The following is a 42,185-nucleotide window of genomic DNA, read 5'->3' on the forward strand; positions in this document are numbered from 1 at the left end:
TACCTCTTCGACAGACCGATTCTACCTTTTTACAACAAAGGTACGAAACTGTCTTTAGCAATCATAGTTTTACCTTGATTATTTAACATTTATGCGACTGCGTCGCATTCTTCTGCAAACTTAGAGTGCAATCCGTGTGCGTGTTTAATAATTTTAAGTGAAATTATCTATATTAGCGTTAAATATAATTAAATCTCTATGCATAATGTGCCAAAACTCTTGCATTCCGGGGGTGCCATGTTGTATATTTGTATTTCAAGCCGAGGATGATTTCAAAAAACAAGAAAGAAACCTTCAAACCAAAAAGTCAAATAAATAATTTACAACCAAAATGCTGTTTATATTTACAAAACAAGTAATTCAACACACTATCTGGTCCCGACAGAGAGACAAGGGTTTCCCGTTCGCTTCTCGTTCGGTTCCCGTTGACTTCTCGTTAGGTCCTCGTTCGTCTCTCGTTCGTCTCTCGTTCGTTATTCGTTAGTCTATCGAAGACCTATCGAGAACCGAACGAGGAACAAGCAAAAAACGAACGAAAGAGCAACGAATGTCGATCGAGATGCCGACGAGAAACTATCGGCAACTCGACGATTTGCCACCGTCATGGCTGGTAGAATACCCTTCTGCAACCCCAAAACAGCATACTGCCCCTTACCCTACTTCTTCCGAGGCAGAAAGCAGCACTTTCAGCCCCACTTAGGGCATTCTCATGGCGAATCAAGCCTTTTCCACCCATTCTGCACATTCCACCCACCACGAAAGCCCCTCACAGGCTTTAAAAACATCTCGCCACCATACTGTCCAACAACCACCAAAGACACACCCTACCCGTCCTAAACAACCCCTCACCAGCACCTAAACACAAACCTTCACGGCCTCAATAGTAGGCCTAACACCCTGTTTTCGTAAAGTCAGAGAGCAGAATTAAGTGCACTTGAGCTCTGATTTGGCAAGAAAATGTACCATAAAATGAAACCATCACCCAAAACCACACAAAGACCCTCATCCCCATCATTTTGCCAAACACAAGAATATTACTTTACAATGATATCACGTTGCACATCCTATAACTTTACATTATGGCGAACAATCATAGGGATTACTGATTCCGCTGATTTCCATTTCTTGATGATAGCGTTCCATTACATGGCACCTTTTCTCGCCATGGCAGAACTAAAGCGAGCTTAACTTCGTTGACTTTCCTCACGTTCGGAAAACTTCAAGCGAGCTTGATTTTTCGCTCACTTAATCGGAAAGTTTAATTCTGCTCATCTGGCTTAACGAAAACGTTCCATTTCATGGCACATTTTCTCGCCATGGCAGAACTCGAACGAGTTCGCTTCTGCTCATTTGGCTTAACGAAAACGTTGGTATTTCCAAGGCAGTTTGGAGTCAACTTCACGCCAATGCTTTTGTCCTTTCTGGTCTTGATTACAATTTTATACTAGATTTGGTTGGTTTCGTCCATTTGCATGCCTCTATGTTGATAGAGGCAAAGACAACCTATAGCCATGACTGATAGATTAAGGAAAACAAAGTACGTAAGCAAGCGTTTCTGCTTGGCGCACTTAATAATCACGCCCCAACGATATTTGAGCCAGTTTATTAAAGATGGTGGTTTCTGACATCGTCTTGCAGAGAAACAAGTTTCTTTCGATATATCGTCAACTAAGTATTATAGTAACAACAGAACTCAGAAAAGTCGCCAAGGTTTTAATTTGTGTCTAAGGACATTATACTTCGACGTCGGGATGAAATTCCACCACCTCTCCTTTGGCAAGTGATGCTGGTACATCAACAAGGCGCTGGTTGCTGCTTCCACGAAAAAGGAGGTCTTCGTCGCGCAAGGATTTCACAAAGGGACCATCAACCAAAACGTCTATTTCATCGAGCAACTGCCGATAACGCGGTATCTTCACGATGGCCTCAAAAGTAAAACCGGTATAACACCAAATGGTCTTTTGAGTCTGGCTACGAATGGCACGAGCCAACTCGGTAAAGCCTTCTGCCTGATACATGGGGTCACCTCCTGAGAATGTTACGTTGGCATAAGGGTCGGCTACAATGATTTTCATCACCTCGTCAGTGGTCATCGGATGTCCACCTCCTGGATTCCAGGACTGAGGATTGTGACAACCAGGACATTCGTGATGACAACCGGCACAATAGATAGAGGTCCGGAAACCCGGACCATCTACCATTGTGTCTTCTATGATATCAAGTACTTGTATCATGGAGTGATTGACTGTTTGTTTCGTAGAAATCAATCCAACAATTATGTTGCTGATGGATTATTTCTCGTCGAAAAGATTCTGCTGTTGCGAACCTTCGATATGGGTCACACGATCATTCAACTCGCATAGTTTGCCGTGATTCCAACGATCGGTGGTTCCTACGAGATAACCGGTGATGCGCTGCAACTTATCAATATGCTTGCTACCGCACTTAGGACATACTTCCAGGTGTGAATCGGCATTCTCATATCCGCAGTCCATGCAACGGTTACGATTGTGGTTCACTGAGCCGTAACCCATATTCAACTGGTCCATCATATCTACAACATTCATGATAACCTGTGGGTTGTGGGTGGCATCACCGTCGATTTCAACATAGAAGATGTGACCACCACGAGTCATTTCGTGGTATGGAGCCTCTACTTCTGCTTTGTGACGGGCTGAACATTTGTAATAAACGGGCACGTGGTTAGAATTGGTATAATAATCACGATCGGTCACACCGGGGATTGATCCGAACTCAGCGCGGTCCTTCTTGGTGAATTTACCACTAAGACCTTCAGCAGGAGTAGCAAGAACAGAGTAGTTGTGCTGATAGCGCTCAGAGAAATCATTGACGCGGTCGCGCATGTAACCCACAATCTTCAGACCCAGTTTCTGAGACTCTTCGCTCTCGCCATGATGCTTTCCTGTCAGTGCTACAAGACATTCTGCCAAGCCGATGAAACCAATACCAAGGGTGCCTTGGTTGATGACGCTCTCAATAGTATCATCAGAATTCAGTTTGTCTGCACCAATCCAAAGACTCTTCATCAACAGTGGGAACTGTTTAACAAAAGCGGTTTTCTGGAACTGATAACGCTCATCGAGTTGCTTAGCAGCTATTTCCAACTCTTCATCGAGTTTTGCTAAGAACTTGGCGATACGAGCCTCCTGATCTTTCACATCCATACATTCGATGGCAATACGCACGATATTGATGGTTGAGAACGACAAATTACCACGACCAACAGAGGTCTTTGGACCGAAACGGTTCTCGAATACACGAGTGCGGCAGCCCATAGTGGCAACCTCGTTCATATAGCGTTTGGGATCGTCGGCACGCCATGCATCACTTTGGTTAAAGGTAGCATCGAGGTTGAGGAAGTTGGGGAAGAAACGACGAGCGGTCACTTTACATGCCAGCTGATACAAATCGTAGTTAGGATCTTGTGGCAGATAGTTGACACCACGCTTCTTTTTCCATATCTGGATTGGGAAGATGGCAGTCTCGCCATTACCCACACCCTGATAAGTAGAGTTGAGCAATTCACGCATGATGCAACGACCTTCAGCCGAAGTATCGGTTCCATAGTTGATACTTGAGAACACAACCTGATTACCACCACGTGAGTGAATGGTGTTCATGTTGTGAATAAAAGCTTCCATAGCCTGATGTACGCGACTGACAGTTTTGTTGATAGCATGCTGACGCACACGGTCTTTACCCTTCAAACCATCAAGATCCTGCTTTAGATAGTCAATCAGCGGCTCATGATACAGGTCTGCAAAACTCTCACCATACAAATCTTCGAGCGCTTTCAGTTCCTCTATATACGATAGGCGTACGTAGGGAGCCAAATAGAAATCGAAGGCAGGAATAGCCTGTCCGCCATGCATTTCGTTTTGTGCACATTCCAGAGAGATACAAGCCAGTACGGCAGCAGTCTCAATGCGCTTAGCAGGACGGCTGGCACCATGTCCGGCAACAAAACCTTTAGTGAGAATATTGTCGAGAGGATGCTGACAGCAGGTGAGGGACTTCGTAGGATAGTAGTCCTTGTCGTGGATGTGCAGATAGTTGTGCTCCACGGCATCGCGGCTCTCAGGTGAGAGCAAATAGTCATCGACAAAGGGTTTAGTGGTTTCAGATGCAAACTTCATCATCATACCGGCAGGGGTGTCGGCATTCATATTGGCATTTTCACGTGTCACGTCGTTGTTCTTGATGTTGACAATATCAAGGAACACGTCGCGAGTCTTAGCCTTACGGGCAATGGAACGTTGGTTGCGATAGGCAATGTAGCGCTGTGCAACATCCTTTCTCGAACTCTTCATAAGCTCCATTTCTACCGAGTCCTGAATCTGCTCTACCGTCATCTGAGCACTGCCACGTGCGGCAATGCGGTCTGTAATAGTCTGTAGAAGGCTATCATCTTCACCTTTCTCTGTACTGATCATAGCCTTGCGAATAGCGGCCATAATCTTTTGCTCGTTAAATCCCACGACGCGTCCGTCGCGCTTTACTACTGTCTGTATCATGCTTTTATAACTTTTGGAATTATGAATTGGTTATTGGGTTGTTATTTTCCGTTTGCAAAGATACAAATAAATATTATAAGATTTTCGTTTTGGACAACTTTTGTTGTGTTAATAAATGTCAATTCGCTAACACACAATAAGTTATAAAACACAAATGGGAAACTTTTGAAAAAGTCCCCATTTGTAAGTTTTCTAAAAAGAAAACCCTATACTTATACAAGTTGTTTACGATAGCAACGATGCCTACGGTGCTGTCTGGCATCAAGATACTGCCATTGGCTGCGCACATTCTCATTGGTTTCCATCTGTGGCATAGCCTCTGCCCACTTGAAGCCATAGTGTTGAATCTGCTGAATGAGGTCGTCAAAAATGAGCGAATTGGCACCCTTGGCACGATATTCTGGTAGCACGCCGATAAGCAAAAGGTCGGCAGTATCCGTCTTATGCCACTTCAATGCACGCAAAAGATGCCACCAACCGAATGGTAACATACGCCCATCACGCGTTTGGCGAAGTGCTTTAGTAAACGAAGGGAAAGCTATTCCGAATCCTATCATTCGATGATCAGGAGTGTTCCAATCCTCAATACTGGTCACCAATTTCAAGTCCGCAATCTTAATATACTGTTCCACAAGCTGGTCAATCTGCTTCTCTGAGAGTTGGCTGTAACCATAAAGGTCCTTGTAAGTGGCATTGATAATATCAAATACTTCACGTCCTTTACCTCCTTCAACAAGTTCCTTTCTTGTAAATTTATGTATTTGAAGATTGTAGCGCTTGCGTATCATCTGGGCAATTTTATGGAATTTCTCAGGCACCACTTCAGGCACTTTCACCCGATATTCCATATAGTCATTGTCTTTGACAAATCCTTCCAACTGCTCCATATGTTTTATATAATAAGGGTAGTTGTAGTTGATATACATCGTGGCATCTTCATCGAATCCTTCAATCAGCATACCTTCACGATCCATATCAGTAAATCCGAGTGGCCCAGCTATTTCATTCATGCCTTTCTGGCGTCCCCACTGCATGACAGCATCCATCAGTGCACGGCTCACGCAAGCATCATCGATGAAGTCGAACCATCCGAAACGCACCTCCTTGCGGTTCCATCGCTCATTAGCCCGATGGTTGATGATGGCTGCAACGCGTCCCACAACCTTCCCGTCTCGCATAGCAAGATAGTATTCCGCCTCGCAACATTCGAACGCCGTATTACAGTCATGTCGCAAAGTATTCATCTCTTCGGAATAAAGAAACGGAACAGCCTGCTTACACTCACGATACATCTCGTAGTAAAACTGCACAAACTGTTTCAATTCCTGACGTGTGGTTACTTTCTTTATTTCTATATTAGTCATCATCGCCTTATGCTTAGTAGTAGATTCGATAGTACCCCGACCGAGAATCGAACTCGGAACTAAGCTTTAGGAGAGCCTTGTTATATCCATTTAACTATCAGGGCAGCCGAAATGCGACCACAAAGGTACGAAATATAATTGTAATATGATTATTTTTGAGTACCTTTGTAGCATATTTCTAATACAAATATTGATATTATGGGAAAATTAGTCATCAACTCGTATGACGAGTTTGCCGCCCATCTGGGCGAGGAATTAGGTGCTTCCGATTGGTTGCAAGTAGATCAAGATCGCATCAATCTCTTTGCTGATGCTACACTCGACCACCAGTGGATACACGTGGACGTAAAGCGCGCAAAAGAGGAGAGTCCTTACAAGAGCACCATTGCTCATGGTTACTTGACGTTAAGTCTGTTGCCATACATGTGGGATCAGATTATTGAAGTCAACAATATCAAGATGTTGGTCAACTACGGCATGACTGACATGCGCTTCGGCCAACCTGTTATCACCGGCAGTCGCGTGCGCCTTGTCACTACTCTTCATGCTATTCAAAACCTTCGCGGTATCTGTAAGGCTGAAATTAAGTTCAAGATTGAAATTGAGGGACAACGCAAACCAGCCCTTGAGGGTATTGCTGCCTTCCTTTATTATTTCGAGTAAAGTTCTCTATCAACTGCGGAAAGAAACCGCACTATCCCATACATCAGACGTACTCATTCTATTCGAGTGACGTTCTCGACAAAGACGGTTGTAGTGGTTTCGAAACTAAGATATCAGTTCTCGTTCGACCTTCTTTCCTATTGATGAATTGAAAAAGCGAGCCCGTTTCCATGTGGAAGCGGGCTCGCTATATATATTAATAAGGTGTATCCTTATGCTTTTGCTTCTCCGGCATTATCTTCACGGATGGTCTTACCCATTACAAGGAATGCAGTAGGAGCAGCTATGAAGATAGACGATAGCGTTCCGAAGATTACACCCAGCAACATTGCGAATGAGAATGAACGGATACTGTCGCCTCCGAGAACGAAGATACACAGCAATACGATCAATGTAGTCACAGAGGTGTTGATGGTACGGGCCAGTGTCTGGTTGAGCGAACCATTAAACAATGACTGCAAATCGCGCTTTGCATAGAGGCTGTGGTTCTCACGTACACGGTCGAATACCACCACCTTATCGTTGATAGAGTAACCGATAACGGTCAGGATAGCACCGATGAAGGTTTGGTCAATCTCCAACGACATGGGGAGAATGCCCCAGCATACCGAGTACATTCCTATAACGATAAGGGCATCGAGTGCCAATGCTACAGTAGCACCTACAGAGTAAGCGAGGTTGCGGAAACGCAGCAAGATGTAGAGGAAGATGGCAATCAAGGCGATGAATACGGAGATGATAGCACCGTGAGTAATATCCTTAGCAACAGAAGGACCAACCTTTGATGAGCTAATGATAGAACCACCCTTGCGGATATCCGGGTTCTTAAAGTCTTCAACGCTCTCCTGACTAACCAGTCCTGCCTTCTTCAATGAGTTATAAAGAATAGTTTCAGCCTTGTCGTCCACCTGAGGATTGTTTGATTCGATATCCCAGTTGGTAGAAACACGAACTGTCTTTCCATCAGTACCGAGTGCGATAACGCTGGTGTTTGCCTCTTTGCCTGCGTTCTCACCAACGGTGTTGACGAATGCGCCAGCCAATGTAGTGCGTACCTGCTCAACAGGTACAGACTTGTCGAGTGTTACCACGTAGTTTCGACCACCGGTGAAGTCGATACTCTTGCTAAGTCCGCGAACAGCGAAGCTTATGCAGAACAGAACTGCCACAACAGCCCAGATGGTGAATGACTTCTTATATGCACCCATGAAGTTGAACTTGGTATTCTGCATCATGTTGCGTGAATAAGCGGTGGTGAAAGTGAGATTCTGCCACTTATCCTTCTTCATCTTGCCGTCATAAACCAGACGTGTCATGAATACAGCGGTGAAGAATGATACACAGATACCGATGATCAAAGTAGTAGCGAAGCCTCTAATAGGACCTGTTCCGAATACGTAGAGGATGATACCAGTAATCAACGAAGTGAAGTTAGAGTCGAAGATGGCCGAGAAGGCATTCGAGTAACCGAGGTTGAGTGCTTCTTTCACGGTATGTCCCTTGCGGAGTTCTTCCTTCGTACGCTCATAGATAAGCACGTTGGCATCCACAGCAGTACCCAATGTGAGCACGATACCGGCAATACCCGGCATGGTCAGGGCAGCTTGGAATGACGTCAAGATACCAAGTGTGAAGAAGAGGTTGAAGAGCAATGCAATATTTGCGAGCATTCCAGGAATGAATCCATAGAGCATTACCATATAAATCATCAGCAGTACGAAAGCTACAACGAATGAGATAGCGCCCTGCTGAATAGACTGTGCACCGAGTGAAGGACCTACAACCTCTTCCTGTACGATACGTGTAGGAGCAGGCATTTTACCTGAGTTGAGGGTGTTGGCAAGGTCTTTAGTATCTTCAATAGTGAAGTTACCAGTGATAGAAGAGTTACCACCGTCAATCTGTGTAAGGATACGCGGTGCGCTATATACGGCATCGTCAAGTACGATGGCAACAGCACGACCGATATTCTGCTTGGTAATCTGTGACCAGCGGCGTGCACCGTCAGAGTTCATCTGCATAGAAACCGATGGGTGACCCATCTGGTCGAACTCATCTTTAGCCCCGGTGATAACGTCACCTTCCAGTGGAGCGCGTCCGTTTGGCTCAGTCACTTTCAATGCGTAGAGAGCGAAGATATCACCACGAGTATTCTGTCCACCAAAGTCTTCAGCTTTAGCACCCCAACGGAGTTTGCACTCAGCAGGCAACACTTGGTTGGCAATATCAGAATAGATAATCTTGTTGACCTCTGCAGTATCGCGTGCATTAGCGTAACCTACGATGGCAAGACCATCACCCTGCATGGGCTGGAGTACAGAGAAGAGTGGGTTCTGCTTCTTTGCAGCAGCAATAGCCTTTGCTTCTTCTTTGCTTGCATTAGCTTTTCCAGCATTGAGCTTTGCAGCCAAATCGTTGGTTGCGGCCTTTGCATTTGCAGTAGTATCGGTAGCTGTTGTGTCGGCTTCTGCCTCAGCAGCACCACCTGTTACGGCATATTTCTGATTGAGCTGGCTCAGCAATGGTACGATTTCCTTGGTGTTGTAGGTCTCCCAGAACTCCAAGTTTGCACTACCTTGCAACAATTTGCGCACGCGCTCTGGCTCTTTGATACCAGGCATTTCAACCATGATTCGTCCGCTTTGTCCTTCCAGTTTCTGGATGTTAGGCTGTACCACGCCGAATTTATCGATACGGTTGCGTACCACATTGAATGAGTTGTCCACAGCAGACTGCACTTCAGTGCGCAGTGCGCGTTCAACTTCAGCATCGCTGCTGCTGGTGCTCACTTTGCCTTTCATCTGCTGTGTAGCAAAGATGGCTGCGAGTGGACGACCGTTTCCTTCTTTTTTCCAATGTTTCACGAAGAGTGTTATAAAGTCTTCCTGACTTGTTTCCTCTTCTTTTTTAGCTTCTTCCATGGCCTTTTTGTAGGCAACGTCTGTCTTGTGGTCAGCGAGTACGTCAACAACGTCTGGCACTGAAACCTCAAGAATCACGTTCATACCGCCCTTCAGGTCAAGTCCGAGGCCGATTTCCATTTCGCGGCACTGCTTAAAAGAGTAGATTCCGCAGTACACTTTCTCGTTCATGATAGAGTCGAGATACTCCTGGCCTTTCTCTTCAGTCATGGCCGCTGCCTTATTCTCGTGGTAGCGTGTCACGAAGGAGAAGGAGAGGTAGAAGATACACACGAGTATCAGAACCAGTGCGATGAATTTTACGATTCCTTTGTTTTGCATTTTTTTATTGTTTTATTTTATTTTGTATATTTTTTCCCAAATAGTTTGCAAATATACTTATTTTTCTTCACTTAGCGAAATTTCTCGCTGAAAAACGTGTATTTTTCAAGGTTTTCCGTTGATTTTAAGCCAACAGACTATGGGATAATGGTCGCTGGCATCTATTTTATTGTCTATCTTGCAGTTGTATGGTTGTATATCGTTGGAACAGAAAATGTGGTCTATGCGGAAGTAAAATCCTTTTTGATTGTACGACCATCCGAGTCCTTTTCCTGTTGTGGTGAAGCAGTCTTTGAGTACTGTAGATACTTTGTGGCGCGAGTAGGAAATGGGGTTGTCGTTGAAGTCTCCGCAGAGTATGATAGGATACTGCTTATGTTCTTCCACGTATTGACATACTGCATCAATCTGCGGAGCACGCCTTGCCGATGATTCAGCCAGTGTGATGAGCAGTTTTTTTGATTCATGTTTGGCCTCTTGTCCCTTGATATTGCCTTTAATGATGTTTTGGTAGTTATGTCGGTCTTCTGTTGAGAGGTGTGTTCCTTCGAAGTGGTTATTGATTACCAATAGTGTATCGTTTCCCACTTGCAGATACCAAGCCACACTACCATTAGCCTCTGAGCGATAGTTGATTCGTTCTTTTCGTATGATGGGAAACTTGGTATGTATGCCAACTCCATTGATGGCAGGTCCTGGATTGAAGTGGACAGTATCGTTATAGGCAAATGTCTTCTGAAATTCTTTAAATGCATATCTTCTCCACGTATCCACATCTTCTTGCAAACAGACGATATCTGGCTGTTCATCATGCAGATATTGGCACACGGTCCCAAATCCATCTTCATATTTATAGTTGCCCCCATAGGTGCATACGTTATATGAAATGAGCTTTATTGCGCCTTCATCAGGATCTGTAAATTGCATATTGAGTGGCATATAGGTGCTGATGGGAATATATGTTGCAACATATCCGAGGATAGGAATCCACACCATTCTCCACTTGAATGTGAGCCAGAAGAAGAGGAAACACAAGTTGATGAGTAGCAAGATAGGGAATGTCATTCCAACGCACGACAATACTGGGTGGTCGGCAGGATTGAGTCTATCAGAGAATCCCACGGCCAGCATGATGAGTACCAGCGCCATATTGGCGCCTGCTACCATCTTTATAGTGAACTGTTTGAGTCGCTTAATCAATTTCTATTGCTTTGTTCAAACAGTTTCTTCTTTTCCTCTTTAGTCAGACTGTCATATCCGCTTTTTCTGATTTTGTCGAGTATAGCGTCTATTTCTGCCTGCCGTGCGCTGTCTTCTTCCTTTTCTTTATGTTCCTCCCAACGTGGTGTTTCGGTAGAAGGCTGATAGTGGAAGGTGTTGCGGCGCTTATTCTCATATTGTTTCTTCATCTGTTGGAAGAAACCGTTTTGGCCATTAAATCTCTGTTCAATGTTCGGATGTTTCCGCCAGTAGCGTATGAGCAGAAATCCGAAGAGCATACCACCAAGATGTGCCATGTGTGCTATTCCGTCGCCCGGAGTATTCAATGCCGACCACACTTCTATCACGATATATCCCCCGATGAGCCATTTTGCCTTGATGGGGAATGGGAATGGAATGATAAACATTCTCTCGTTGGGGAATGTCATACCGAATGCCAACAGAATGGCATAGACGGCTCCCGACGCTCCTACTGTGGTCCACAGATTAAGGTACGCTTCGGTTGTAATTCTTCCTGACGATGTCATTACGAAATCGTATGCCGCAAGGTTTTCGTTGGCATAGTTGATGTATTGCACACCTTCCTGTATGATACCTGCTCCTATTCCACATACAAGATAGTAGATAAGGAATCGTTTTGGTCCCCAAACTCGTTCCATAACGGTTCCAAACATCCATACTGCAAACATGTTGAAGAATAGATGCATGAACGAACCGTGCATAAACAAGTATGTGACGAGTTGGTAGAACGAAAAGTCTTTGGCCATGAAGAAATGCAAACCGAATGTTGCTGTGAGATCGAGGCCTTGTTTTTCAAACACCCATGTGGCAAAGAATGCCAGTACATTGATGATGAGCAGGTTCTTTGTAATACTTGGTATATTATTCATCGTGTTGTTCCTTCGTTTTATTATATGTAAGCTCTTGTTATTTCTTTTCGGTCGCAAAATTACTAAAAATCTTGCTGTTTCGGCATGAAAAGTGCCTTGTAAGCGGTTTTTTTTAGTAAAAAACTCACTTTTTTTGATTTTTTGTTTGTTTTTTGAATACTTTCCCCTATATTTGCCAAGAAATTAAATAAGAACCGACGAAAACTATTAATAATTTATCAAAAAAATCAGAATTATGAACAAGACAGAATTGATTGACAAGATTGCAGCCGAGGCAGGATTGACAAAGGCTGACTCTAAGAAAGCCCTTGAGGCCACCGTATCCGTAATTAAGGCCGCTCTCGCCGCAGGTGATAAAGTTCAGCTCGTAGGTTTCGGTACTTTCGCCGTTGCTGAGAAGCCCGCTCGCGACGGTATCAACCCCCGTTCAGGTGAAAAGATCACCATCGCTGCAAAGAAGGTTGCCAAGTTCAAGGCTGGTGCTGAGTTTGCAGAGGCTATCAACAAGTAATCTGTGTCTTTAGGCCCAACAAAGAATAGGGGACTCCGTTTTGGAGTCCCCATTCTTTTTTCAGTCGTTTCCTTTTTGGGCTGATAAGTATCAGTTTCTGACATCAGGGCTGTTTTCCGATATATGCCAGAATACCTCCATCCACATAGAGAATATGTCCATTGACAGCATTTGATGCGTCTGAAGCGAGGAAGACAGCAGGTCCCATGAGTTCTTCAGGTTCGAGCCAGCGTCCTGCAGGTGTTTTGGCGCAGATAAAGCTGTCGAACGGATGGCGGCTACCGTCTGCCTGACGTTCGCGCAAGGGTGCGGTTTGTGGTGTTGCGATATATCCTGGACCGAGTCCGTTACACTGGATATTGTATTCACCAAACTCCGAGCAGATGTTGCGTGTGAGCATTTTCAGTCCGCCCTTAGCCGCTGCGTATGCCGAAACGGTTTCTCTTCCGAGTTCCGACATCATAGAACAGATATTGATAATCTTACCATGTCCCTTCTTAATCATGCCTGGCAATACTGCTTTTGATACGATGAAAGGAGCGTTGAGGTCGATGTCAATCACCTGTCGGAAGTCTTCTACCGACATTTCTGTCATGGGGATTCGCTTGATGATTCCAGCGTTGTTGACGAGAATATCGATAACGCCCAACTTCTTTTCGATGTCGCTAACCATAGCTTTCACCTGCTCTTCATCGGTCACGTCACAGATGTATCCGTGAGCCTCAATACCCTTAGCCTTATAGTCGGCAAGAGCTTTATCAAGGTGTTCCTGCTTGCGGCAGTTGAAAGCAATTTTTGCACCAGCCTTAGCATAGGCTTCCGCGATAGAAAATCCGATACCATAGGCAGCGCCGGTAACGAGGGCTACTTTGCCCTCCAATGAAAATAGATTTGTCATATACTTATGTTTTATTTCAGATCAGTAATGAGTGAGAAGTCTTGGTCACCATAGTCGAGGTTTTCGCCGCCCATACCCCAGATGAAAGTATAGTTGTGTGTGGCAGCAGCCGAGTGTATGCTCCATTCTGGCGAGAGCACAGCTTGGTCGCCTTTCATCCAGAGGTGGCGTGTCTCTTCCACTTCGCCCATGAAGTGGCAAACGGCCTGATCTTCGGGAATCTCAAAGTAGAAGTATGCTTCCATACGTCTTGAGTGCACGTGAGCAGGCATGGTATTCCATACGGAACCGGGTGCGAGTTCGGTCATACCCATTTGCAGTTGACAAGTAGGCAGCACTTGATTGACGAGCATCTTATTGATATCACGCTCGTTAGAAGTTTCGAGTGCACCCATGTGAGCCACTACCGCATCCTTTTTAGTTACTTTCTTGCAAGGATATTGCTTGTGTGCGGTAGTAGAGTTGAAGTAGAATTTCGCAGGTTGCTTAGCATCTTTCGATTCAAACACCACGTCACGGTCGCCACTTCCGATGTAGAGTGCCTCCTTATAGTCGAGTTCAAAGGTTTCGTCGCCCACCTTTACGATTCCGGCTCCACCCACATTGAAGATACCCACTTCACGTCGTGTAGTGAAGAAAGGAGCTTTCAGCGGATCGATGGCTTCGAGTTTTAGTGGCTCGTTGACAGGCATTGCTCCACCTACGACCATGCGATCATACATAGAATAAACCATATTCACCTCGTCTTGGGCGAATACTTTTTCAATTAGGAAATCGCGTCGGATTCGTTTAGTGTCATAGCTTTTTGCATCTTCGGGATGCGCTGCATAACGAATTTCATAATTTGTTTTCATAAGTGTGATGATTTGTTCTAGTTAAATTCGTACTGCAAAGGTACGATTAAGTGAGCAGAATACAAAAAGAAAAATTAAATTTCTTTTTTATTCTCGAACGACAGTACCTAAGATGCAAAGCATCAAAGGTACGATTAAGTGAGCAGAATACAAAAAGAAAAATTAAATTTCTTTTTTATTCTCGAACGACAGTACCTAAGATGCGAAGCATCAAAGGTACGATTAAGTGAGCAGAATACAAAAAGGTTGCCGTTTCTGCCTCTTTCTACAGAGTTTTGGCGAAAGGGCGAAACCGCAGGCAAGCCTGTGTTAGCCACCTATAGTTTGCGAATCAGGGTCAGTCCGTCGCGCAGCGGGAGGATGACACGCTCCACACGGGAGTCCTGTCTGACATAGTCGTTGAAAGAGACGATACCTTGGGTTTGCTGGTCTTTCCCGTAGGAAGGATCCACCACATGACCGTCCCACAGGGTGTTATCGGCAAGGATAAAGCCTCCCTTGCGCACCACCGAGAGTGCCATTTCGTAGGTTTCGCGATATGTGCGCTTGTCGCCATCTATGAAAGCAAGGTCGAAGCTGACGCCGAGTCGGGGCGCTTCGGTAATGGCATCGCCAATGAGAAAGGTGATGCGGTCAGCCCATGGCGACTGTTCTATCCACGGACGGGTAAAGTCCTCTTGCTCGTCGTTGATTTCGAAAGTGTAGAGATGTCCGCCATCTTCCAGTCCTTCAGCCATTGACAAGGCGCTATAGCCACTAAACGTACCCACCTCAAGCACATTCTTGGGGCGTATCATGCCGACCAACATCTTCAGCAGTCTGCCCTGGAGGTGGCCCGATGCCATGCGTCCATGGAGCAGATGGATATTGGTAGCACGCCAAAGCTTATAGAGATAGTCGGGCTCTGGGTCTGAATGGGTCAATATATAGTTGTCGAGCGTCATCCGATGAGTGCTTCAATAGCCAGACGGTAGGAGTCGAGTCCGAAACCACAGATCACTCCGCGACAGGCTGGCGAGAGATAGGAATGGTGGCGGAATGGTTCGCGCTGATGCACATTGGAGATATGTACCTCTATCACTGGACTTTTCAGCGACCTGATGCAGTCGTGCAGCGCTATAGAAGTGTGGGTGTATGCACCGGCGTTGAGCACGATGCCATCTACCGTAAATCCATCTTGCTGCATGCGGTTGATGAGTTCTCCCTCCACATTGCTCTGATAGTAGTCTATCTCCACATCGGGATAACGCTGCCGCAGCGTAGGCAGATAACTTTCAAACGACGAGGTGCCGTAGATGCCTGGTTCGCGCTGTCCGAGCAGATTAAGGTTGGGACCGTTCACAATAAGTATTTTCATCTGTTTCATCTTTTTTTGCGTGGTGCAAAGATACAACATTTTTTCAAATCCAGCCCCATTATCGCGATAAAATCGCACGATACCTGGCGGCACCATGTCTCATAGAACAGAAACCTTCGATTACTTGCTCTTAAGCGGAGAACTTTCGCTCATTTCTATGAGGAATGCCCATTTGCCGTCGGTAAGTTTCTGCAGCGTGATAGTGCCACCCATGGCTTCCATGATTTTGTGGCACAGGGGCAGTTCGAGATTGCTTCGGTCACTCTGTGCACAGGGCTGCCTGTCGTTGAAGGCATCAAACAGTTCGGTTTTGTCTTTATCTTGGAAGTTGGCATGTGCCATCACCCAGATTTTCACCTGCTTGCCATCGCCCTCACATTTCACTTCCACCTGCCCTTCGGTCTTACGACAGTCGGCATTGAGTATGGCGTATGTCAGTACTTGCGAAAGACGCTTGGGATCAGCATAGACATAATGCTCCCGTCCGGCAGGTATCAGCGTAAACTCAAGGTTGTTACACTGCTCTTGTGTTTCGTGGATATCTGACAGTGTTGTTTCCACATTGACATTGTCACTATACAACTGGAAGTCGTTCAGACCAGCCTTTCCGAGGTCGATGATGTCGTCGAAGAGGTTGATGAGCTGCGTTTTGTTGTTGGCTATGATTTTCATCATCCTGCGCTCGTCTTCGCTCAGATGGTTCGTATCAATCATGTCGATAGACATCTGGATGACATGGAGCGGATTGCGGATGAGTTTGCCCATATTGGCTATGAAGCGGGTCTTGCCAGCTTCGTTCTCTTTGGTAAGGACAAGCAGTTCTTTGGTTTTCTTCTTGAGTTTGCGTTCAACGACAGCTATGGTGAATAACACTATCAGGAAGAATGCCATAATGATGAGGCCAATAATGACATACACCTTGTTGCGCTCTAAGAAACTCACGGGTTTGCCGTAGTAAACGGCATCAGCGGGATAGAGTTCTTCGGGTATTCCGTAGGCTTTCAGCGTGTTGTAATTAAGGTATCGTTTGGCATTGTCGAGCTGTATCAGAGGAATATCCTTGGGTTGTGTGCCGTTCTCTATCTTCGAAAGCACTTCTTGCAACTTCTCTATGAATTCGTCGGAAGTGGGATATACGCCTCCTGCCAATGCGCCATCTCTGATGCCCAAATCGTAAAGTCCGAAAGCGGCATCGCCAGTCAACTGGCCCACAATCTGTCGCATGGCATTGTCGGGATATAATGCACGGGTGGCATTCTGGTTCTGACTGATCCACGAATCGAAGATTACTGTTGTGTTTTTGGGCAGTGTCATCAGTCGGTTTTGCAACTCGGCAGTAGTCATCTGCCTATTGTTGAGGTCGATGAAATTGATGTCGGGATGGTATTGCTCCAACACTTTTCGCGTTTTATATCTTGAAAGATAGCCTATCTGCCATGAATTAGTGACAAGGGCAAGATTCTTGGTATTCGGTTTGAGTTGTAAAGCCAATTCAATGGTCTCGTGTATAGAATAGGGATCGGTGATGAGTGCGGCATTGAAGCCGCGACGCGACTCTTCCAGTGGTATCTTCATACTTTCCACACACTCCTTACCACTGTTATAGTCCTTGGCACTGAAGGTGTATTCGCCAGAGAAAACAGCAACGCAAGGCACCTCTTTCCATGCGCCTTTCATGAATGTGCGATACATAATCCATGCTTCCTCACCTATCAGAATGACTATTTCCTTGCCTGTGGCATCATTGGTGTTCATGATAGATTCGGCTTTTTCCCGCATCAATACGCTGTCGCGCTGGGCTACAAGGTCAAGAAATTCCACTTCTACCGTCAACCGTCTGTTGACTGCATAACGTGAAACTACGGCACTGGCGAGGTTTTCCGCCCATGCATATCCCTGGAAATAAGAACTCAATACGAGCACTTCTTTCTTGCTTTGCGCCTCTTCTGACTGTGCTTGAACACTGGATATGGTTATGATTGACAGAAAAAATATAAACGCTATCGTTCTTTTCAGCATACTCATGTGGTGTATTATCATTTCCTATTTACTATCATTGGTTTAATTTTCTGCAAAGATACAACAATTTTTCAATTTTAGAACTACAATGGTGATAAAATTACAGAGTAAATTGCAAAAGAAATATAATGTCGCTCAGCAATAAAATGGATTGTTTTTTTTTCTGATAACGTTTTGGCAAGGAGTTTTAGATGTTTGGCAAAAGTATTGGCCAACGTTTAGCAAGGGTATTGTCTAACGATTGGCAAGAGTATTGTCTAACGATTGAAAAAGGTCTTTTCAATGTTTGATAAGAATATTATCCAACGTTTGATAAAAGTATTATCCAACGTTTGATAAAGGTGTTATCCAATATTGGATAAAGGTGTTATCCATCGTTGGATAAAAATATTATCAAGGTTTGAAAAAGTGCTGATAAACCTCACTAACCCTATTTATACATTGATATACGTGGGTCGTTTAGCAGTTTCATGGTTATGAGAGATGGAAATCCGGTGGTCGAAGTGTGGTCGAAAACACCAGAAAGAAAAGCATTCGACCACCGCATAACATTCTGTTTCGCTTGATGTTATACCGTCATGGTGGTCGAGTGGTCGATTTTTGCAACATCGCGTGCGCGTAGGCGTACGCGCGTATATATGGAAGGAGGTTCGTCTGACCATATCAAACGAACCTTCCATTTTATATCACTTTCTCTCGCCATGGCAAAATTTAAGCAAACTTAATTCTGCTCATTTGGCTTAACACAAACGCTCTTATTATCAAACGATGGTTTCTATAAAGTTTATGCTTCTATCATCAATAATTCTCTAAATGAAAGTGTGGCAACCATGGTCAGCAATACAAATAAAATTCTTTTCATAGTCCTTTAAATTAAAAAAAGACAACTAATATTACATAGACTGATGAACAATATCCATATTGATTTTTTCACCCAACAATCACATAAGTCTTCACTTCAATCTTCTCTCCAATTCCTGTTCCACCTTTTCGGGCTCTAAGTCGCGTGCCACTATACGTCCGCTATTGTCGGCAACAATCATGGCGGGGACTGCGGATATGCCCAACTGGGTTGCCATGGGAGAATGGAACATCTTACCATCGCACACTACAGGCCATGGGATAGAGTCGCGATCTACACGGTGGCGCACGTCTTTGATATTACCATCGAGACAGAGTGTCACCACGGCGAGTTTTGAACCGTAGGTCTTCTGGAGTTTCTGCAAACGGCGCTGTATGTCGCCACTCTGATAACTCCATGTTGCCCAGACATTGACCACATTGACCTTACCATTGAGCTGTGCTTTCGATACGGGACGACCTTTAAGATCGGTAGCGGTAAACGAAGGGAGGACAGCACCCTGACGGCTCTTCTTCAGTACATCGAGTTGGCGGCGCAGCGTGAGCAACCGTGCATTGTTGGGTTGCGCCTTCAACATCACTGCTGCCAATTGGGCGGCTTGGTCGAAATCGGCATCTATGGTCAAGACAAAATAGCGATTGAGCAGATAAGTGCTAATGGGCGATTCGGGATGCTTACGGATATAGTCTGCCACCTCTTTACGCTCTTCAGGCGGTGTGAGGCGGTTGAGTTGTGAACGCAGATCGGTGAACTGCTCGTTGATCTTAGACCCTTTCACCGTAATCTCCTTCAGATGGGTGGCGTCGCCTTTGATATTGAGCGAAGTGCCAGGAGTGGCAAACACGGGCAGTTCGCTATAGTTGGGGAAGATGATGATAAAGGTATAGTCGCCCTGCACGGCTTTCTCGTAAGAGAAACGTCCGTCGCGCACCTTGATGGTATCGGTGCCCGTCATGCCTCCATCGGGACTATACACATAGAATTCGCCTTGATTCAGGTTTCTGAGTCGGCCCTCAAGACGGAATTTGTTACCGCTGATGCCACACGAAACGAGAATCAAGACGAACGAAATATATCCAAGAATTTTTCTCATTCTTTATTTGCTAACCTTGCTCAGCTCCAAGTCGTTGGCAGCATACTGAGCCAGTTTGGGATCTTTCTGGATGGCGCTGCGCAGATAAGAAGCTGCTGCGTCGTTGTTGCCCTGACGTGCATTGACAATGGCGTTGAGATAGTCGGTCATAGCATCGGGATTCTTCACGTTAGCCAGTGTCTGAGTGGCACGGGCGTAGTCTTTATTGAGCAACTGTGCCAGAGCAGCGCTGTTAGAGTTTACACCTGCGAAGTCTTGCTGTGCCAGAGCGTAGTTGCCCTGTGCCAGATGCAGGTTACCCAGAGCCTCTGCCAGATTGTTGGCACCGGCTGCACGTGAGATATAATCCTCTGCGGTCTTAGCATCACCCTGCTGCAGAGCCAGCAGACCCATGTTGGCATTGGCCTCAGCATTCTTAGCATCGAGGGTGCGTGCCATGCTCAGATATTTCTGTGCCTCGGCATTGTTGCCCTTCTGCATAGCCAGTACGGCGAGGTTGTTGTAAGCGCGGCTGTCCTCACGATAGAGGTTGGTTGTGGTTTTGAGAATGTCCTCACGCTGTGCATCGGTATCGGCGATAGATGCTGCATAGAGCAGTTCCTCAACGCTGAGCTTAGAAGCATCTTCCTTATACTGAGCGAAAATCTGATCGTCATCGCGACCGATTGTCTCATAGTTGATGGTCATGCGGGCACGACGCAGTTCGGGCAGAATGCCGTCTGCCAATTCGCGGAAACCCTGACTCATGTTCTTAATCTGCTGCTCACGCTCCTGTGGGTCCTGATACATAGAGAGAACGCGGAGGATAACATCCTTGTCTTGAATGTTGCTGGCTTTAACCAACTCCTGGAAACCTTCCCAGTCCTGTGCGGTATATTGTGAAGAGAGGTTGGCGTCGATCTTGGCAGCCTTCATCTGTTTCTTCACGTATGACTCGGTGTTCTTCTGACGCTTGTTGGCGAGCTTCTCGTTGAGAGACACACCACCATCGGGCGAAGCATAGGCTGAGATTTCTACATTATTGATATTGAGACCTTCCTGATCCTGTGCAATGCGCTTGAGCAGACTGGTGAACTCCTGTACGGAATTGCTCTTCAACTCGCTCTTGCGAAGTTCTGCCTGCTGGATGAGGAACTTGATAGTAGCATCAAACTTCTGTTCGTTGACACGCTGGAATGCATCCTGCGATGTGCAGGGATTAGCACTGGTAATGGTAGAACGATAGAGTTCGCTGGTGGCAATCACACCTGTTGCAACCTTGACAGCAGGTACTTGCACCTCTTTCTTACCAACGCGTGCGTTGAAAGTGAGATAGAGGTCGCTCTTCTGCATGGCAGGCTGATAAGCGAAATTGGCTTTCATGGTATAGTGGCCGCCTACCTTATAGGAGATGGACTGATCGTTGCCCAACACCTTTTCGCCCTGGAATGTTGCACTCTGTCCCTTAACGGCAGTCTCTACGCCATTGTCAGTGAAGCGCAGTTCCGGTGTTACGGTAACCACAGCCTTCTTGGCCATATACTTCTCAGGGAACATACCATTGATTGTTGCAGGTACCTGACCCGACTCGGCAACCAACGGATTGGGTACTACCTTGAAGTTGTCGGCAGACAATTCTCCAAGCTTTCCACCACACGATGTCAGTGCGGCAACTGCCACTGCTGACAGAAATACTAATTTCTTCATTATTCTATCTGTTTTTTACCTGTTTTTTTAAGATATTGCAAAGATAGTCACTTATTCTGTAAAAGACCGAATAAGACTGGATTTTTAGTGATTTTTAAGGTATATTTGCCGTCATTCTATCTATTTGGCATCATAAGTGCGATATACCAAATAGCAACCATCGGCATCAAGGGTAAAACGGGCTCCTAAGGATTCGTTGAGCGTGCCTTGCCACAGTTCTTCATAGGAATAGGCAGACCAACGAAGGCCTTCTGACGTGAGTCGAGTGGTATTGAAACTGAAGATACTGATCTGCTGGCCTGCGAAACTATCAAAGGTTTGACGACCTTCTGCTGCAACAAACCATCCATAATCGGTCAACATCAGGGGTTCGATATTCATCTGACGGTAATAGCGCATCATCAAGGCGATATTGCCAAGGGTATGGTCTTCACGCATTCCAGTAGCACCAAGATAGGCTAAGCGCAAACGGCAATGATTACTGATGGAGGGCTGATAGTGGTCCAAGCAATAGCGTGTGGCTTTAGTGAGGTCGTTGTCTTCCTGTTCGGTAATCCGTGCCAACCGTGAGCGATACTGCGAAGGAATGCTGTCACCATCGCCCACTACAACATCAGCATCGGGCCAATGGGCAATGGATCCGTCGCAACAAACCACATGGGGAGCAGAACGAAGCACTCCGAGCGGTATGGCATGGGTGGGAAACACACCATTGGCAAGGATAACGGCATCGGGACGAAAGAAGAATTGCGACATCATCATGCTTCTGAGGTTGAGGGTGACTGCTGGCCTTGATGATTCTGGCGATGCATCAGTTGACGCCACTTAAACCATCCTGCTACGGCAATCACAACATAGAGTCCATAGAGTCCTGCCTTAAAGGGAATGCCTTTGGTGACATAGAGGAACGTGCATACCACATCGACTGCAATCCAAAAGAACCATTGCTCCATATATTTGCGTGCCAATGCCCATAGGCCCACAAAACTCAGCGCATTGGTGAAGGCATCGAGTACAGGAACGGTAGAATTGGTCCAGGTGATGAGTATATAGTAGGTAGCTCCCCACGCTGCAAAGAAGAACACCGTGACTGGCAGATAAAGGCGTAGGGGCATGTGACTGATGGGAAGCGTACGCTTCTCGCCGTGTCCCCATTTCCATACGATATAGCCATAGACTGCTGCCAAAGTATAATAGGTAGCCATTCCTGCATCACCATAGAGTCCGTGCTGCCAATAGAGCCAGATATCGAGGGCGGGCATCACGATGCCTACTATCCAAAGAAAAATACTGGCCCGATACTCCAGCCAGATATATATCAAACCGAGTATCGTGGTCAGTATGTCAAGCCCATGTAGGGCAATATAGTCGTACATGATTAGAATTTCAATGTCAGATGGGTCATGAAGGTTGTGCCTGCCATAGGAATATAGCTGATGGCACTCAGACGATGATCCTTGGTATAGCCGGCACTCTCGCTAACAGCATTGTACCATACGAAACCAGAAGGAGCATAGCAACGACCGAAGATATTGTTGATATCGAAACCGATGGTCACATACTTGATACCACATGCCTTGGTAACCTTTGAACCATAGTTGATGCTGAGGTCGCTCTGTGAATAGCAAGGCAGTGAACGGTCTTTGCTCTCGGAGTTGTCGAGATACTGACTGCTGACGAAATTGGTATGCCATGTGGCAGAGAATCCTGCATAGTGGAGGTCGATGAAGCCGTTGAGGATGGCAGAAGGTGAGAATGACAAGGTTGAATTGTCGTAGTGGATCTTCAATGGATCACCGTCCCAGTTATCTACATACTCGTCGAAATCCTTGATCTTGTTCTTGCTCAGACTGGCATTTCCTTCCAACGACATCCATGACAAGGGTGCCCATCCTGCTGTGAGCTCTACGCCCATACGATAGGAGTCTTTCACATTGGTGGTGAGTGCCTCACCGATGTCGCTCAGCTGACCGGTCTGTACCAACTGGTTGTCATAACCCATATAGTAGAAATTGGCACCGGCATGCCAATTGCTGCCCTGATACTGATAGCCAAACTCTACGTCGAGCAACTTCTCTTGCTCTGGGAATGGATAGTTGTAGTTGTCGGTATAGTTGTTGCGCTCAGGTTCGCGATTACTGTAAGCTACAGAAGCATAGGCCTTATGACCATTGTTGGTATAGCTGATACCTGCCTTGGGATTGAAGAAATTGAACTTCTCGTTGATGTCCAATACTTGGTTCTTATAGGTACCGTCAGCCTGCTCCACAAATTTATCGTTGACACCATCGGTCTTGTATTCTACACGACGGAACTGCAAATCGGCAAATACATTCCAGTTGTCGGCAAAACGATAGTTGGCCTTAACAAAGGCGCTATAGTCATACTTATGGGCATCAGAATCATAGTATTTATACTGACCATTGCTGCCCAGGAACTGGTTTTCTGCTGCCTGATTGGCAATATAGGTGAGATAGCCCCAGTGGTTGCCACGGAACTGCTGAAGGTTCAATCCGCCAATAACATCCCAGTGTTCATCCTTGTAGTTGGTGTTATACACGATGCCATAGGTGTGCTGGGTCAGCCCCTTCTTGCGCACAAAGTCGGAACGCTTTACGAAATTGCCGTCTGCATCATAGAAGGTGAGACCAAACTTAGCAAATTTCGACTGGCTCTTGAACTCGTTGTAGTAGCCATAACCATAGGTGTAGTGTACGGCAAAGTTGTGACTCCAATGGTCGTTGGGAGTCCAAACAGCAGAAAGGATATTGTGGTTCTGATAGAAATTGTCGGTGGTCTTGTTCCAAAGACTACCATCACGCATGGTGTAAGGCACGATGGTATAGTCGCCCTTGCCGTTGCGCACCAATCCTGCTGTCAGGATATTGAACTTCCCGAGACCAGCAGCATCCATATCCTTATAGGTATAGATACCATCGCTCATCAACGTGAAGTTGGTGTCATAGTCGCTGGCGAGCACACCATTCCATGCCTGGCCGGTCTTTTCAAAGTTGCCGATATTCTTGTAGCTCACCTTGAAATTGTCAGCAAGCCATGTCAGTCCACCATAGTAAGAACCTGATCGTCCTGATGTTCCATCGATATAGCCATCGGTAGCGGTCTCATGATAGGCACCGTCGAAGATCAGGTGTTTGCCCAACAAACCTGTTGAGAAGCTGACACCTGTATTATAGGTGTTGAAGCTACCAAACGAACCTGTCACCTCTGCGGTAGGGATAAGCGATGGGAAAGCAGTAGCCATAGAGATGCTACCACCAAAGGCTCCATCACCATTGGTAGATGAACCAACACCACGCTGAATCTGCACACTACCCAAAAGAGCGGCATAGCTGTTCATATTGGCCCAGAACACGGCCTGATCCTCAGGAGAGTTAAGGGCTACACCATCGAGGGTGACATTGATGCGGCTACCTGCAGCACCACGAATACGCATATAGCTGGTACCAGTGCCCAATCCATTCTCACCCCATGCAAGGATGCCGGGTGTGCGCGAAAGGAGGAATGGGAGTTCCTTTCCTGTACGAGAAAATTGCTGGAGTTCTGATTTCTTAATGTTGGCTACGGCATAAGGAGCTTCTTTGGCTGCACGTACACCTTTTACTACTACCTCATTCAGCTGGTGCACCTTGACGGTGTCGATTGTGGCTTGTGCCCATACGGCTTGACTGGCAAAAACACAGCACACCACACTGAATGCAATCCTGTTTAATCTTTTCATTGAATGTTTGTTATAAACCTTAAACTATATAAAGGGGGAAAGAACGTAGTCCAAGGAAAATTCCTACGACAGCATTACCTGTACAGGTTCTATGGGTATGTTCTCAGCCTCCGTCTCTTCTACGAGTAGGTAGCACCCCTTAGTTAGCGCTCTGCTAACCGATTGCAAAATTACTATAAATAATTGAAACTGCAAAATTATTGTTATTTTTTTGAGCATGAGCACCTTGTGCGCAACAAAGAGGAACACACGACCTCCACCACTTCTTCCTGACAAAGCCTACAAGGAGAAACCGTTACCAAAGGAACTATAACGGGAGTTATCAGGATAGACCACGATTTGCTCTACTACGATTTCGGGAGCTATCATTACAAATCGGCAGATTGGGTGAACTCAAGTACACGCTTCTCACTTTTTGCGAATCTCACAAACTGTTCGGCTGCATTGACATAAAGTCCACAGAGGTCATCAATACTTGACATGAAACTGTCTTACCATTCCAATAATCGTCAAAACTACGATGACAACATGATAAGTGGAAACAATGGCACCAGCCTCTATAACGTCATAACCTGTCCAAAACAAAAAGACAAAACCTTGCCAATAATCAAGGCGTAATTCGCGAGAAACGAACCTTTGCATAGTAATACGCTGCATATCTATCTGTTTGCGCAACCATAGTGCAATATCAGTAAAAACAATACACAGCACACCAACAAAGATACACGTATATAGATTGGGGCCAAAAGACGATAGATTCTGGAAAGGAAATCCTGCCAAATAAATGGCAGAAAGCAACCATATCGAATCACCCCACAAACTACTGTCTTTCGATCGCGCCACTCTTATCAAAAAGGGCGTAAGGCCTATAAAAATCACTGTCACCAATCCTATGACCGCTGCCAACCATAACGATAACTGCATGGCACAGACACTAACCACGCCCATGACAATAGATACCATTAAATATAAAAATGTATTGTTCTCCAGTTTTCTTATCATTGTCGTGTTATTAATATCCCATTTATACTGCCATGCAAAAGTACAAACAATTATTTAAATAAGAAACTTTTCGATGCTGCAATTATCTTTGAACACACTATCCATAACCAAGATAACTATATATATTACAGGCATTTGCAAAATACCAGATTCTGCAACACCTTATTTGCAACGCTTTCCATCCAACTTTTTTGTCAAAACAAAATAGAAAAAGAGAATTTATTGCTACTTTTGCATCAGATAATACAAGAACAGAATGAGAAAAGTACTGATAGTATTGCTCGCAGGAATGCTCCTTATGGGCTGTCAAAAAAGTGCAACACAACAACAATTGCAGCAAATCGATAGTATGCTGACTGATGACAAAGTAGAGAAAGCATACGCTGCACTTGAGAAACTGGAGCCAGAAAGCATGCGTGACGATGAGGATAAAGCATACTACTGGTTGCTGAAACATGAGAGCGAACTGCGATTACAACTATTTATCAGTTCTGCAAAACACCTTGAGACTTCTTGTGGTATTTTTGAAAACCACTTCGAAATGGACAAGATGATACGTTGCTACCTTTGCCTTTCTAAAATAGAAGCCTCGCTTCATCATAAAAAAGAGGCTTATGCATGGGCAAGACTTGCATCATTCAATTTTAAGAAATACCACATTTCCAAAAAACTTTCGGGACAATTAAACTTAGCAATGGCTTCATTCTATCAAGACCAATCCAACTATGACACGGCTCTAAAATACGGTAGGCTTGCCCTAACAGATTTCTATACAGAAGGAAGTCCTCGTGAAGTACAACTCTCAATGATGCAACTTTTCATGGCATACGCTGATAAGCAGATGCCAGACTCTGCAGACTATTATTTTAAACGAAGCATTGAAGGATTATCTCACATTCCCGTATATGAACGAGCCACATTTTATGCTGCTGTTGGAGGATGGTTAACCAATACCGATACTATTGCAGCTCGTCATTATCTGGAAAAGTCGTTGGCAATTCACCCCAAGATTCTTGCTCTTCAAAATATCGCCACACTATATCATAAGCAAGGGAAAACGGACAAAGCCATAGAATACTGGAAGAAAGCACTATATTCTACAGACAATACCATCCGTTTAAAGGTTTTAAAACAACTTTATACATTACAATTTGAGCTAAAAGATTACGAATCGGCATGCCAAACAGCAATTCATATAGTGGATCTTCAAGACACCATCAATCATATTGCCAACAATACAAACATCAATACTGTAGAACAAGAATACGACAACACGCTCCATTCTTTCACCAGTCGCTTCATATTCTATATCATACTTTACGTCACATTCATCATAGCACTCATGTCATTTAGCGCATTCCTTATGGTCAATCGCCGCAACAATCGTATGCATAAGAAATATGATGATGCCATATCACAAATTGACAGATTACGAAAACTGATAACGGCCTTGCGACAGGGAGAAAAAACAAATAAGGATGAAACTAAGACTGATAGAGACGTTACACCACAACAACAATTATCACTATACAATGGTCAATTGTTGATGGAAGATATCAAAAAAGGAGGCACAACCATACGATGGACACGTTCCGACTTCGACGATGCTATAAATTATTGTCACACACTTGACTCTGATTTTATTGATTGCTTAAAAGCGCGTAATCCGCAATTTACATCACGAAATATCCTATTCGCATATTTAGACCACTCTGGATTCTCAGACAGTCAACTTCGCCGTGCTATGGCCATAAGTCAAACCACCATCCGCTCGTATCGTTCACGCATCAAACAAGGAACAAAAGTGCCATCGTCCCAAAAGAACAATAACACACAAAATGACGAATAATTGTCACACGACAATCCTATCATTAATAGTCTTCAAGTCACTTATAAATTCTTCTTTTCGACATGGTGAAATCACTATCTCGTCATATTTACCATATTTGATAATGATACGATCAATAGAAAGAGCCGGAGCACTCAGCAGACTCCGAGTAGAGCTAATATTCGTTATCTTGCAAATAGAAATATGCCACCTGATGAGATGTCCACACCTCACAACAAGCTTCTCATTGGTGATTGTATAATCGGTAAAGAAAACTATATCTAAAATAAAGATACCAGGAATAGCAGATATTACTACTTCCAGCCATGTTACCGTTTCTATAACTATTGGCATTAGCAACACCACAATTGTTGAAACTATTAAAATATAAGTTGCAACATCAACTTTCGATTTGTATTTCTTACTCATTACTGTCCTCCTCTGATAATTTTTCTATATTTTTATATACATTAAGATTTATAGTCTTTAACAATCTATCGACATCAAGAATTTTATTCTGTTCTTCTGCCATTTCTGCATACACAGAAACTGCTCCATCAATAGCATCTCTCATTTCGTCATATGGTAAAGCGATATTATCATCTTCGTGTTTCAAAAGCCACACTTCAAAATCATCTTTACTCACAATATCAGTTGATGTACCAGCCACAGAAGTCCACGCAGCAACATACGCTGCTACAGTAAGACCAATGGCTGCATTTACTCCAACAGCAACTGTATATCCTACTCCCACATAAGAAACTGCAATAACAGCTGCATAAAATATAGCAACAACTGCAACAACAGGAACTATAAATGAGTTTTCCTGATCCATTCCTAGACTACTGAGTATTATTTGTTTCTGTTCATCTGTCAATATTCCACCATAGAGACAAGCTTTGTCATCCAAATAACCTTTTTGATACATCAACAATAAATACTCATTAATATCATTATTCAAAATCGCTTGACAAATCTGTTCGTCACCAAGTGCTGTCGTAACTTTTAATAAATCTCTATCCAATTCGGAAGTTCCTCCCTCATTTCCACTACGAGTTAAAAGGTATTGATCTGGTGATTTACAAAATTCTCTTGCGAAAGCTGGCTCTTTAATCATTTTTGAAGCAATTCTTGACAAATATGATATATAATTCTTTTCATGATCGCTAAGCATTATAGGAATTGCTGATTCCCCTTCACTTTCAACTTGAATCTTTTTAACACAAGGTTTATCATCTTGTATAGGAACAGAACAAGAACTAGCAATAACACTTCCGGATAATGTCCAAGATAGTATCCTTGTAAACTTTGTATTTGTTTTTTTCATCTTTAATTATTTTTATGGATTAAAAAATACTTCATCATTACGTTATCATATTTCTCTTTATAATAGTTCTGAGCAATATGCATATAATCTGGATTACTAAACAAACATGCACAGTAAAAACACATATGGCTATCATATTTCAATTCTGGCACTTCTATTTTTTTTCTTTCTATAAACTCCAATATTTTATACGGACCATCTACAAAAAGCCATAACTTCAAAAAATCATTAAATTGCTTGTCATATAAAAGTTTAACTTTTCCAGAACACATTGATCCCAAGTGCAAATATTTCATATATTTGGAAGCCAGACCACAACAAGCGATCATTTTTCCATCAGGCATAATATTAACAGATTCAAATAGATTCTCACAACGACCACACTGAATAGTATATGTTCCCTTATCTTTGTGTGGTAATTGTTTAAGCGCTTCCTCTGTAAAAGGCATCCACATTCCTGCAATTACCCGAAATTGTCCACGGTTTATTGATAAATGTTTTTTTATCTCATCATCGGAAATAAAATCTGCAACACCAAAATTTCTATCATTTCTTGTTTCTATATTTACACATGTAATTATTTCAAGATTAAGTGATGCATTTACCGCATTTTTAATGTTTTGAATAGGAATATATTCTTGATGATCATCCCCTGTACTATAGTTTATTTCTGTCAAACCACAATCTTTAAGTTTTTTCAAGCAATTATACGCAGCATCATAGGAATTAGCCCAAAAAGCATTTGAAATGATTCTCGACTTTAACCCATAGGAATGTACATATGATACCATTTCATACAAATCTTTGCCTAATAAGAAGCACTCCCCTCCTGTGAATACTATTAATTTAATAGAGGGAAAAGATTGTATCGCTTCTTGGCAATACCTTTTCATTTCATCTAACGACATGCGTTGTTTCCTTGAAGGATTACATTCAAAACAACATTCCTTACATGAGGCTGTACAACGCAAAGTCGTCACTAATGTGAGTGTGGATGGGGTCCTTGTGAGCATTTTGTTGTTACTATTTAAATTTTGTTGTTACTATTTAAATGGTGATAATATATGATTGTCATTCTCGACTGCAAAGATACAACACATGAACCAAAATCATATCACGCTACACGTTGCAATATTTCACCATTAAATGCAAACATAACACTGTGCAAATTCACTGTATCACAAAGCGTTACAGTGCACGTTGCAAAATATCTATTTTTGCAACGCTACATTTGCAACACTGTATATTACATCAAACCGATATTCGATGTTCGATATTTCGCGACATCACACATCCGTAAACGTGTATGCGAGGGAGCACCATCGGGGGAGTTTTAAGATTTTAATCACAACGTCCATTCACACCACCCCCCATTCTTATAATTATATAATAGGTGTAAGCAGTATTGCCACACCTCCCAACGTGTGGCAATACTGCCGATGCCATGAGTACGCACCTATCGGTTGCGTAGCACGCCAAACTATAAGATAGAAGCACCATTGTCCAATGCAGACAATGGTGCCAAAGGGTTATAATTTCTCACCGTAGCAAAGGTCGCCACAGTCGCCAAAACCAGGAATGATATATTTGTGTTCATTCATTCCGGCATCAATGGCGGCACACCAAACAGTGGCATCGTCGGGCAACACAGGACGAATGGTATCAATTCCCTCTTGTGTAGCTATCACACTGGCGATATGTATCTTGCGAGGCTTACCTGTTTTGCAAAGCGCTTCAATGGCAGCAGCCATCGAACCACCTGTAGCCAGCATCGGATCAACAAGTATCAAAGTCTTGCCCTTAATGCTGGGCGATGCCATATACTCGGTATGAACGCCCACTTCGGTATGCTCGCGGTTGGTGTACATGCGATAGGCAGACACAAAAGCATTCTCTGCACGGTCAAACACCTGAAGGAATCCTTCATGGAAAGGCAAGCCCGCACGCAATACAGTACCTATAACAATTTCATCTTTAGGCACTTGAATATCACAAATGCCCAACGGTGTGGTAACAGATTTCAACTTGTAATCGAACGTCTTAGATATCTCATAAGCCATCAACTCACCCACACGCTTGATGTTATTACGGAACAACAGACGGTTGCGCTGATGATTCTTGTCGCGCAATTCAGCCATATAGAGGTGCATCACGCTGTTCTCTTCATCGAAATTGATAATTTTCATAGATTGCTTCGGTTTTTGACCGCAAAGATAAGAAATGTTCGCGGAATTTTGCAAAGTCAGCGTGACAATTATTTGCGAGACCACCCATTTTTAACTACTTTAACCAAAAAATGGCCCATCTAAACGCTAAAAAAACTAAAAGCCGACCAGTAAATTCGGAATTCTTTGTAACTTTGCGCCGTAAAACGGATAATAGTAATTTCAAACTCAAATATTTTTCATTATTATGGCAAAGTTAGATTTGACACAGTATGGCATCACAGGCTCAACCGTGATCGCTCACAATCCTTCGTATGAGTTTCTCTTTGAAGAGGAGACAAAGGCAGGACTGACTGGTTTCGATAAAGGTCAGAACACTGAGCTCAACGCAGTAAACGTAAAGACTGGTATCTACACCGGACGTTCTCCTAAGGACAAGTACATCGTTGACGATGCACAGAGCCACAATAAGGTTTGGTGGACCACCGAAGAATACAAGAACGACAACCACCCCATGAGCGAGGAGGTTTGGGCAAAAGTTAAGGATATCGCTATCAAGGAGCTCTGCAACAAGCAGCTCTACGTAGTTGATGCTTTCTGCGGTGCCAACGAGGCAACACGTCTGGCTGTACGCTTCATCGTTGAAGTAGCATGGCAGGCACACTTTGTTACCAACATGTTCATCCAGCCTACCAAAGAGGAACTGGAGAACTTCAAACCTAACTTCGTTATCTACAATGCCTCTAAGGCTAAGGTTGAGAACTTCAAAGAGCTCGGCCTCAACTCAGAGACTTGCGTAGCCTTCAACACCACTTCACGCGAACAGTGCATCATCAACACATGGTACGGCGGTGAGATGAAGAAGGGTATGTTCTCTATGCAGAACTACTTCCTGCCTCTCCAGGGCATTGCTTCTATGCACTGCTCAGCCAATACCGATATGGAAGGTAAGAACACCGCAATCTTCTTCGGTCTCTCTGGTACAGGTAAGACCACTCTTTCTACCGATCCTAAGCGTCTGCTTATCGGTGACGACGAGCACGGATGGGACGACGAAGGCGTATTCAACCTCGAAGGTGGTTGCTATGCAAAGGTTATCAACCTCGACAAAGAAAGCGAACCCGATATCTACGGTGCTATCAAGCGCAACGCTCTGCTCGAGAACGTAACAGTTGCTGCCGACGGCAAGATCGACTTCGCAGACAAGAGCGTAACTGAGAACACCCGCGTATCATATCCTATCGAGCACATCGAGAAGATCGTGAAGAAGGTGAACGGTCGTAGCGCAGGTCCTGCTGCCAAGAACGTTATCTTCCTGTCAGCCGACGCATTTGGCGTACTGCCTCCAGTATCTATCCTGTCTCCTGAGCAGACCAAGTACTACTTCCTCAGCGGATTCACCGCTAAGTTGGCTGGTACAGAGCGCGGTATCACCGAGCCTACTCCTACCTTCTCTGCTTGCTTCGGTCAGGCATTCCTCGAGTTGCATCCTACCAAGTATGCTGAAGAGCTCGTGAAGAAGATGGAGAAGAGCGGTGCCAAGGCTTATCTCGTAAACACTGGTTGGAATGGTACTGGCAAGCGTATCTCTATCCGCGACACTCGTGGTATCATCGACGCTATCCTCGGTGGCGCTATCCTGAACGCTCCTACCAAGAAGATTCCTTACTTCGACTTCGAAGTTCCCACACAGCTTGAGGGTGTTGACACCAACATTCTCGACCCACGCGACACTTACGCTGACGCTGCAGAGTGGAACAAGAAGGCTGAGGATCTGGCTGCCCGCTTCATCAAGAACTTCAAGAAGTATGAGGGCAACGAGGCTGGTAAGGCTCTCGTAGCTGCTGGTCCAAAACTCTAATAGACCCGTCTATTCATTCTAAATATGGCTCGTTTCCTCCATGGAAACGGGCCTTTTTTTGTTATACACCTTCTATCAGAAATTGACAGAAGTCAAAGAAACATAGCAAACCGACAAAATAAAGACCTCTACACGATGGTCATCTGAAAGAAATGTAGTTACTTTGCACCCGCAATTGAGAGATAAAGGTAAAAGATTTATATAGGAACTAATAGACAAGAATTCTAATTAATTATGTTTGATTTACACACAATGGCCATTCTGGCGACTGTGGCAATATCGGCTGTCATGTGCCTAATAACATTGACACACACGAATGTCCGTTAACAACAAGAGTGCGACTTGAGCTATTCATGTCACACTCTTTTTATGTTTAGAAATTCTAAAATATGTCACATTATCATATAATTTACTTAATAAAAGCACCAAATATGACGCTATTTGCAGAATTGTGAGTAAATTTGCATCCAAAATTGAAATATTTCAAATGAAAAAACTCGTAAATGCAGCATGCATGCTGTTGGTCATAGCTGTTTTGACATCATGTCTGAAGTCTAACGATGATGAGGCCGTATATTATAACGACGCCGCAATCACGTCGTTTACCTTGGGCACACTCAACCGCTATCTGCACACAACAACAGCAGCAGGAAAGGACTCTATCTACAAGACAAGCGTAGCAGCATCAAGCTACAAATTCAACATCGACCAGATCAATCACGTCATCTTCAACCCCGACTCACTGCCTTTGGGTATTGATGCGTCAAAGGTGGTATGCACCATAGGTACAAAGAACAATGGCATAGTAGTCATCAAAAACCTCAACAACGACTCACTGAAATTCTACACCTCATCTGACAGCATCGACTTTTCGCAACCACGCGAAGCCCGTGTCTATGCTACCGATGGTATGTCGTATCAGAAATACACCATCAAAGTGAATGTCCACCAAGAAGACGGCGATGCCTTTGGATGGAAACAAATGGCTGACAACAACCAGTTGGCAGCACTCTCTGGCATGAAGGCCATGGTATTGGGCAAGCGCATCTTCGTATTCGGCAACGATGGCGGCACTACCGTTGGCTATACCACCACCGATGGCAACGAATGGACTACACTCACTCCCAACATCAACACACCGCTGACCGCAGGAGCATACAAACAAACCGTGGCAAATGCAGATTCTATCTACATGATGAACGGCAACATGCTGTTGCGCACTGCCGACGGTAGCCGATGGGACGAGATTGGCGAGACAACAGCTATTGCCAAACTCATCGGTGCAAGCAAGAAAGAACTCTACGGCATGACTGCCGACAACAAACTCATGGTATCACGCGACGGTGGACACCAATGGCAAGCCGATGCCATCGACGCAAGCGCATCACTCCTACCCACTGCACCAGTCGCCACGACATGCTATCCAATGAACATGGCAGACTCTACCGACTATGTCGTTATGGCAGGCAACAGTACAGCAAACGCCAAAGCTGCCGTGGTATGGAGAAAGATTGCAGAATACAACTATCATAGCGAGCCAGGACAATGGGTATATATGGAAGCCGACGGCAACAGATACGAACTGCCACAACTCGACAACCTCACACTGGTGCCCTACGATGACGGCGTACTCGCCATCGGTACGGTGAATGGCAATTTTACCTATATCTACCAGTCGCGCGACAACGGTATCACTTGGAAAAAGAACAAGTACTACCAACTGCCAAACGATTTCGATACCAGCACCACACGCTATGCCGCCACATCAGACGGTGTGAATATCTGGCTCTTCGGCGGAGTAAACGGCGAAGTATGGCGCGGCAGACTCAACAAACTGGCGTGGTAAAAGAACGAAACTATCTTTGAGAAAGATACTGCAAACACTGGTTCTCCTCACACTGACCATACATGCCAGTGCACAGGAAGCTCCCGAATATCGAGCCGAGATAGGCGGGGCAATAGGACTGGTGGCCTATGAAGGCGATTTCAACGGCAATCCGCTACGCAACCAGCAACCCATGCTGACCCTCGTAGGACGCTATCGCCTCAATCCACGCATGGCACTGGCTGCCAATATCAGTTGGGGACAACTGAAAGGATCGTCAACCCATGCCAACACCTACTACCCGGATTTGGAGCCCATGAGCTTCAAACATTCGGTGGCAGACATAGGCATGAGGTATGAATATAACTTCTGGCCCTACGGCACAGGACATGAATATCGGGGAGCGCAACGGTTTACACCTTATATATATATAGGTATCGGAGCCACCATCGCAAAACCGGAAAAGACAGAAGCAGCTGTCAACATGCCAATTGGCGCAGGTGTGAAATACAAGATAGGCGACCGTACCAATGTCGCAATGGAATGGACCATACACTTCACAACCAGCGATAAAATCGACGGTGTGGCAGATCCATACGGCATCAAGAGCAGTGGACTCTTCAAGAATACCGATGGTTACAGCCACCTGCGGTTGTCACTGACATACGACATCTGGAGAAAATGCAAAACGTGTAACAACGATATATAAATGACTATGAACAAGCAACTGGATATGACACGCATCCCTGAGCACATTGCCATTATCATGGATGGCAACGGGCGTTGGGCACAACAGCGAGGTAAAGAGCGTAGCTATGGACACCAAGCCGGTGTAGAGGCTGTAAAACGCATCACCTCGGAGTCTGCCAAACTGGGAGTTAAGTATCTGACACTATACACATTCTCTACAGAGAACTGGAGCCGCCCTGCTGACGAGGTTGCAGCACTGATGGGACTGATACTCACATCGCTCGAAGACGAACTCTTCATGAAGAACAATGTACGTTTCCGCGTCATTGGCGATGTATCAAGAATGCCAGAGTCTGTCGTTCAGAAACTACGCGAGACCGAAGAGCATACTGCCAACAATACTACCATGACCTTGGTAGTAGCGTTGAGTTATTCGTCGAAATGGGAAATCACCAAAGCCATGCGTGATATCGCAACAGAAGTGAAACAAGGCACCCTGTCTGTTGATGCCATCGACGACACCACCATCAGCCAGCATCTGGCAACCAATTTCATGCCAGATCCCGAACTGCTGATACGTACAGGCGGAGAATTGCGCATCTCCAACTATCTGCTGTGGCAGATAGCCTATTCAGAATTGTATTTCTGTGATACATTCTGGCCCGACTTCGATGAAGCAGCGTTGCACGAAGCCATTGCCAATTACCAACAGCGCCAACGTCGTTTTGGCAAGACCGAAGCACAGGTGGAAAATGAAGAGAAATAACAACGGAAATAATTAGTAAAGTGAGAAATATATTCTATTCCAACAAATTGACAGACATGGCAAAGTGCATGATGCTGCTTTGCACCATACTCTTCCTTCCTGCCGCTGTTAAAGCACAGGATGTGATTACCAATCCCGAAATCTCCTATACAGGCACACCGCGTGTTTGTGAGATTGGCGGTATAGCTGTAAAAGGCGTAGAAGGTTACGAAGACTATGTGCTGACAGGTCTGTCAGGACTCTCCGTAGGTCAAGTCATCAGTGTACCAGGTTCTGAAATCACCGATGCTGTGAAGCGTTACTGGCGTCACGGACTGTTCTCGAAAGTGGCTATCACTGCCGACTCTATCGTAGGTTCAAAGATTTATCTCTGCATCCATCTCGGCACTCGCCCACGCGTAAGCCGCATCAACTATAATGGTGTGAAGAAGAGCGAACGCGAAGATTTGGAAAACAAGCTGGGTATTATGAAGGGAAACCAGATTACGCCCAACATGATAGACCGTGCAAAGATTCTCGCCAAGCGCTATTTTGACGATAAAGGATATAAGAACGCGGAAATCAGCATCCTTCAGCGCGACGATGTATCCAATAAGGATCAGGTGATTCTTGACGTTGATATCGACAAGAAAGACAAGATGAAGGTGCGCCACATCATCATCGAAGGCAACGAAAAACTCAAGAGAAACAAGATTACAGGTACATTCTTTAAGAACGGAGCCTTTGCCAAGATACACGAAGCCGGCAAGTTCAAAAACTTCTTCAAAGCCAAGAAGTTCACCCCTGAACGCTACGAAACCGACAAGAAAAACCTGATTGAGAAGTACAACGAACTCGGTTATCGCGATGCCACCATTTTGGAAGACTCGGTATGGAACGAAGACGAGAAGCACGTCAACGTATATATCAAGGTGGATGAAGGTCAGCAATACTACATCCGCAATATAGAATGGGTGGGTAACTCAGTACTCACCAGCGACTTCCTCAACAATGCCTTGGGCATGAAGAAGGGCGATGTCTATAATCAGAAACTGATGAACAAACGTCTGAAAGAAGATGAAGATGCCGTGGGTAACTACTATTGGAACAACGGATACATCTTCTATCAGCTCGACCCCACCGAAGTCAATATCGTGGGCGACTCTATCGACCTTGAGATGCGTATCACCGAAAACCAGCAGGCTCACATCAATGCTGTACGCATCTATGGTAACGACCGCCTCTATGAAGAAGTTGTTCGCCGTGAGTTGCGTACCAAGCCCGGTGACCTCTTCTCTAGAGATGCAGTGATGCGTTCTGCCCGTGAGATTGGTAACATGGGATACTTCAATGCTGAGACCATCAACCCAGATATCAAGCCTAACTATGAGGACGGCACCGTGGATATCAACTGGGAATTGGAACAGAAGTCTAACGACCAACTTGAATTCTCACTGGGTTGGGGACAGACTGGTGTAATCGGTCGAATCGGCATAAAGCTCAACAACTTCTCCATGCGCAACCTCTTTGGTAAGAACAAGATGCACCGTGGTATCATGCCTATCGGTGATGGCGAACAACTGTCACTGTCGTTGCAGACCAACGGACGCTACTATACCTCGCTCTCTACAGGTTACAGCACCGGATGGTTTGGTGGCAAGCGCCCGAATGCATTAAACGTCAGCGCCTTCTTCTCTAAGCAGAGCGATATTTCAAGCAGTTACCGCAACAACAGCTACTATAACAACTACCTCAACTACATGTATGGTTTTGGTTCGTACAACGACTTCGGTCACAACTACGACGCTATGCTCGACGACGATAAGTATATTGAGATGTTCGGTGTAGCATTGGGATGGGGTAAGCGTTTGCGCTGGCCCGACGACTATTTCCAATTGTCAATGCAGTTGGCATACACCCGTTATATGCTGCGCGACTGGAGTTACTTTATCATCAGCAACGGTAACTGTAACAACATCAACCTCGGTATTACGCTGTCACGTACATCTATCGACAACCAGCTTTTCCCACGTCAGGGATCAGAGTTCTCAGCATCCGTACAGCTCACTCCACCATGGTCTCTGTTCGACCACAAAGACTATTCCACCCTCGCCACCGACCGCTATTCAGCAGCCTACGAGCGTGAATTGCAGGAGAAATACCGTTGGATAGAATACCACAAATGGAAGTTTAAGTCAAAGACCTATACTGCGTTGACCAGCGGTCAGAAGTGTTTCGTGCTGATGACCCGTGTCGAACTCGGTCTGTTGGGCTCCTACAATAAAGACAAGAAGTCGCCTTTCGAAACCTTCTATGTGGGTGGTGACGGTATGAGTGGCTACTCTACCGGTTATGCCGAAGAGACCGTCGGTCTGCGCGGTTATGAGAACGGTTCGATATCAAACACCGCAGCCTATCTTGCAGGCACGAGTGCATACTATAATGCCTATGCCTACGACCGCTTCACCCTGGAGCTTCGCTATCCATTCATGTTGGGTAACACCACCATCTACGGTCTTGGATTCCTTGAAGGCGGTAACGCATGGGTAGATACCAAGAAGTTTAATCCCTTCGACATGAAGCGTTCTGCCGGTCTGGGTGTCCGCATCTTCCTCCCAATGGTAGGTATGATGGGTATCGACTGGGCTTATGGCTTTGACAAGGTATATAACAACGGCAGCTACCAGAAGGGCGGCAGCCAGTTCCACTTCATTCTCGGACAAGAGTTCTAACCTTATAAAACCTAGAGAAAGGAGACTGTTGATATGAAGAAAGAATACAAGACAATGGGCAAAACCCTACTGATGGCACTCGCCGCCAAGGCACTATTGGTTGCAGCCATCATGATCTTCCTGCCCCAGAGTGCCACTGCACAGAAGTTTGCATTGCTCGATATGGACTATATTCTCAAGAACATTCCAGCCTACGAGCGTGCTAACGAACAGCTGACACAGATTTCCAAGAAGTGGCAGGCAGAGGTGGAAGCCATCCAGACAGAAGCACAAAGCATGTACAAGAACTACCAGCGCGACGTCGTGTTCCTTTCAGAAGAACAGAAGAAGGAGCGCCAAGACGCTGTCATGAAGAAGGAGCGCGAGGCTGCCGAACTTAAAAAGAAGTATTTCGGACCCGACGGTGAACTCTTCAAGAAGCGCAACGCACTCATTGCTCCTATTCAGGAACTGGTATATAACGCTGTGAGCGATGTAGCAGAATCACGCGGTTATCAGTTGGTATTGGACCGTGCGAGTGATTCGGGTATCATCTACGGATCTCCCCGCATCGATATTTCCGACGATGTACTGTCGCGTTTGGGTTCCACACGCTAACCCCAAAATAAAACAGAAAGAAACAATAATAACTAAACAAACAATTAAACAATGAAAAAACTTATTTTAATGTTGTTGGTGTTTGCCCCTCTGGCAACATTCGCACAGAAGTTCGGTCACCTCAACACACAGGAAATCATCCAGGCCATGCCTGAGTTTACCAAGGCTCGCACCGAGATCGAGGCCCTCACCAAACAATACGAGGCTGATCTGAAGAGCATGCAGGATGAGCTTCAGAAGAAGGCACAGGCTTACGAAAAGGAGCAGGCCAACCTTCCAGAGAACATCAAGCAGCGTCGTGAGCAGGAGCTTCAGGAGATGTATCAGAAGATCCAGCAGAGCTATCAGGACAACCGTCAGGCCCTCGACAAGGCACAGGGTGAGAAGCTTCAGGCTATCAACGTGAAGGTTCTCGACGCCATCAAGGCTGTCGGACAGGCTGGTGGTTATGTCTATATCATGGATGTTCAGGGTGGCGTGCCCTATATCAGCACAACCCTTTCTACTGATGTAACAGCCCAGGTAAAAGCCAAGCTCGGACTGAAATAAACAATGTGTAAGGTAAAAAAGTAAAAACGTAAAAAGATAAAAACAACAGAAACTTATGAAAAAGATGATATTTGACAGCATGGTAAAAAATGCGGTAAAATGGGTTTTACCTTTTTGCCTTTTTGCTTTTTTACCTTTAACTGTTTCTGCCCAGGATGTAGCAACAGATGGCAACACCCTGAAGTATGGCTATCTCAGTTATGATGCCGTGCTCCACAGCATGAATGAATATGCCACCGTTGAGACCAGCATGATGCAGCTCAACGAGAAGTATGCAGCCGAACAGAAACGTGCAGAAGACGAGTTCAACCGGAAGTACGAGGAGTTTCTCGATACGCAGCGCGATATGCCACTGACTATTTTGCAGAAGCGCCAAAGCGAACTTCAAGACTTGCTCAACCGTAACATCACCTTCAAGAAAGAGAGTCAGGCACTCTTGGAACAGGCAAAAGCCAAGGCAGAGGCACCTCTTCGCAAGCGTATTGCCGAAGCCATGGGTCGTGTCGGCATAGCGCGTCGCCTTGCCTTTATCATCAATACCGACCAACAGGCTGTGGCATGGACCCACCCCATGATGGGTGAAGACGTGACCGAGGCTGTGAAAACTGCATTGCGATAAGCGTCATTACCGATGTTGCCCAGTAATCCAGGCCCTATAGGCATCTTTGACAGCGGCTATGGCGGACTAACCATTCTGCATGGAATCCGCCAGTTGCTTCCCCAGTACGACTTTCTCTATCTGGGCGACAATGCCCGTGCGCCTTACGGCACACGTTCGTTTGACGTGGTATATGAGTTTACCCGCCAGGCTGTCATCAGTCTTTTCGAGCGTGGTTGCCATTTGGTCATCCTCGGTTGCAACACCGCTTCAGCCAAAGCCCTGCGCACCATTCAGCAGAAAGACCTGCCGCTGATAGATTCCAACCGCCGTGTCTTGGGCATCATCCGTCCCACTGCCGAAGTGGTGGGAACACTGACCAAGACTCGCCACGTGGGTATCTTTGCCACCGAAGGAACGATTAAAAGCGAGAGCTACAACTTGGAAATCCACAAATTATTCCCCGACATCAAGGTTTCGGGTGTGGCATGTCCCTTCTGGGTTCCTTTGGTAGAATACAACGAAGCCGATTCTCCCGGTGCCGACTATTTTGTGAAGAAGCGTGTCGATCAGTTGTTGCGCCTCGATGCCCAGATTGACACCATTATTTTAGGTTGCACCCACTACCCTTTGCTGCTGCCTAAAATCAATAAATTCATACCCCGTGGCGTGCGTATCGTATCACAGGGGGAATATGTGGCAGAGTCGCTCCGCCAGTATTTTGATCGCCATCCCGACATGGAACAGCGTTGCACAAAAGGCGGACATGTGCATTATCTCACTACTGAGAACCCCGATCGCTTCAAAGAGTCGGCTCAACTGTTTCTCCACGAACCCGTTGAGGTGGAGAATATCTCACTGGGATAAACTGCCCAGGGGCATGATCAGACGCTGCAATCTCCTATCATGCCTCATCCCGCAAAAGTCATCCTTCCAGATGCTGATTGCCGACAAAAGGCAATACCTCACTAATCTGTCAGCTGAACAGCTATTTGCCAGACATCACACAAACGCCATGTATCAATCTCGCGTTCAATACTTTGCACCGCAATAAACATCATTTTTCTCAGCAAAGTAAATTGATTTGCTGAGGAATTCAAATTGATTTGCTGAGGAAAACAAATTGATTTGCCAAGGAAAACAAATTGATTTGCTATCCAAAGGAATATCCGTACCACATCAAGAGCATATCCACAGCATGCTGGAATGACTTAATACAGATTTACTTTACACCGTTTTAACAATTAAAAAACAGTGTAAATGATGAAAAAGGAACGTAGAGCAGCTCGTCATTTTGACGATCAATTCCGTTTGAGTGTATTAAAGGATTAT

General features: G+C 45.1%; 34 protein-coding genes, 1 tRNA gene and 1 riboswitch. Of the genes, 13 read left to right on the plus strand and 22 right to left on the minus strand.

What is annotated here, in order from left to right:
• Positions 1 to 559: 559 nt before the first annotated feature.
• On the plus strand, positions 560 to 700 hold the full coding sequence (locus tag CIK93_RS13655) for a hypothetical protein (protein ID WP_158215487.1): 141 nt from the start codon (positions 560 to 562) through the stop codon (positions 698 to 700).
• A gap of 1,033 nt (positions 701 to 1,733) precedes the next feature.
• Here CIK93_RS13655 and nrdG read toward each other — a convergent pair.
• The 4 genes from nrdG to CIK93_RS07290 all read right to left on the minus strand — a co-directional run bounded on the left by nrdG (position 1,734) and on the right by CIK93_RS07290 (position 6,003).
• Positions 1,734 to 2,234: an anaerobic ribonucleoside-triphosphate reductase activating protein gene (gene nrdG, locus CIK93_RS07275; RefSeq protein WP_094447020.1), complete on the minus strand. Its 501-nt coding sequence runs from the start codon at positions 2,232 to 2,234 to the stop codon at positions 1,734 to 1,736.
• A gap of 57 nt (positions 2,235 to 2,291) precedes the next feature.
• Positions 2,292 to 4,535: an anaerobic ribonucleoside triphosphate reductase gene (locus CIK93_RS07280; RefSeq protein ID WP_094447021.1), complete on the minus strand. Its 2,244-nt coding sequence runs from the start codon at positions 4,533 to 4,535 to the stop codon at positions 2,292 to 2,294.
• 212 nt (positions 4,536 to 4,747) lie between these two features.
• On the minus strand, positions 4,748 to 5,902 hold the full coding sequence (locus CIK93_RS07285; protein ID WP_094447022.1) for an N-acetyltransferase: 1,155 nt from the start codon (positions 5,900 to 5,902) through the stop codon (positions 4,748 to 4,750).
• Positions 5,903 to 5,931: 29 nt separating this feature from the next.
• A tRNA-Arg gene (locus tag CIK93_RS07290) sits at positions 5,932 to 6,003 on the minus strand.
• 94 nt (positions 6,004 to 6,097) lie between these two features.
• Between CIK93_RS07290 and CIK93_RS07295 the strand changes: the two genes are divergently transcribed.
• On the plus strand, positions 6,098 to 6,562 hold the full coding sequence (locus tag CIK93_RS07295; protein ID WP_094389850.1) for a MaoC family dehydratase: 465 nt from the start codon (positions 6,098 to 6,100) through the stop codon (positions 6,560 to 6,562).
• Between the two features lie 212 nt (positions 6,563 to 6,774).
• Here CIK93_RS07295 and secDF read toward each other — a convergent pair whose 3' ends face one another.
• From secDF to CIK93_RS07310, 3 genes are all read right to left on the minus strand, one after another.
• Positions 6,775 to 9,804, minus strand: a complete 3,030-nt coding sequence (gene secDF / locus CIK93_RS07300) for a protein translocase subunit SecDF (RefSeq protein WP_094389851.1) — start codon at positions 9,802 to 9,804, stop codon at positions 6,775 to 6,777.
• 105 nt (positions 9,805 to 9,909) lie between these two features.
• On the minus strand, positions 9,910 to 11,004 hold the full coding sequence (locus CIK93_RS07305) for an endonuclease/exonuclease/phosphatase family protein (protein WP_094434021.1): 1,095 nt from the start codon (positions 11,002 to 11,004) through the stop codon (positions 9,910 to 9,912).
• Entirely contained in the window at positions 11,001 to 11,915 is a 915-nt protein-coding gene (locus CIK93_RS07310) for a rhomboid family intramembrane serine protease (protein WP_094434022.1), read from the minus strand. Before CIK93_RS07310 ends, CIK93_RS07305 begins: the two co-directional genes overlap by 4 nt.
• 235 nt (positions 11,916 to 12,150) lie before the next feature.
• On the opposite strand from CIK93_RS07310, the gene CIK93_RS07315 reads away from it, so the two are divergent.
• A complete protein-coding gene (locus tag CIK93_RS07315) occupies positions 12,151 to 12,426 on the plus strand; it encodes an HU family DNA-binding protein (RefSeq protein WP_094434023.1) in 276 nt (91 codons plus the stop codon).
• Positions 12,427 to 12,529: 103 nt separating this feature from the next.
• Here CIK93_RS07315 and CIK93_RS07320 read toward each other — a convergent pair whose 3' ends face one another.
• The 11 genes from CIK93_RS07320 to CIK93_RS07370 form a co-directional block, all read right to left on the minus strand.
• Positions 12,530 to 13,324 (minus strand): gluconate 5-dehydrogenase, encoded by a 795-nt coding sequence (locus CIK93_RS07320; protein WP_094389855.1) that lies wholly within the window; start codon positions 13,322 to 13,324, stop codon positions 12,530 to 12,532.
• 11 nt (positions 13,325 to 13,335) lie between these two features.
• Positions 13,336 to 14,178: a 5-dehydro-4-deoxy-D-glucuronate isomerase gene (gene kduI, locus CIK93_RS07325; protein ID WP_094389856.1), complete on the minus strand. Its 843-nt coding sequence runs from the start codon at positions 14,176 to 14,178 to the stop codon at positions 13,336 to 13,338.
• A 317-nt stretch (positions 14,179 to 14,495) separates the two neighbouring features.
• Positions 14,496 to 15,122: an O-methyltransferase gene (locus tag CIK93_RS07330; RefSeq protein WP_094389857.1), complete on the minus strand. Its 627-nt coding sequence runs from the start codon at positions 15,120 to 15,122 to the stop codon at positions 14,496 to 14,498.
• Positions 15,119 to 15,535: a type II 3-dehydroquinate dehydratase gene (gene aroQ / locus CIK93_RS07335; RefSeq protein WP_094389881.1), complete on the minus strand. Its 417-nt coding sequence runs from the start codon at positions 15,533 to 15,535 to the stop codon at positions 15,119 to 15,121. Before aroQ ends, CIK93_RS07330 begins: the two co-directional genes overlap by 4 nt.
• 120 nt (positions 15,536 to 15,655) lie before the next feature.
• Positions 15,656 to 17,554, minus strand: coding sequence for a HAMP domain-containing sensor histidine kinase (locus tag CIK93_RS07340; protein WP_144007547.1), 1,899 nt, complete (start codon positions 17,552 to 17,554; stop codon positions 15,656 to 15,658).
• 953 nt (positions 17,555 to 18,507) lie between these two features.
• The gene (locus tag CIK93_RS07345) at positions 18,508 to 19,509 is read right to left on the minus strand and encodes a TlpA disulfide reductase family protein (protein ID WP_094447024.1); all 1,002 of its coding nucleotides are present in this window, start codon (positions 19,507 to 19,509) and stop codon (positions 18,508 to 18,510) included.
• 3 nt (positions 19,510 to 19,512) lie between these two features.
• On the minus strand, positions 19,513 to 21,195 hold the full coding sequence (locus tag CIK93_RS07350) for a lipopolysaccharide assembly protein LapB (protein WP_094389860.1): 1,683 nt from the start codon (positions 21,193 to 21,195) through the stop codon (positions 19,513 to 19,515).
• Positions 21,196 to 21,315: 120 nt separating this feature from the next.
• Positions 21,316 to 21,957, minus strand: a complete 642-nt coding sequence (locus CIK93_RS07355; protein WP_094447025.1) for a thiamine diphosphokinase — start codon at positions 21,955 to 21,957, stop codon at positions 21,316 to 21,318.
• Positions 21,954 to 22,571 (minus strand): nicotinamide riboside transporter PnuC, encoded by a 618-nt coding sequence (pnuC, locus tag CIK93_RS07360; protein WP_094447026.1) that lies wholly within the window; start codon positions 22,569 to 22,571, stop codon positions 21,954 to 21,956. Before pnuC ends, CIK93_RS07355 begins: the two co-directional genes overlap by 4 nt.
• Positions 22,572 to 22,573: 2 nt before the next feature.
• Positions 22,574 to 24,934, minus strand: coding sequence for a TonB-dependent receptor (locus tag CIK93_RS07365; protein ID WP_094447027.1), 2,361 nt, complete (start codon positions 24,932 to 24,934; stop codon positions 22,574 to 22,576).
• Between the two features lie 43 nt (positions 24,935 to 24,977).
• Positions 24,978 to 25,084, minus strand: a riboswitch (TPP riboswitch).
• A gap of 318 nt (positions 25,085 to 25,402) precedes the next feature.
• Positions 25,403 to 25,936 carry a hypothetical protein gene (locus CIK93_RS07370; RefSeq protein ID WP_094447028.1) on the minus strand — a complete coding sequence of 178 codons (534 nt, stop codon included), beginning with the start codon at positions 25,934 to 25,936 and terminating at the stop codon, positions 25,403 to 25,405.
• A gap of 256 nt (positions 25,937 to 26,192) precedes the next feature.
• Between CIK93_RS07370 and CIK93_RS07375 the strand changes: the two genes are divergently transcribed.
• Positions 26,193 to 27,785: a tetratricopeptide repeat protein gene (locus CIK93_RS07375; RefSeq protein ID WP_094447029.1), complete on the plus strand. Its 1,593-nt coding sequence runs from the start codon at positions 26,193 to 26,195 to the stop codon at positions 27,783 to 27,785.
• 3 nt (positions 27,786 to 27,788) lie between these two features.
• On the opposite strand, the gene CIK93_RS07380 is transcribed toward CIK93_RS07375, so the two are convergent.
• From CIK93_RS07380 to upp, 4 genes are all read right to left on the minus strand, one after another.
• Entirely contained in the window at positions 27,789 to 28,193 is a 405-nt protein-coding gene (locus tag CIK93_RS07380; RefSeq protein ID WP_094447030.1) for a PH domain-containing protein, read from the minus strand.
• On the minus strand, positions 28,186 to 29,091 hold the full coding sequence (locus tag CIK93_RS07385) for a hypothetical protein (RefSeq protein WP_094447031.1): 906 nt from the start codon (positions 29,089 to 29,091) through the stop codon (positions 28,186 to 28,188). The genes CIK93_RS07380 and CIK93_RS07385 overlap by 8 nt, the downstream gene beginning before the upstream one ends.
• Before the next feature lie 2 nt (positions 29,092 to 29,093).
• Entirely contained in the window at positions 29,094 to 29,999 is a 906-nt protein-coding gene (locus CIK93_RS07390; RefSeq protein ID WP_094447032.1) for a hypothetical protein, read from the minus strand.
• 621 nt (positions 30,000 to 30,620) lie between these two features.
• On the minus strand, positions 30,621 to 31,277 hold the full coding sequence (gene upp, locus CIK93_RS07395; protein WP_094447033.1) for a uracil phosphoribosyltransferase: 657 nt from the start codon (positions 31,275 to 31,277) through the stop codon (positions 30,621 to 30,623).
• Between the two features lie 226 nt (positions 31,278 to 31,503).
• Between upp and pckA the strand changes: the two genes are divergently transcribed.
• The 9 genes from pckA to murI all read left to right on the plus strand — a co-directional run bounded on the left by pckA (position 31,504) and on the right by murI (position 41,720).
• Positions 31,504 to 33,117: a phosphoenolpyruvate carboxykinase (ATP) gene (pckA, locus tag CIK93_RS07400; protein WP_094389865.1), complete on the plus strand. Its 1,614-nt coding sequence runs from the start codon at positions 31,504 to 31,506 to the stop codon at positions 33,115 to 33,117.
• Between the two features lie 487 nt (positions 33,118 to 33,604).
• A complete protein-coding gene (locus tag CIK93_RS07405) occupies positions 33,605 to 34,963 on the plus strand; it encodes a DUF6242 domain-containing protein (RefSeq protein WP_094447034.1) in 1,359 nt (452 codons plus the stop codon).
• A 16-nt stretch (positions 34,964 to 34,979) separates the two neighbouring features.
• Positions 34,980 to 35,651 carry a DUF6089 family protein gene (locus CIK93_RS07410; RefSeq protein WP_094389867.1) on the plus strand — a complete coding sequence of 224 codons (672 nt, stop codon included), beginning with the start codon at positions 34,980 to 34,982 and terminating at the stop codon, positions 35,649 to 35,651.
• A 6-nt stretch (positions 35,652 to 35,657) separates the two neighbouring features.
• On the plus strand, positions 35,658 to 36,398 hold the full coding sequence (locus tag CIK93_RS07415) for an isoprenyl transferase (RefSeq protein ID WP_094389882.1): 741 nt from the start codon (positions 35,658 to 35,660) through the stop codon (positions 36,396 to 36,398).
• Positions 36,399 to 36,454: 56 nt separating this feature from the next.
• Positions 36,455 to 39,109, plus strand: coding sequence for an outer membrane protein assembly factor (locus CIK93_RS07420; RefSeq protein WP_094447037.1), 2,655 nt, complete (start codon positions 36,455 to 36,457; stop codon positions 39,107 to 39,109).
• Positions 39,110 to 39,181: 72 nt separating this feature from the next.
• Complete coding sequence (locus tag CIK93_RS07425; RefSeq protein WP_254046763.1) at positions 39,182 to 39,706, plus strand: OmpH family outer membrane protein; 525 nt, start codon at positions 39,182 to 39,184, stop codon at positions 39,704 to 39,706.
• A gap of 51 nt (positions 39,707 to 39,757) precedes the next feature.
• Positions 39,758 to 40,255: an OmpH family outer membrane protein gene (locus CIK93_RS07430; RefSeq protein WP_094389870.1), complete on the plus strand. Its 498-nt coding sequence runs from the start codon at positions 39,758 to 39,760 to the stop codon at positions 40,253 to 40,255.
• 55 nt (positions 40,256 to 40,310) lie between these two features.
• The gene (locus CIK93_RS07435) at positions 40,311 to 40,874 is read left to right on the plus strand and encodes an OmpH family outer membrane protein (RefSeq protein WP_254046762.1); all 564 of its coding nucleotides are present in this window, start codon (positions 40,311 to 40,313) and stop codon (positions 40,872 to 40,874) included.
• 12 nt (positions 40,875 to 40,886) lie between these two features.
• Complete coding sequence (gene murI, locus CIK93_RS07440; RefSeq protein WP_094447036.1) at positions 40,887 to 41,720, plus strand: glutamate racemase; 834 nt, start codon at positions 40,887 to 40,889, stop codon at positions 41,718 to 41,720.
• Positions 41,721 to 42,185: the final 465 nt, after the last annotated feature.

It is taken from the genome of Prevotella sp. P3-92, assembly GCF_002251205.1.
In the GTDB taxonomy this organism is placed as follows: domain Bacteria; phylum Bacteroidota; class Bacteroidia; order Bacteroidales; family Bacteroidaceae; genus Prevotella.

Excerpts from the sequence above, each read along its gene's own strand:
- CIK93_RS13655 (WP_158215487.1), top strand. The coding sequence starts at position 560 with ATGCCGACGAGAAACTATCGGCAACTCGACGATTTGCCACCGTCATGG.
- nrdG (WP_094447020.1), bottom strand. The coding sequence starts at position 2,234 with ATGATACAAGTACTTGATATCATAGAAGACACAATGGTAGATGGTCCG.
- CIK93_RS07280 (WP_094447021.1), bottom strand. The coding sequence starts at position 4,535 with ATGATACAGACAGTAGTAAAGCGCGACGGACGCGTCGTGGGATTTAAC.
- CIK93_RS07285 (WP_094447022.1), bottom strand. The coding sequence starts at position 5,902 with ATGATGACTAATATAGAAATAAAGAAAGTAACCACACGTCAGGAATTG.
- CIK93_RS07295 (WP_094389850.1), top strand. The coding sequence starts at position 6,098 with ATGGGAAAATTAGTCATCAACTCGTATGACGAGTTTGCCGCCCATCTG.
- secDF (WP_094389851.1), bottom strand. The coding sequence starts at position 9,804 with ATGCAAAACAAAGGAATCGTAAAATTCATCGCACTGGTTCTGATACTC.
- CIK93_RS07310 (WP_094434022.1), bottom strand. The coding sequence starts at position 11,915 with ATGAATAATATACCAAGTATTACAAAGAACCTGCTCATCATCAATGTA.
- CIK93_RS07315 (WP_094434023.1), top strand. The coding sequence starts at position 12,151 with ATGAACAAGACAGAATTGATTGACAAGATTGCAGCCGAGGCAGGATTG.
- CIK93_RS07320 (WP_094389855.1), bottom strand. The coding sequence starts at position 13,324 with ATGACAAATCTATTTTCATTGGAGGGCAAAGTAGCCCTCGTTACCGGC.
- kduI (WP_094389856.1), bottom strand. The coding sequence starts at position 14,178 with ATGAAAACAAATTATGAAATTCGTTATGCAGCGCATCCCGAAGATGCA.
- CIK93_RS07330 (WP_094389857.1), bottom strand. The coding sequence starts at position 15,122 with ATGACGCTCGACAACTATATATTGACCCATTCAGACCCAGAGCCCGAC.
- aroQ (WP_094389881.1), bottom strand. The coding sequence starts at position 15,535 with ATGAAAATACTTATTGTGAACGGTCCCAACCTTAATCTGCTCGGACAG.
- CIK93_RS07340 (WP_144007547.1), bottom strand. The coding sequence starts at position 17,554 with ATGCTGAAAAGAACGATAGCGTTTATATTTTTTCTGTCAATCATAACC.
- CIK93_RS07345 (WP_094447024.1), bottom strand. The coding sequence starts at position 19,509 with ATGAGAAAAATTCTTGGATATATTTCGTTCGTCTTGATTCTCGTTTCG.
- CIK93_RS07350 (WP_094389860.1), bottom strand. The coding sequence starts at position 21,195 with ATGAAGAAATTAGTATTTCTGTCAGCAGTGGCAGTTGCCGCACTGACA.
- CIK93_RS07355 (WP_094447025.1), bottom strand. The coding sequence starts at position 21,957 with ATGATGATGTCGCAATTCTTCTTTCGTCCCGATGCCGTTATCCTTGCC.
- pnuC (WP_094447026.1), bottom strand. The coding sequence starts at position 22,571 with ATGTACGACTATATTGCCCTACATGGGCTTGACATACTGACCACGATA.
- CIK93_RS07365 (WP_094447027.1), bottom strand. The coding sequence starts at position 24,934 with ATGAAAAGATTAAACAGGATTGCATTCAGTGTGGTGTGCTGTGTTTTT.
- CIK93_RS07370 (WP_094447028.1), bottom strand. The coding sequence starts at position 25,936 with ATGATAAGAAAACTGGAGAACAATACATTTTTATATTTAATGGTATCT.
- CIK93_RS07375 (WP_094447029.1), top strand. The coding sequence starts at position 26,193 with ATGAGAAAAGTACTGATAGTATTGCTCGCAGGAATGCTCCTTATGGGC.
- CIK93_RS07380 (WP_094447030.1), bottom strand. The coding sequence starts at position 28,193 with ATGAGTAAGAAATACAAATCGAAAGTTGATGTTGCAACTTATATTTTA.
- CIK93_RS07385 (WP_094447031.1), bottom strand. The coding sequence starts at position 29,091 with ATGAAAAAAACAAATACAAAGTTTACAAGGATACTATCTTGGACATTA.
- CIK93_RS07390 (WP_094447032.1), bottom strand. The coding sequence starts at position 29,999 with ATGTCGTTAGATGAAATGAAAAGGTATTGCCAAGAAGCGATACAATCT.
- upp (WP_094447033.1), bottom strand. The coding sequence starts at position 31,277 with ATGAAAATTATCAATTTCGATGAAGAGAACAGCGTGATGCACCTCTAT.
- pckA (WP_094389865.1), top strand. The coding sequence starts at position 31,504 with ATGGCAAAGTTAGATTTGACACAGTATGGCATCACAGGCTCAACCGTG.
- CIK93_RS07405 (WP_094447034.1), top strand. The coding sequence starts at position 33,605 with ATGAAAAAACTCGTAAATGCAGCATGCATGCTGTTGGTCATAGCTGTT.
- CIK93_RS07415 (WP_094389882.1), top strand. The coding sequence starts at position 35,658 with ATGAACAAGCAACTGGATATGACACGCATCCCTGAGCACATTGCCATT.
- CIK93_RS07420 (WP_094447037.1), top strand. The coding sequence starts at position 36,455 with ATGGCAAAGTGCATGATGCTGCTTTGCACCATACTCTTCCTTCCTGCC.
- CIK93_RS07425 (WP_254046763.1), top strand. The coding sequence starts at position 39,182 with ATGGCACTCGCCGCCAAGGCACTATTGGTTGCAGCCATCATGATCTTC.
- CIK93_RS07430 (WP_094389870.1), top strand. The coding sequence starts at position 39,758 with ATGAAAAAACTTATTTTAATGTTGTTGGTGTTTGCCCCTCTGGCAACA.
- CIK93_RS07435 (WP_254046762.1), top strand. The coding sequence starts at position 40,311 with ATGAAAAAGATGATATTTGACAGCATGGTAAAAAATGCGGTAAAATGG.
- murI (WP_094447036.1), top strand. The coding sequence starts at position 40,887 with ATGTTGCCCAGTAATCCAGGCCCTATAGGCATCTTTGACAGCGGCTAT.